Origin of the sequence: Citrobacter sp. Cpo015 (genome assembly GCF_030333035.1) — a bacterium.
Lineage (GTDB): Bacteria > Pseudomonadota > Gammaproteobacteria > Enterobacterales > Enterobacteriaceae > Citrobacter > Citrobacter portucalensis.
The window spans coordinates 1-56189 of the sequence record NZ_JAOWGS010000034.1; the positions used below are offsets into that span (position 1 = coordinate 1).

The 56189-nt window shown below is 50.8% G+C and carries 64 protein-coding genes and 4 pseudogenes; 56 read left to right on the plus strand and 12 right to left on the minus strand.

Annotated features, from left to right (window positions below; genetic code table 11):
- Together OGY67_RS13155 and OGY67_RS13160 are read left to right on the plus strand one after the other, a co-directional pair.
- A partial coding sequence (locus OGY67_RS13155; protein ID WP_286497469.1) for a DUF2514 domain-containing protein occupies positions 1–388 on the plus strand: 388 nt, incomplete at its 5' end.
- Positions 385–615 (plus strand): hypothetical protein, encoded by a 231-nt coding sequence (locus OGY67_RS13160; RefSeq protein WP_286497470.1) that lies wholly within the window; start codon positions 385–387, stop codon positions 613–615. The genes OGY67_RS13155 and OGY67_RS13160, both read left to right, overlap by 4 nt.
- 75 nt (positions 616–690) lie before the next feature.
- On the opposite strand, the gene OGY67_RS13165 is transcribed toward OGY67_RS13160, so the two are convergent.
- Positions 691–864 (minus strand): YnfU family zinc-binding protein, encoded by a 174-nt coding sequence (locus OGY67_RS13165; RefSeq protein ID WP_213083834.1) that lies wholly within the window; start codon positions 862–864, stop codon positions 691–693.
- 141 nt (positions 865–1005) lie between these two features.
- On the opposite strand from OGY67_RS13165, the gene OGY67_RS13170 reads away from it, so the two are divergent.
- From OGY67_RS13170 to OGY67_RS13195, 6 genes and pseudogenes are all read left to right on the plus strand, one after another.
- Positions 1006–1203 (plus strand): hypothetical protein, encoded by a 198-nt coding sequence (locus tag OGY67_RS13170; RefSeq protein ID WP_044700634.1) that lies wholly within the window; start codon positions 1006–1008, stop codon positions 1201–1203.
- 28 nt (positions 1204–1231) lie between these two features.
- A pseudogene (locus tag OGY67_RS13175) lies at positions 1232–1396 on the plus strand (DUF2514 family protein); the annotation flags it as partial.
- A gap of 378 nt (positions 1397–1774) precedes the next feature.
- Positions 1775–1987 carry a cold shock protein CspG gene (gene cspG, locus OGY67_RS13180; RefSeq protein WP_000066494.1) on the plus strand — a complete coding sequence of 71 codons (213 nt, stop codon included), beginning with the start codon at positions 1775–1777 and terminating at the stop codon, positions 1985–1987.
- A gap of 10 nt (positions 1988–1997) precedes the next feature.
- Positions 1998–2186 carry a cold shock small protein YmcF gene (gene ymcF / locus OGY67_RS13185; protein ID WP_057069020.1) on the plus strand — a complete coding sequence of 63 codons (189 nt, stop codon included), beginning with the start codon at positions 1998–2000 and terminating at the stop codon, positions 2184–2186.
- A 73-nt stretch (positions 2187–2259) separates the two neighbouring features.
- On the plus strand, positions 2260–2490 hold the full coding sequence (locus tag OGY67_RS13190) for a hypothetical protein (RefSeq protein WP_000756041.1): 231 nt from the start codon (positions 2260–2262) through the stop codon (positions 2488–2490).
- Positions 2491–2694: 204 nt separating this feature from the next.
- Positions 2695–2868 (plus strand): GnsA/GnsB family addiction module toxin, encoded by a 174-nt coding sequence (locus OGY67_RS13195; RefSeq protein WP_001100119.1) that lies wholly within the window; start codon positions 2695–2697, stop codon positions 2866–2868.
- A gap of 372 nt (positions 2869–3240) precedes the next feature.
- On the opposite strand, the gene OGY67_RS13200 is transcribed toward OGY67_RS13195, so the two are convergent.
- Positions 3241–3780 carry a cytochrome b gene (locus OGY67_RS13200; protein WP_286574038.1) on the minus strand — a complete coding sequence of 180 codons (540 nt, stop codon included), beginning with the start codon at positions 3778–3780 and terminating at the stop codon, positions 3241–3243.
- A 275-nt stretch (positions 3781–4055) separates the two neighbouring features.
- Here OGY67_RS13200 and OGY67_RS13205 point away from each other — a divergent pair, with 275 nt between their 5' ends.
- The 33 genes and pseudogenes from OGY67_RS13205 to OGY67_RS13365 all read left to right on the plus strand — a co-directional run bounded on the left by OGY67_RS13205 (position 4056) and on the right by OGY67_RS13365 (position 33825).
- On the plus strand, positions 4056–4418 hold the full coding sequence (locus tag OGY67_RS13205; protein WP_047715729.1) for an HNH endonuclease: 363 nt from the start codon (positions 4056–4058) through the stop codon (positions 4416–4418).
- Between the two features lie 233 nt (positions 4419–4651).
- Complete coding sequence (locus OGY67_RS13210; RefSeq protein ID WP_003832359.1) at positions 4652–5149, plus strand: phage terminase small subunit P27 family; 498 nt, start codon at positions 4652–4654, stop codon at positions 5147–5149.
- Positions 5146–6873, plus strand: a complete 1728-nt coding sequence (locus tag OGY67_RS13215; protein ID WP_286574039.1) for a terminase large subunit — start codon at positions 5146–5148, stop codon at positions 6871–6873. Before OGY67_RS13210 ends, OGY67_RS13215 begins: the two co-directional genes overlap by 4 nt.
- Positions 6867–7046 carry a hypothetical protein gene (locus tag OGY67_RS13220; RefSeq protein WP_003832363.1) on the plus strand — a complete coding sequence of 60 codons (180 nt, stop codon included), beginning with the start codon at positions 6867–6869 and terminating at the stop codon, positions 7044–7046. Before OGY67_RS13215 ends, OGY67_RS13220 begins: the two co-directional genes overlap by 7 nt.
- Positions 7046–8305 carry a phage portal protein gene (locus OGY67_RS13225; protein WP_286574040.1) on the plus strand — a complete coding sequence of 420 codons (1260 nt, stop codon included), beginning with the start codon at positions 7046–7048 and terminating at the stop codon, positions 8303–8305. Before OGY67_RS13220 ends, OGY67_RS13225 begins: the two co-directional genes overlap by 1 nt.
- A 36-nt stretch (positions 8306–8341) precedes the next feature.
- Positions 8342–9261, plus strand: a pseudogene (locus tag OGY67_RS13230) (S49 family peptidase).
- A gap of 72 nt (positions 9262–9333) precedes the next feature.
- Positions 9334–10620 carry a phage major capsid protein gene (locus tag OGY67_RS13235; protein WP_044700568.1) on the plus strand — a complete coding sequence of 429 codons (1287 nt, stop codon included), beginning with the start codon at positions 9334–9336 and terminating at the stop codon, positions 10618–10620.
- Positions 10621–10717: 97 nt separating this feature from the next.
- Positions 10718–11095, plus strand: coding sequence for a hypothetical protein (locus tag OGY67_RS13240; RefSeq protein ID WP_044700565.1), 378 nt, complete (start codon positions 10718–10720; stop codon positions 11093–11095).
- The gene (locus OGY67_RS13245) at positions 11076–11393 is read left to right on the plus strand and encodes a head-tail connector protein (RefSeq protein WP_003832371.1); all 318 of its coding nucleotides are present in this window, start codon (positions 11076–11078) and stop codon (positions 11391–11393) included. Before OGY67_RS13240 ends, OGY67_RS13245 begins: the two co-directional genes overlap by 20 nt.
- A complete protein-coding gene (locus tag OGY67_RS13250) occupies positions 11390–11740 on the plus strand; it encodes a phage head closure protein (protein WP_044700562.1) in 351 nt (116 codons plus the stop codon). Before OGY67_RS13245 ends, OGY67_RS13250 begins: the two co-directional genes overlap by 4 nt.
- Positions 11709–12098: a hypothetical protein gene (locus tag OGY67_RS13255; protein WP_046670528.1), complete on the plus strand. Its 390-nt coding sequence runs from the start codon at positions 11709–11711 to the stop codon at positions 12096–12098. The genes OGY67_RS13250 and OGY67_RS13255 overlap by 32 nt, the downstream gene beginning before the upstream one ends.
- Positions 12095–12496, plus strand: coding sequence for an HK97-gp10 family putative phage morphogenesis protein (locus OGY67_RS13260; protein ID WP_044700558.1), 402 nt, complete (start codon positions 12095–12097; stop codon positions 12494–12496). Before OGY67_RS13255 ends, OGY67_RS13260 begins: the two co-directional genes overlap by 4 nt.
- 33 nt (positions 12497–12529) lie before the next feature.
- Positions 12530–13012, plus strand: coding sequence for a major tail shaft subunit (locus OGY67_RS13265; RefSeq protein WP_044700555.1), 483 nt, complete (start codon positions 12530–12532; stop codon positions 13010–13012).
- Between the two features lie 62 nt (positions 13013–13074).
- Complete coding sequence (locus tag OGY67_RS13270) at positions 13075–13437, plus strand: phage tail protein (protein WP_044700554.1); 363 nt, start codon at positions 13075–13077, stop codon at positions 13435–13437.
- A gap of 247 nt (positions 13438–13684) precedes the next feature.
- Positions 13685–16975, plus strand: coding sequence for a phage tail tape measure protein (locus OGY67_RS13275; protein ID WP_044700552.1), 3291 nt, complete (start codon positions 13685–13687; stop codon positions 16973–16975).
- Positions 16976–17308 carry a phage tail protein gene (locus tag OGY67_RS13280; RefSeq protein WP_044700550.1) on the plus strand — a complete coding sequence of 111 codons (333 nt, stop codon included), beginning with the start codon at positions 16976–16978 and terminating at the stop codon, positions 17306–17308.
- An 8-nt stretch (positions 17309–17316) separates the two neighbouring features.
- Positions 17317–18012 (plus strand): phage minor tail protein L, encoded by a 696-nt coding sequence (locus OGY67_RS13285; protein ID WP_286574042.1) that lies wholly within the window; start codon positions 17317–17319, stop codon positions 18010–18012.
- A gap of 11 nt (positions 18013–18023) precedes the next feature.
- Positions 18024–18758: a C40 family peptidase gene (locus tag OGY67_RS13290; protein WP_044700545.1), complete on the plus strand. Its 735-nt coding sequence runs from the start codon at positions 18024–18026 to the stop codon at positions 18756–18758.
- On the plus strand, positions 18656–19333 hold the full coding sequence (locus OGY67_RS13295) for a tail assembly protein (protein WP_071681833.1): 678 nt from the start codon (positions 18656–18658) through the stop codon (positions 19331–19333). Before OGY67_RS13290 ends, OGY67_RS13295 begins: the two co-directional genes overlap by 103 nt.
- Positions 19334–19405: 72 nt before the next feature.
- Positions 19406–22807, plus strand: a pseudogene (gene gpJ, locus OGY67_RS13300) (phage attachment tail tip protein J).
- A 41-nt stretch (positions 22808–22848) separates the two neighbouring features.
- A complete protein-coding gene (locus OGY67_RS13305; protein ID WP_048214397.1) occupies positions 22849–24792 on the plus strand; it encodes a prophage tail fiber N-terminal domain-containing protein in 1944 nt (647 codons plus the stop codon).
- A gap of 11 nt (positions 24793–24803) precedes the next feature.
- On the plus strand, positions 24804–25388 hold the full coding sequence (locus OGY67_RS13310) for a DUF4376 domain-containing protein (protein ID WP_044700540.1): 585 nt from the start codon (positions 24804–24806) through the stop codon (positions 25386–25388).
- Between the two features lie 235 nt (positions 25389–25623).
- Positions 25624–26352 (plus strand): MerR family transcriptional regulator, encoded by a 729-nt coding sequence (locus OGY67_RS13315; RefSeq protein ID WP_044700539.1) that lies wholly within the window; start codon positions 25624–25626, stop codon positions 26350–26352.
- Positions 26353–26555: 203 nt separating this feature from the next.
- Positions 26556–26990 carry a nuclear transport factor 2 family protein gene (locus OGY67_RS13320; protein WP_044700535.1) on the plus strand — a complete coding sequence of 145 codons (435 nt, stop codon included), beginning with the start codon at positions 26556–26558 and terminating at the stop codon, positions 26988–26990.
- Positions 26987–27706 carry an SDR family NAD(P)-dependent oxidoreductase gene (locus tag OGY67_RS13325; RefSeq protein WP_044700533.1) on the plus strand — a complete coding sequence of 240 codons (720 nt, stop codon included), beginning with the start codon at positions 26987–26989 and terminating at the stop codon, positions 27704–27706. Before OGY67_RS13320 ends, OGY67_RS13325 begins: the two co-directional genes overlap by 4 nt.
- Entirely contained in the window at positions 27703–28959 is a 1257-nt protein-coding gene (locus tag OGY67_RS23795; protein ID WP_286574043.1) for an NAD(P)/FAD-dependent oxidoreductase, read from the plus strand. Before OGY67_RS13325 ends, OGY67_RS23795 begins: the two co-directional genes overlap by 4 nt.
- A 1-nt stretch (position 28960) precedes the next feature.
- The gene (locus OGY67_RS13335) at positions 28961–29683 is read left to right on the plus strand and encodes a DUF1365 domain-containing protein (RefSeq protein ID WP_044700528.1); all 723 of its coding nucleotides are present in this window, start codon (positions 28961–28963) and stop codon (positions 29681–29683) included.
- Positions 29680–30900: an SAM-dependent methyltransferase gene (locus OGY67_RS13340; RefSeq protein WP_044700526.1), complete on the plus strand. Its 1221-nt coding sequence runs from the start codon at positions 29680–29682 to the stop codon at positions 30898–30900. Before OGY67_RS13335 ends, OGY67_RS13340 begins: the two co-directional genes overlap by 4 nt.
- On the plus strand, positions 30897–31382 hold the full coding sequence (locus tag OGY67_RS13345) for a DUF2878 domain-containing protein (RefSeq protein WP_044700524.1): 486 nt from the start codon (positions 30897–30899) through the stop codon (positions 31380–31382). Before OGY67_RS13340 ends, OGY67_RS13345 begins: the two co-directional genes overlap by 4 nt.
- Entirely contained in the window at positions 31379–31906 is a 528-nt protein-coding gene (locus OGY67_RS13350; RefSeq protein WP_044700522.1) for a chalcone isomerase family protein, read from the plus strand. Before OGY67_RS13345 ends, OGY67_RS13350 begins: the two co-directional genes overlap by 4 nt.
- Positions 31903–32433 (plus strand): DUF3833 domain-containing protein, encoded by a 531-nt coding sequence (locus tag OGY67_RS13355; protein ID WP_044700520.1) that lies wholly within the window; start codon positions 31903–31905, stop codon positions 32431–32433. The genes OGY67_RS13350 and OGY67_RS13355 overlap by 4 nt, the downstream gene beginning before the upstream one ends.
- Positions 32434–32446: 13 nt before the next feature.
- Positions 32447–33406, plus strand: coding sequence for a YbgA family protein (locus OGY67_RS13360; protein WP_046670535.1), 960 nt, complete (start codon positions 32447–32449; stop codon positions 33404–33406).
- A 182-nt stretch (positions 33407–33588) separates the two neighbouring features.
- On the plus strand, positions 33589–33825 hold the full coding sequence (locus tag OGY67_RS13365) for a hypothetical protein (RefSeq protein WP_044702835.1): 237 nt from the start codon (positions 33589–33591) through the stop codon (positions 33823–33825).
- Between the two features lie 304 nt (positions 33826–34129).
- Here the strand turns inward: OGY67_RS13365 and OGY67_RS13370 are convergent, their stop codons facing one another.
- From OGY67_RS13370 to rluE, 7 genes are all read right to left on the minus strand, one after another.
- Positions 34130–34798 (minus strand): SOS response-associated peptidase, encoded by a 669-nt coding sequence (locus tag OGY67_RS13370; RefSeq protein WP_044702837.1) that lies wholly within the window; start codon positions 34796–34798, stop codon positions 34130–34132.
- A 467-nt stretch (positions 34799–35265) separates the two neighbouring features.
- On the minus strand, positions 35266–36636 hold the full coding sequence (gene purB, locus OGY67_RS13375) for an adenylosuccinate lyase (protein ID WP_003832400.1): 1371 nt from the start codon (positions 36634–36636) through the stop codon (positions 35266–35268).
- A gap of 3 nt (positions 36637–36639) precedes the next feature.
- The gene (hflD, locus tag OGY67_RS13380) at positions 36640–37281 is read right to left on the minus strand and encodes a high frequency lysogenization protein HflD (protein ID WP_003832401.1); all 642 of its coding nucleotides are present in this window, start codon (positions 37279–37281) and stop codon (positions 36640–36642) included.
- A gap of 34 nt (positions 37282–37315) precedes the next feature.
- Positions 37316–38422, minus strand: a complete 1107-nt coding sequence (gene mnmA / locus OGY67_RS13385) for a tRNA 2-thiouridine(34) synthase MnmA (protein ID WP_003832402.1) — start codon at positions 38420–38422, stop codon at positions 37316–37318.
- A 53-nt stretch (positions 38423–38475) separates the two neighbouring features.
- Positions 38476–38937, minus strand: a complete 462-nt coding sequence (locus OGY67_RS13390) for an NUDIX hydrolase (protein WP_008784446.1) — start codon at positions 38935–38937, stop codon at positions 38476–38478.
- Positions 38938–38946: 9 nt separating this feature from the next.
- On the minus strand, positions 38947–39876 hold the full coding sequence (locus tag OGY67_RS13395; RefSeq protein ID WP_286574044.1) for a hypothetical protein: 930 nt from the start codon (positions 39874–39876) through the stop codon (positions 38947–38949).
- A gap of 44 nt (positions 39877–39920) precedes the next feature.
- The gene (gene rluE, locus OGY67_RS13400) at positions 39921–40544 is read right to left on the minus strand and encodes a 23S rRNA pseudouridine(2457) synthase RluE (RefSeq protein WP_003832405.1); all 624 of its coding nucleotides are present in this window, start codon (positions 40542–40544) and stop codon (positions 39921–39923) included.
- 202 nt (positions 40545–40746) lie between these two features.
- On the opposite strand from rluE, the gene icd reads away from it, so the two are divergent.
- From icd to OGY67_RS13415, 3 genes are all read left to right on the plus strand, one after another.
- Positions 40747–41997, plus strand: a complete 1251-nt coding sequence (gene icd / locus OGY67_RS13405) for an NADP-dependent isocitrate dehydrogenase (RefSeq protein WP_003030769.1) — start codon at positions 40747–40749, stop codon at positions 41995–41997.
- A 520-nt stretch (positions 41998–42517) separates the two neighbouring features.
- The gene (locus OGY67_RS13410; RefSeq protein ID WP_153687135.1) at positions 42518–43003 is read left to right on the plus strand and encodes an Ail/Lom family outer membrane beta-barrel protein; all 486 of its coding nucleotides are present in this window, start codon (positions 42518–42520) and stop codon (positions 43001–43003) included.
- 10 nt (positions 43004–43013) lie between these two features.
- Positions 43014–43268 carry a hypothetical protein gene (locus OGY67_RS13415; RefSeq protein ID WP_048214393.1) on the plus strand — a complete coding sequence of 85 codons (255 nt, stop codon included), beginning with the start codon at positions 43014–43016 and terminating at the stop codon, positions 43266–43268.
- A 60-nt stretch (positions 43269–43328) separates the two neighbouring features.
- On the opposite strand, the pseudogene OGY67_RS13420 reads toward OGY67_RS13415, so the two are convergent.
- Positions 43329–43448, minus strand: a pseudogene (locus OGY67_RS13420) (cytochrome b); the annotation flags it as partial.
- Between the two features lie 88 nt (positions 43449–43536).
- Complete coding sequence (locus tag OGY67_RS13425) at positions 43537–43809, minus strand: hypothetical protein (RefSeq protein WP_063941461.1); 273 nt, start codon at positions 43807–43809, stop codon at positions 43537–43539.
- A 241-nt stretch (positions 43810–44050) separates the two neighbouring features.
- Between OGY67_RS13425 and pdeG the strand changes: the two genes are divergently transcribed.
- Complete coding sequence (gene pdeG, locus OGY67_RS13430; RefSeq protein ID WP_204192477.1) at positions 44051–45574, plus strand: cyclic di-3',5'-guanosine monophosphate phosphodiesterase PdeG; 1524 nt, start codon at positions 44051–44053, stop codon at positions 45572–45574.
- Between the two features lie 169 nt (positions 45575–45743).
- Positions 45744–45941, plus strand: coding sequence for a hypothetical protein (locus tag OGY67_RS13435; protein ID WP_286574045.1), 198 nt, complete (start codon positions 45744–45746; stop codon positions 45939–45941).
- Between the two features lie 116 nt (positions 45942–46057).
- Here the strand turns inward: OGY67_RS13435 and OGY67_RS13440 are convergent, their stop codons facing one another.
- Positions 46058–48145, minus strand: a complete 2088-nt coding sequence (locus OGY67_RS13440) for a TonB-dependent receptor (RefSeq protein WP_286574046.1) — start codon at positions 48143–48145, stop codon at positions 46058–46060.
- 396 nt (positions 48146–48541) lie between these two features.
- On the opposite strand from OGY67_RS13440, the gene OGY67_RS13445 reads away from it, so the two are divergent.
- The 10 genes from OGY67_RS13445 to OGY67_RS13490 all read left to right on the plus strand — a co-directional run bounded on the left by OGY67_RS13445 (position 48542) and on the right by OGY67_RS13490 (position 56074).
- On the plus strand, positions 48542–50164 hold the full coding sequence (locus OGY67_RS13445; protein WP_103285072.1) for an ABC transporter substrate-binding protein: 1623 nt from the start codon (positions 48542–48544) through the stop codon (positions 50162–50164).
- Complete coding sequence (locus tag OGY67_RS13450; RefSeq protein ID WP_071444754.1) at positions 50164–51138, plus strand: ABC transporter permease; 975 nt, start codon at positions 50164–50166, stop codon at positions 51136–51138. Before OGY67_RS13445 ends, OGY67_RS13450 begins: the two co-directional genes overlap by 1 nt.
- Positions 51128–51940 (plus strand): ABC transporter permease, encoded by an 813-nt coding sequence (locus OGY67_RS13455; RefSeq protein ID WP_270422503.1) that lies wholly within the window; start codon positions 51128–51130, stop codon positions 51938–51940. The genes OGY67_RS13450 and OGY67_RS13455 overlap by 11 nt, the downstream gene beginning before the upstream one ends.
- A complete protein-coding gene (locus tag OGY67_RS13460) occupies positions 51934–52728 on the plus strand; it encodes an ATP-binding cassette domain-containing protein (protein WP_286574047.1) in 795 nt (264 codons plus the stop codon). Before OGY67_RS13455 ends, OGY67_RS13460 begins: the two co-directional genes overlap by 7 nt.
- Positions 52712–53299 carry an ATP-binding cassette domain-containing protein gene (locus OGY67_RS13465; RefSeq protein WP_286574048.1) on the plus strand — a complete coding sequence of 196 codons (588 nt, stop codon included), beginning with the start codon at positions 52712–52714 and terminating at the stop codon, positions 53297–53299. The genes OGY67_RS13460 and OGY67_RS13465 overlap by 17 nt, the downstream gene beginning before the upstream one ends.
- Positions 53300–53330: 31 nt before the next feature.
- Positions 53331–53846 (plus strand): phospholipase D family nuclease, encoded by a 516-nt coding sequence (locus OGY67_RS13470; protein WP_286574049.1) that lies wholly within the window; start codon positions 53331–53333, stop codon positions 53844–53846.
- A gap of 77 nt (positions 53847–53923) precedes the next feature.
- Positions 53924–54574: a metal-binding protein ZinT gene (gene zinT, locus OGY67_RS13475; protein WP_286574050.1), complete on the plus strand. Its 651-nt coding sequence runs from the start codon at positions 53924–53926 to the stop codon at positions 54572–54574.
- A 139-nt stretch (positions 54575–54713) separates the two neighbouring features.
- Positions 54714–55352 (plus strand): leucine efflux protein LeuE, encoded by a 639-nt coding sequence (gene leuE, locus OGY67_RS13480; RefSeq protein WP_198802053.1) that lies wholly within the window; start codon positions 54714–54716, stop codon positions 55350–55352.
- A gap of 173 nt (positions 55353–55525) precedes the next feature.
- Positions 55526–55888, plus strand: coding sequence for a DUF1971 domain-containing protein YeaR (gene yeaR / locus OGY67_RS13485; protein WP_003030735.1), 363 nt, complete (start codon positions 55526–55528; stop codon positions 55886–55888).
- A gap of 3 nt (positions 55889–55891) precedes the next feature.
- The gene (locus OGY67_RS13490; RefSeq protein ID WP_003832433.1) at positions 55892–56074 is read left to right on the plus strand and encodes a DUF1869 domain-containing protein; all 183 of its coding nucleotides are present in this window, start codon (positions 55892–55894) and stop codon (positions 56072–56074) included.
- The last annotated feature ends 115 nt before the right edge of the window (positions 56075–56189 follow it).

The following is a 56189-nucleotide window of genomic DNA, read 5'->3' on the forward strand; positions in this document are numbered from 1 at the left end:
AACAGCGAACGCGCAGACCGCCGCCCGCATGATTGAGCAAGGGCGCATAATTGCCCGTGATGAGGCTGTAAAAGATGCACAAGCGCAAGCCGCTAAATCTGCTGCCACTGCTGCTGGCCTGTCTGCCACTGTTAACCAGCTGCGTACCGAAGCAACAAAGCTTGCCACCCTCCTGGACGCCGCAAAGCATACCGCAAATCTTGCCACTGCCGTCAGAAGCAAAACAGCCGGAGCCGACGCCGCAGTGCTCGCCGACATGCTTGGACGCCTTGCAGAAGAAGCTCGATATTATGCTGAACGATCTGACGAACGCTACCGGGCAGGAATGACGTGTGAGCGCATTTACGACTCAGTGAGGCAGTCAAACAACAACAGGGTTAGACGATGAACGCAGAAAACCTAAGTGAAGCGTATTACCTCAATAACGATATAAAAGAACTACAGCGTCAGAAAAGCATACTGGAAAGTGGTGCCGGACTTGGTGTGACAATCCAGTCTACCTATCAGGATAACGCCTTTCTTGATGCCATACGCCCGCATGCAGTGGCTGAACTTGATCGCCGTATTGTGGAGAAGAAAAAAAACCTCTCCACTCTGGGTGTTACATTCTCTTAAATGAGAACAACAATAAAAGGTTATGTCTGCTTTGCCACATTCTGAGAGTATGAGTTTTATTTGGTAGTCAATCAGTTACTTTATTGGTTTGCTTTCCGATGGAAGATAGATGTTTCCACAGAAGGGGCAAATTAACGTTATATTGTTTTTTATTCTCGACAGACTGTGCTTTGACTGGCGGGAGCAATGAGGACAAGTACTTTTCACATGGCGTAAAGTACGCATCTTGATATCTTTGAGTATCGACATGTTTATTGTCCTGGTGGGCGGTTAACAACCATACACCACATGTTGGCTAATAGCTTCTTTTATAACCGTTACGATGTAGTCGTTAGCCATAATCAATCAAGCCTCGCAATAGCGGGGCTTTTTAACAACTGAGGAATGAGCATTACAGTAGTTCTTACAGCTAAGCAGATTGAAGACCTGGCTGCCTTCGCAAAAGAAGATGGCCAGCCACAATACACCATCACTACCGGAACAATCCCTGAGTTCGAAGCGGATGATGGCGAGGTTATCCCTGAGTACACCGGGCTGATTGCCTATTCCAAGTCGCTAGAGCATAGCGTTCTACAGCTCGATAACTAACGAATCAACAAAACTTTCCATCCGCCATGACACCACAATGCTCGTAGACATGCCAGGAAGCCTGACAGAAGAAGCTCGATACCATGCTGAACGCGCTGATGAAAACTACCGGGCAGGAATGACATGTGAGCGGATTTATGAGTCCGTAAAAATACTAACAATGAACCGTAGAGGAAAAATAATAGCTCTATAAATTAAGATGTTGACGGTTTTCGTGGATAAAATTGTGAATTTTTACTATGAAGGAAATACGACTCTTCCTTGAGTCAAAATCCCTGACAACTTAGGGTGATAGATAAAGGTCTTACGCAGCATGACATAATTTTCGATTTAAGCTATTTAAATTAATTTTTATGATCAAAACCCACTGAGATTTACTTACAAAACTAAACCTTGCTATGTTTGGTTAATCATGCGTTAATGAATGTCTGGTTTGTAACGAATTTATCTGAAGCAGTCGCTGTAATAATTTTATTCCTTGTTCCTGTTGAGATTTCCTTGTTAGCTTTTCTCTCTGATAATTTTTTTCGGACCATTCTGCCCAAGGGCTTACTCAATAAAGGTAATGTTTATGTCTAATAAAATGACTGGTTTAGTTAAATGGTTTAATCCTGAAAAAGGTTTTGGTTTTATCACTCCAAAAGATGGTAGTAAAGATGTGTTTGTTCACTTCTCTGCTATCCAGAGTAATGATTTCAAGACGCTGAATGAGAATCAGGAAGTTGAATTTAGTGTTGAACAGGGACCTAAAGGCCCCACGGCAGTTAATGTCGTGGCTGTATAAGGTAACTGTTATTACTAATAATATTCACTTCAGATGTCCGTGTTGCCACGGATCTCAGTACCGAACGTCAAACTTTGATGTTACTGAAAAAAATCCTTTCGGAGCAAAATGTATTTTTTGCAAATCAACAATGATTACATTTGATAATATTGCACTGTACATTCGTTCTGGTCAGTCTTCGTTAGAATTCAGAAAATAAATTTCAGGCTCCTTATGGAGCCTTTTTTGTATGCTGAACCGACAATCTCTGTAAGAGACATCACGGTAAAATTATGAAAAAAGTCATCGTTTTTTTTAATGCAGAACCTGCAGTTGTTGTAACCGTAATGAAAGGTATTACTACGATAATGCGTGAGTTTCCCAATGGGGAAAAAGCACACCTACCCGTGATGTCAGCGGGATTTCCATCTCTGACAGGAGACCATAAAATAGTTTATGTAGCCTCTGATCGTGATGTCAGTTCAGAAGAGATCCTCGAGGCAGCATCGAAGCTTTTGAAATGAGATCTGGTTGTTTCGTGACCGACCCGGATTTTAGTACAGTGGTTTGTGTGGTCGCGAGCTCTTTTGTATGAAGATTGTACTGCAAACTATTGATAATTGAGTCTTTCTATTCTATCTTTTAAACATATCAGCGCTTATACAAGTGCTCTACGGGGAATGTAACATGCTTGGCGTTGATACGTTAGAGATCAAGAGAGGTAAACAATGAACGTCGAAGATTTAAAAAGAAAAACTGAAGCGGATATTTCTGAATTCATCACAAAAAAAATTATTGAACTCAAAAAAAAGACAGGAAAAGAAGTTTCCGATATCCAGTTTAATGCTCGTGAAAAAATGACTGGGCTTGAAAGCTATGATATTAAAATCACATTAATCTAATTGTTATAAGATTCAGTTCGAGTGAAAAAGCATTATCTTGAAAGGTAATGCTTTTTTATTTCTGTCATAAAATTTAGAACGTTGTCAAAGCCTTCACTTCTAACCACAGATTTTCTGCTTACCTTTTAACGGGTCCTCCTTGACGATTCTGACCATCGAGGGGCAGCAGCGGCGCGGGATTTGGAGCATTTTTGATTCTTCACGCAACCATTTCAGCATTTGATGCTGATGACGGAACACTATCCCCGAATACACTGGGTTTGTTGCATTCTCTGATTCAAAAGAACACGGTGTGCTTCAACTTGGCTGAGCAGGCATTACAGCAGACATTCACTGAGTGCCTGCTGTAATGTTAAACATTAAAATTTGTATTTATTTCTTATCGTTACAATCAGGGATCATCCTCAAAAGAGTGTTATCTTTCTGGACGTAGTGATGGAATAACGCTGCACCAGCATGCGCTGCGATTAAAAAATATCCGATGTTTGCCAGTGTTTCGTGAGTATCTTTGATAAGTGATTTTGTTTCCCCGTCAGGAGTAACGAACGATGCAACGTTAAAACCTAATAAACTCCAGTCCTTTCCACCGTAAGCCATAATTGCAATACCTAATAATGGTAGAGCCAAAAAAGAAATGTACAGCAGGATATGCATTATTTTAGCAGCCACCATCTGCCAGGCTGGTGGGGGGGGAGTGATAGCTGGATCATGATACTTATGTTTAATAATTAATCGTATTATCATTAAAAACCAGACAAACACCCCAACATTGTAATGTGTTTCTTTCATGAGAAGGTAGGTGTTACTGCCTTTGGGAAACCAGCCACGAAGCTCCATAGCTGCATAGGTTATCGCTATTAATATCAGGGTTAGCCAGTGTAAGCGAATCTGAAGTTTTGAGAATTTGACCATTATTCTTGCCTCAAACGGTGTATTACATCGACCATAAATCATGAAGCTTAACAAATCCTTATTTTTGTTGAGAGATTAAGAGTTTGTTATTCCAGCGATCTCACTTGAATGTTTTGATAATAATTCTCATTTTTATTTCTTTCTGATAATCCTTGATGTTACGGGGCAAGAACCACGCTGATTCTCGCTATTTATGAGAACTTTCAATCAACTACTGGTTCATTTTTACTTTCCGCCTATTACACAATTTGTATCCAACAAACAGGACTATGCCGATGCCAGCACGTGCTAAACGCCCATGCCGACACAAAGGGTGTGCGGCAATCACCAACGATGTCAGCGGATATTGTGACCAACACCGAAAGCAGCATGCTGGTGACGGCTGGCGGAATTATCAGTCAGGAAAGAGCAGACAAGAACGTGGATATGGGCGGCTCTGGGAAATTAAACGAGCGCGTATCCTTCAGCGTGATAAATACCTGTGTCAGAACCATCGCCGGCAGAAGATAGCGAAGAAAGCGGAAAGCGTTGACCACATCATTCCAAAAGCTCATGGCGGTACTGATGACGATTCCAACCTTGAGTCGTTGTGCTGGGAATGCCACAGAGCAAAGACAGCAAGAGATCGTATTCGATGAGTTATGCCCATTACATATACTGTGGGCTGAGTGGCTATTTTTCGAATTCCTGTTCGCACAATGCGAGCAGTTGTAGTCGCCGCAATCTGAATTACGATTTTCATCTCGATTAAATCAGACGGATGTCTGGGGAAGGGGGGATCAAATCCCTGACTCCTTTCGCACTTCAGGACTGCCCGCTTCCTCGCATTTTTATACCCGCGAAAAATGAAATTTAACCAGGAGTGTCGCTTATGGCTGGAACGGCGGGGCGTTCCGGGCGTCGCCCCAAGCCAACGGCGCGCAAGGAGCTGGCAGGGAACCCCGGCAAACGAGCCCTGAATAAAGAGGAACCTGTATTCACACCGATTAAAGGTGTGGCACCACCTGACTGGTTTTCTGAGGATGATGGTCTGCCAATGGCGGCCGTCATGTGGGAACTGACCACGAAAGAATTATGTGGACAGGGATTACTGTGTGTTACCGATCTTGCCGTACTTGAGCGCTGGTGTGTTGCATATGAGTTCTGGCGCAGGGCGGTTAAAAATATCGCCAGAGAAGGGCTGACTATTACTGGTGCTATGGGGGGGAAGATAAAAAACCCTGAGCTAACCGCAAAGAAAGAGCAGGAATCGGAGATGAGCTCTACCGGCTCCATGCTTGGCCTTGATCCCAGCAGTCGACAACGCCTAATCGGCCTTGCCGGACAGAAGAAAACCTCTAACCCATTCCTGAAGATGATCAACTCATGAGCCGGAAATCGTACCCCAACGTAAACGCCGCGAATCAATACGCCCGCAACGTTGTGCGGGGGAAAATTCCGGCGTGCCAGTTTGTCATTCAGGCCTGCCAGCGTCATATCGATGACATGGCGGCTGAAAAGAGTAAGAAATTTCGTTACCGCTTCGATAAAGACATGGCAGAAAAGGCCGCGAAATTTATCCAGTTGTTGCCACATACAAAAGGAGAGTGGGCATTCAAGCGGATGCCGATCACTCTGGAGGCATGGCAACTGTTTATTGTGTGCTGCGCCTTTGGCTGGGTCCAGAAAGGGTCGAAGCTTCGACGATTTCGCGAGGTTTACACGGAGATACCGCGTAAAAATGGGAAATCAGCTATTTCGGCAGGTGTGGCGCTGTACTGTTTTACCTGTGATAACGAGTTTGGCGCTGAAGTATATTCCGGGGCCACAACTGAAAAACAGGCGTGGGAAGTATTCAGACCAGCTCGTCTGATGTGTAAGCGCACCCCGCTGCTGGTGGAAGCGTTCGGGATTGAAGTTAATGCGTCCAACCTGAACCGGCCAGAAGATGGCGCGCGTTTTGAGCCGCTGATTGGTAACCCTGGGGACGGCGCTTCACCGCACTGTGCAATTGTTGACGAGTATCACGAACATCCCACAGATTCGCTCTACACCACTATGCTGACGGGTATGGGGGCGCGGCGACAACCACTAATGTGGGCGATCACGACGGCGGGTTACAACATTGAGGGTCCATGCTACGACAAACGGCGTGAAGTGATTGAGATGCTGAACGGCACAGTACCGAATGAGGAATTGTTCGGCGTGATATACACCGTCGACGAGGGGGATGACTGGACCGATCCTAAAGTGCTGGAAAAAGCTAACCCGAATATGGGCGTGTCGGTCTATCGTGACTTTCTCCTCAGCCAGCAACAGAGAGCTATTAATAACGCCCGTCAGGCTGGTGTATTTAAAACTAAACACCTCAACATCTGGGTTGCAGCCCGTGCCGCTTTCTACAACCTGGTTTCCTGGCAGAACTGTGAGGATAAGACACTTACGCTGGAGCAATTCGAAGGACAGCCATGTGTTCTGTCTTTCGACCTGGCGCGCAAGCTGGATATGAACAGTATGGCGCGGTTGTTCACCAGGGAAATTGACGGCAAGACACATTACTACAGCGTTGCTCCCCGCTTCTGGGTTCCCTACGACGCAGTATTCAGCGTTGAAAAGAACGAAGATCGTCGTACTGCGGAGCGATTTCAGAAATGGGTTGAAATGGGACTGCTTACAGTTACTGATGGCGCTGAAGTTGATTACCGCTACATCCTTGAAGAGGCCAAGGCGGCAAACAAGCTCAACCCAGTCAGTGAGTCACCGATTGACCCTTTCGGCGCGACGGGGCTTTCACATGATCTGGCTGATGAAAGCCTTAATCCGATCACTATTGTTCAGAACTACACCAATATGTCTGATCCGACGAAGGAGCTGGAAGCCGCCATTGAGTCAGGCCGCTTTCATCACGACGGGAACCCGATTATGAGCTGGTGTATCAGCAACGTCGTCGGGAAGTATTTGCCCGGTAATGACGATGTGGTTAAACCCATCAAAGAGCAGAACGAAAACAAAATCGATGGCGCGGTTTCGCTGATTATGGCAATCGGACGGGCAATGTTGAATAGCCGGGCGAGTAATTCATCCGTTTACGACGAGGAAGATGTGTCATGCTAATGACATTTTTAAGTTTTTTTATCGGCCTCGCCGGAGCCGCGTTACTGTCTGCCGGTGCCTGGCTTATTTCACCTGCAGCCGGGCTTATTACTGGCGGTTCAATCTGCCTGCTGTGGTCATTTTTAATCGCGAAATCAATGTCTGCCAGCGTAATTAAATCAGGGGGTGAATAATGTTCATTCCCCTGATGTTTCGGGGTAAATCTCAGTCTGGTGGTAGTTTCTGGCAGGCGATGCTGGGTGGTGTGAGTTCCAGCCAGAGTAAGGCGGGGATCATTATCACTTCTGAAACCGCAATGGCGTTATCGGCGGTCCGGGCATGTGTAACGCTTCTGGCAGAATCGGTGGCGCAGCTGCCGTGTGAACTTTACAGGCGAGGCGCTAACGGAGGCCGTGAACGGGCGACTGACCACCCTGTTTATGATCTGATTCATTCCCAGCCCAACAAAAAAGACACTTCATTTGAATACTTTGAACAGCAGCAGGGCCTGCTTGGTCTGGAGGGGAATTGCTACTCGATCATCGACAGGGACGGGAAAGGTTTCCCGAGGGAATTAATCCCGGTTAATCCCAAAAAAGTCATCGTCCTGAAAGGGCCTGACGGGATGCCCTATTATGAACTCCCCGAAATTGGCGAAACGTTGCCAATGCGCATGATGCATCATGTGAAAGTTTTCTCGTTGGATGGTTATATCGGTAGCTCTCCAATCCAGACGAACGCAGACGTTCTTGGGTTAAGTCTGGCGGTGGAAGAGCACTCTTCTCAGGTTTTTCGCCGTGGCTGTACGATGAGCGGCGTTATTGAGCGACCAAAAGACGCCCCGACGATCAAAAGCCAGGATGCTATCGACCGCCTGCTGGCAAAGTGGACGGACAGATATTCCGGTGTCAGAAACGCCTTCTCTGTTGCATTGCTTCAGGAAGGGATGAGCTACAAGCAGTTATCTCAGGACAATGAGAAAGCGCAGCTGTTGCAGTCCCGTCAGTGGGGCGTGGAGGAAGTGTGCCGACTCTATAAAATCCCGCCTCATATGGTGCAGATGCTGGCGAAAGCCACGAATAACAACATTGAGCACCAGGGGCTGCAGTTTGTGATGTACACGCTGTTGGCCTGGCTGAAGCGTCATGAAGGCGCATTAATGCGCGATCTGCTTTTACCCAGCGAGCGCAGTGATCTGTACATAGAATTCAATGTCTCTGGCCTGTTGCGCGGGGATCAGAAGTCGCGTTATGAATCTTATGCATTAGGCCGCCAGTGGGGGTGGTTATCGGTTAATGATATTCGCCGCATGGAGAACCTTCCACCCATCGCCGGAGGGGACAAATACCTGACGCCTCTGAATATGGTCGACAGTAAACAAATCTTACCTGGCAATAACACGCCAACAACTAAACAACTGGCAGAAATCAACTCTATTCTGTCCAGAAACTGAATATCACCCGCAGTGCGGGCTGACCCGGTAAACATCATGACAAAAAATTTAATTAATCTGCCGCATCTGGCGGCTATGGTCTTTGGTGTACCACATTACGTGACACGACAGACAATGGATTCTGTAAAAGCTGTGCTGGTTCCCCGTATTCAGGGATTATCAGAAGAGGCTGGAATTCACATGACGCAGGAGCCTGATAACAATCAGGCGCCAGATTTGGTTCAACCAGCTGGTGGAATGGCAGTTATTCCTGTTCACGGCATTCTGGTTCCGCGTCGTGGGCAAATTACTGCAATGTGTTCTGAACTTACCAGCTATGAGCGCATACGTAGCCAGGTGCATGCTGCATTAAATGACCCTTCCATCAGTGAAATTGTGCTGGATATAAATTCTGGTGGTGGTGCGGCGGTTGGATGCAAGGAACTGGCCGATTATATTTTCCAGTCACGTCAAACTAAGCCTATTACTGCAATTGTGAACTACAGCGCCTATTCTGCGGCTTACTTTATCGCTTCGGCCTGCAGCAAAATTGTAGTCAGCCAGACCAGTGGAGTCGGCTCGATTGGAGTGATTATGGAACACCTGGATACTTCCAGGATGGAAGAGCAAATGGGGTTAACATTCACCACGATTTTTCGGGGAGATAACAAAAATAACGGTACACAACATGAGCCACTGAGTGAAGACGCTCGGGGAATGTTCCAGAGGATGATTGACGATATGTACGAGACGTTATTACCTCTGTAGCGGAATACCGGAATCTTGCCCCTCAGACGGTGATTAACACGCAGGCCGGAATCTATTTCGGCGCTGATTCCATTTCTGCTGGTCTTGCCGATGAAGTTTCGGATCCTCAGTCTGCGATTAATGCCATTGCAGCAAAGTACAAACAACCTCAACGAACCACTTCCATAAAGTTGCAGGCCGCCGCGATGGACCTGCAAACCAGAATGTGACCCGGCGCTAACGCGTCATTACCAGAAAGCAGCCTGTTGGCTGCTTTTTTTATGCAAAAAAGAGAGAAAACTATGCCACAGATTGAAGAATTGCGTCGTGAACGTGCGGGTATTAATCAGAAGGTTCAGGTACTGGCGGCAGTAGAAACTGGTGGCGGTACGCTGACAGCGGAGCAGTTAACCGAATTTGCCAGCCTGCAGCAGCAGTTCACGGATATCAGCGCCAAGATTGAGCGTCTGGAAGCGGCTGAACGTGCTGCAGCGCTTGTCGCCAAACCGGTTAAAGCCACACAGCAGGCTCCTGGTATCAGCATTAAGGCAGAGCCAAAGCAATATACCGGCGCAGGCATGACCCGTCTGGTGATGTCGATTGCGGCAGCACAGGGTAACGTCCAGGGCGCTGCAAAATTTGCAGCTGAAGAACTGAATGACCAGTCTGTCTCGATGGCCATCAATACTGCCGCCGCGTCAGGTGGCGTTCTTATTCCACAAAACCTCCACAGCGAGGTGATCGAGCTGCTGCGCGATCGCACTATCGTTCGTAAGCTGGGCGCGCGCTCAATTCCGCTGCCGAACGGCAATATGGCGCTGCCGCGTCTGGCCGGTGGTGCGACGGCGAGCTACACCGGGGAAGGCAAGGATGCGAAAGTATCAGAAGCCCGCTTTGATGATGTGAAACTCACTGCGAAAACCATGATTGCGATGGTGCCAATCTCCAACCAGTTGATTGGTCGTGCTGGCTACAACGTGGAGCAGCTGGTCCTGCAGGATATTCTGACCGCGATTTCTGTTCGTGAAGATAAAGCCTTTATGCGCGATGACGGTACCGGTGATACGCCTGTCGGTATGAAAGCGCGGGCAACTGAGTGGAACCGCCTGCTGCCGTGGGAAGCTGCTGCAGAGGTTAATCTGCAGACGATTGATACCTATCTCGACAGCATCATCCTGATGGCTATGGACGGCAACAGCAACATGATCAGCTGCGGCTGGGGTATGTCGAACCGTACCTACATGAAACTGTTCGGTCTGCGCGACGGTAACGGTAACAAGGTCTACCCGGAAATGGCCCAGGGGATCCTGAAGGGATTTCAGATTCAGCGTACCAGCGCTATCCCGGCAAACCTCGGTGACGCAGGCAAAGAGTCGGAAATTTACTTCGCTGACTTTAATGATGTGGTTATCGGTGAAGACGGCAACATGAAGGTGTCGTTCTCGCAGGAAGCCTCCTACCAGGACGGGGATGGCAATCTGGTTTCCGCGTTCTCCCGTAACCAGTCGTTGATCCGCGTGGTGACGGAGCACGATATCGGCTTCCGTCATCCGGAAGGTCTTGTTCTCGGGACAAAAGTGCTGTTTTAACCGGTCCTGCACTCTGTGCGACCACGGTCGCACAGCGTAAAAGCACGTAATTCCCCAGGCCCGCAGCAGCGGGTTTTTTCTTTTCAGGAGCAAAACGATGACGACGAAAGCGGCAAAAGCAGCGGCAGCGGCGGCTGCAGCCGGTGATGTGAAAAAGCCGGATGAACTGACGCCGGAAAATACAGTGGACGGGGATGGCGGTCAGAATACTGCAGCGGGTTCAGGTGATACAGGTGTTGATCTGACCGGAAGTGAAACAAACGGGGCCACGGGCCTGACGGGAGCAGAAGTGGCGCGGAAAGCGGTTTTTTTCCTGGGACCCTATCATCGTTATTCACGCGGTGATACGGCCTGTTTTGATGCTGAGTATGCAGAGAAACTGGTTGAACGCCATATTGCGGTATGGCCAGAAGATGCGGAAAAGGCGCTGAGTCCCCGCAAGGGAGCCGATGACCATGATACTGACATTGGATGATGTGAAAACCCAGCTCCGTCTGGAGCCGGATTTCACGGAGCATGACGACATGCTCACTAAAATGGTGGCGGCTGCGCAAAAGAGTATTGAGCGTGACTACTACTGCAAACTGGTGGGAAGCGATGACGAACTGCAGGCGCTGCCGGAAGGGGTACGCGGTTTTGTGGCGGATGAAGATATCCAGCTGGCCATGCAGTATCTGGTCGGGGATGCGTATCTGAATGGTTTCACCGGTCAGTGGCTGGAGACGGCTGCGGTCCGGCACCTTCTTTTCCCGTTGCAGGAGAACACCGTATGAGCCTGAAGCCGGAAGAGATGACCTGCCGTCTTTCGATTGGGTATATGCAATCCGGCCGGGGGCCGCTGGGTGAACATCTGCCGGAACAACTGGTCGCGACCGGGAAAGCCTGGGCGAAGCGCGAACTGGTGTCGGGCAGAAAGGTCCGCACACTGGATCAACTGCAGGTTGTTGAAACGTGTCTTTTTACCACTCATCCGAACCTGAATATTGATATCGACTGGAAAATAACAACGTCTGACCGGATTTATACCGTTCGTAACGTCGAACGTCTTGCGGACCGCATCATCATCACAGGGGAGGCAGACGCACGTCATGATCGAGCTGGCATTAAAGACAGCACTTGAACGCCTGACCGGGCTGAATGTTTACCCTCTGCTCCTGCCTGATGAGTTGCAGGAGGGGATTACTTACCAGTGTATCTCGGATCCGGAACTGTACGCCGGACTGTTGCGCACAGGCCTGATTGCGGGGCGCTTCCAGATAGCGATTCATCTGCTTAATGACTACACCCGCCTGTTACAGCTGGATAAGAAAATCAGCGCGGAATGGACCGCTATCGTGCATGGCCATCTGGAGGGTTTTCCCGTGCAGAATGTGGTCCGGGGTGGAATACAGCAGAGTAAAACGGTACTGACCAGCGGCAATATTCAGTACCGGCTCGTGCGGGATTTCACCTTTCACTACCGGGACGCCTCACCATGATCACTATGGACGTAAAAGGGCTGGACGAGCTGGAGCGGCAGCTTACTGCGCTCGGTGAAAAGGTCGGCATGAAGGTGTTACGTGATGCAGGGCGTGAGGCGCTGAAAGTGGTTGAAGAAGACATGAAACAACATGCCGGCTTCGACGATGCGTCCTCTGCAGAGCATATGCGTGATTCCATCAAAATTCGTTCATCCACCCGGAAAGGTAGCGGAAATACGGTGGTCATCCTTCGGGTTGGCCCCAGCAAAAAGCATTACATGAAAGCGCTGGCCCAGGAGTTCGGTACGGTGAAACAGGTTGCCAATCCGTTCATCCGTCCGGCACTGGATTACAACGTCCAGCAGATTCTGCGCATTCTGACCGTAGAAATCCGCAATGGCATTCAGAACAGGTAGCAACCGCTGCCCACTATTTAAGAGAGAATCATTATGGCTGATGAAAATAACACGCCAAAATCATCCCCTGAGTATGCAATGCTTCCTGCCGGGACGGTGGTGAAGTTTGGCGAAGTAGGGGCCGCAGTGGCGGCGCTGAAACCTCTGATTAACTGTAAGGCGCTGGGCGCGACAGGTCAGACGGGAGGATTTGTCGACTGTACCACCCTGCTGGACAAGAGTAAGCAGTCGGTGTCAGACCTGCCGGAAGGGCCGGAGAAATCGCTGGGATTCATTGACGACCCGGAAAACGAAGATTTCACCGCGTTCCTCAATGCTGCAGAACAGCGTAAGACCGTTCAGTTTTATGTTGAGTTGCCGAACAAACGAACGGCTTCAATGATCCTTGCGCTTTCAGGCTGGCAGATGAACGAAATCACAGCGCCTGCCAGTGAAGTTATCCAGATTACGGTGCAGGGTAAGCAAAACAACATTAAATGGGGAATTGCCGCCCCGGCGCCAGATGCCGGCGCGTAATCCGTTTCCCGTTACACACCGCCTCCGGGCGTTTTTTTTTCGTTTGAAAAACAGGATACATCATGTCTGAATTTAGCCTCTCCGAACTGAAAAAGGCCCTGCTCAGCGCAAAACCCTCTCCAATTAAAACCGAAATCTTCGGTACAAAGGTTTACCTTCGCCGGCTGACGGCGGCTGAGCTTATTGATCATGAAGATGCGCTCATCGAGGCACAGACCTCTGGCAACGCCCGCATGGCGTCAGAGCTGAGCGTACAGATTGTTATCGACAGTCTGGTTCAGCCTGACGGCTCCCCGATTAAAGCCAAAGACAAACCCACGGCGAAGGAGCTGCTGGCGGCACACGATAACGTTGCGCTTCTGGATGCCATCGACAAAGTGAAAAAGCACGGCATCGGTAAGCTGGAAACCGCCGAAAAAAACTGAGTGACTCGCCCTGGCTGGAGCTAATTTTCTGGCTGGCCGACCGCTGGGGCGAGCCTGACCCGTCAAAAATTGCGGCGCTTCCGGCTGACACGCTTTTTCACTGGCGTGCTTTCTTCCTCAAACAGGGCATTTTCAAAAAGCCTTCGCCAGAAGGTTCTGACAATAACCCGCCCCCTGTTAAATCACCCGCAGCAGCGAACCAGAGTCTGGATGCGCAGTGTGCGGCAGTCATGAAGGTATTAATGTAATGGGTGACGTTGCCTCTCTTGCCGTTGGGCTGCATCTGAATGCAGCGAACTTTAAATCGCAGCTGATGAGCGCCTACGGCAGCGCTGAGAGTCAGTCACGCCAGTTTAACCGCAATGCCCAGGCTGATGCGAAAAAGACGGAGGATGCCTATAAGCGTGTTTCTGCTTCGGTATCGGGGCTGGCAGGCAGGCTGGCAGGTTTTGCCGGGGCGGGTTTATCGCTGGGTACCATTATCAGCACCACGCGGCAGTACAGCCAGTCGTTGTCGGATTTGCAGGCTATCACCGGTGCCACCAGTGCGCAGATGAAACTGTACGATCAGGCGGCGCAGGAAATGGGCCGCACAACGGAATACAGCGCATCACAGGCCGCTGAGGCGATTAAGCTGATGGCTTCGGCAAAGCCTGAACTGCTGAGCACCTCTGCGGGGCTGACGGCGGCGACCAAAAGCGCGTTAACGCTGGCCCAGGCCGCTGGGACCACGCTTCCGGATGCCACCCGAACGCTGGCCCTGTCATTAAACCAGTTTGGGGCGGGAGCCAGTGAAGCCGACCGGTATATCAACGTGCTGGCTGCTGGCGCGAAATTTGGCTCGTCGGAGATAGCCGATACTGCTGCCGCGATTAAAAATGGCGGGGTGGCAGCGGCACAGGCTGGCGTTGGTTTTGAAACCCTCAATGCCGCCATACAGGTACTGGCGGAGCGCGAAGTGAAAGGCGGCGAAGCCGGGACCGCACTGCGCAACGTGATCCTGAATCTGGAGAAAGGAACGGATAAGACCCTGAAGCCTTCTGTTGTCGGGCTGAGCCAGGCGCTGGAGAATCTGGCGGGAAAAAACCTGTCAACAAAACAGGCCGTAAAGCTGTTCGGGGTGGAAAACCTCAGCGCAGCATCCATCCTGGTGCAGAACCGCGAGAAGGTGGAGTCGCTGACCGCCGCCCTGACCGGTACGCAGACCGCGCATGAGCAGGCCGAAATCAGGGTAAATAACCTGAACGGCGATCTTCTCAGCCTGACTTCGGCTTTTGAAGGTCTGATTATTAAGGTAGGACAGAGCGGAAACGGCCCGCTGCGCAGTGGTGTTCAGACCGTTACCGATGCCATTAATGGCCTGACGGATAATTTTAATACGGTCGCCAACGTTGCGCTGTATACACTGATTCCTGTTCTGGCGACAAAACTGACGGCAGGTATCAGGGGGAACATCGGTGCCTGGGTTGAGCAGCAGCAGGCAGTCAGGGCCAGCGCGATGGCGCAGGCCGATATGGCGCGAAAAACGCTGGAAAGTACCGCCGCTACGCTGGCACAGAATAACGCAGAATTCGGGCGTTATCGGGAAATGGAGAAAAGCGCCAGACAATTTGGCCTTAACGTGAGTTACCAGAGCGAGTTTAACCGCTTAATCCGCCAGGAAACCGAGCAGACACTGCTTTCCACCCAGGCAAAGAGCCAGCTGAATGCTGCCAATAAACAGCTTTCAATTTCAGCCCGCGCGGCCTCTGCAGCAGTAGGTATGGCCAGAGGGGCGCTGGCACTGGTGGGCGGTCCAGTGGGGGCGGCGATGCTTGCCGGTTCGGCGTTGCTCTATTTCCATAATCAGGCGAAGAATGCCCGCCAGTCAGCGATTGACCTGAAAAATGCTGTTGTTGAAACGAATGAAGAGCTAAAAAAACTGTCGCTTAACCAGCTCAACGTGAAGCAGCTGGACATTGATGAACAGTTTGAGAATCAGGTTATTCAGCGAAATAAACTGATTAAAGAAATTCAGGATGCGGAAAGCCGTATTGATGGATTGAGTGGCTTCGATCCGTTCGGACAACTTAAAGGCGTACAGAACGATAAAACCCGCTACAAAGGGGATCTGGATGCCGTTGAGCAGGGGTTAAAACTCCTCAAAGAACGGCAAAAAATTGTCAAAGAGGCCATAGAACACGCTAAATCAGGGAAAACCGATCCCACACCGAAGCCGGATAAACCAGGGAATGAAACAGGGAGTGATAAACCTGATACCCCCTGGACCGGGGAAGGCGGGGATACTGGTAAGGGGCAAAAGTCGAAGGTTAACCAGTATGAGCAACTGCGGCGTGAAATCGAAGCGGCGCATGCCTCCAGTCTCGGACGTATCAACCTGCAGGAGCAGGAAAGCGCCAGAAAACTTCTTGAAGCCGCCCGCGCTGACGGAGCCAGCGAGGCTGATATTCAGAAGACTTTGCTGCTGAATGCTGAAAACTATCAGAAACAGCGCCTCGAACTGGCAGAACAGTATGCGCCAGCCAGAGCAACTCTTACGAAAGAGCGTGAAGCGAGCCAGGAGCTGAAGTCGCTCCTGAATGCCCGTATTCTGGATGAAAAGGAATACCAGACGGCCAGAATCACGCTGGCACAAAGTACGGCCCGCGAACTGTTACAGGCACAGGCAGCGGCAATGTCTGCCCCTCTGATTGATATCGCCGGGACGGTTGATCCGCTGGCAGAACTGCGCAATCAACTGGCCGAGCGTCAGTCACTGCTGCAGGCGTTTTACCAGAACGATGCGATCAACAAAGAGCAGTACGAACTGTTGAAGCAAAAGGCGGATAAAGATTCCGCTGATGCGCAGTACCAGACGGCGGTGGAGCTTTATAAGTCGCAGGGAAACCTGAACAGCCTCGCCATTGGCCTGATGGAAACCACCCAGGAGCGAACCTCCAACATGCTGACCGGCATGCTGAATGGTACACAGACACTCCGGGACGGGATGATTGGGTTATTTTCCTCCCTGACACAGTCGGTGATTAAAAACCTTGTCGATATGGCAGCGCAGGCGCTGATTACCAACACCATCCTGAAATCCATTATGGGTATCGGCGGCAGTCTTTTTGGCGGCGCAGCCACCGCGAGCACCGGCACGGCCATCAGCAGTTTTAGTTTTAATGCGAAGGGCGGTGTTTATGACTCACCTTCATTAAGTGCCTACAGCAACGGCATCTATGACAGCCCGACCCTGTTTGCTTTTGCAAAGGGGGCTGGCGTGTTTGGTGAGGCTGGTCCGGAAGCCATTATGCCTCTGGCGAAAACGACTGACGGTAAGCTGGGTGTCAGGGCGCTGGGTGACCCGGGTTCCTCTGGTGGTGGTATGAATGGGGGGATTGCTTATTCACCTGTGTATCACATTGCCATTCAGAATGACGGGCAAAACGGGCAGATAGGGCCGCAGGCATCGCAGATGCTGGTCAAAATGATCGATACGCGTGTCATGAGTATCCTGAGAACTCAGGGACGTGATGGTGGCATGCTGGCGGGAGGATAAGTGAAAACCTTTCATTGGGCACCCAGGGAGGGGATGCCGTCTTCTGTTTCCCCTTCGGTGACAACCATAAAATTTGGGGATGGCTATGAGCAACGTCGCCCGACCGGACTCAACCATCAGTTAATTAACTTCCAGCCTGTTTTCCGTATCACGTCGGACAATTCCCGCACCGCACTTGAAGCGTTTCTGGTCGAGCATGGAGGATATAAAGCCTTTTTGTGGCGACCGCCAAAATACAACCGCACGATTAAAGTTGTCTGCCGGGAATGGTCTGTTACGGACAACGTCACGTATTCTGATTTCAGCTGTAAATTTGAGCAGGTCATTGCTTAAGGATCCTTATGCAGGATATACCTCAGAACACCCTCAACGAAACCACGAAAACCGAGCAGTCGGCCCGCATTGATTTGTGGGAAATCGACCTGACGGCCTTTGGTGGCCAGCGTTACTATTTTTCAAATGAAGCGAATGAGAAGGGCGAGCCGGTCACCTGGCAGGGGCGGAAGTATGACGTTTACCCTATACAGGGAACCGGGTTCGACCTGGTAGGGAAAGGGACTACCGCCCGCCCGACGCTGGCGGTGTCGAACCTGTTTGGCATGGTTACGGGACTTGCGGCAGATATGCAGAGCCTCGTCGGGGCCACGGTGGTAAGGCATGTTGTGTACGCCCGTTTTCTCGATGCGGTGAACTTTACAGGCGGCAACCCGGAGGCCGATCCGGAACAGGAAGTAGTCAGCCGCTGGGTGATTGAACAACTGTCAGAGCTGAAAGCCACCACGGCGACCTTTGTGCTGGCCACGCCGACCGAAACGGACGGCAGCGTGTTTCCGGCGCGGATCATGCTGGCTGATGTCTGCAACTGGACCTACCGTTCTGAGGAGTGTGGGTATGCCGGGCCGCCTGTGGCGGATGAATTTGACAAACCCACGGCAGACCCGGCAAAAGATGCCTGCAGCAAATGCCGTACTGGCTGCGAGCTGCGTGATAACCTGCCGCGCATCGGCTGCTTCCTCCCGATTAACCGTCTCTCCTGATGGATACACCCATGAACAAAAATATCCTGGCGCATGCCGCTGCGTGTGCGCCGGCTGAATCGTGCGGCTATGTGGTGAAGACGTCTGCCGGGGAGCGGTATTTTCCCTGCCAGAATCTTTCCGCTGAACCGACAATGTATTTCCGCATGGATCCGGCAGATTACCTTCAGGCGCAGGTGGCGGGCGATGTGGTGGCCCTGGTCCACAGCCATCCCGATGGCCTGCCGAATCTCAGCGATGTTGATCGCCGCCTGCAGGTGCAGAGTGGCCTGCCGTGGTGGCTGGTCTGCGATGACCGGATATACAAATTTCGCTGCATGCCGTTCCTCACCGGGCGGGCATTTGAGCATGGCGTGACGGACTGTTACACCCTGTTCCGTGATGCGTACCATCTGGCGGGGATTGAGATGCCGGATTTTGCGCGGAGGGAGGACTGGTGGAAGCAGGGGGATAATCTGTATCTGGATAACCTGGAGGCGACAGGCTTTTACCGGGTGAATGCCGCAGAGGCACAGCCCGGAGACATTCTGATTTGTTGTTTTGGTTCATCGGTTGCCAACCATGCCGCGATTTACTGCGGCGACGGGGAACTGTTGCACCATATTCCTGACCAGCTCAGTAAACGCGAGAGGTATACCGACAAATGGCAACGCCGCACACACTCCATATGGCGACACCGGGCATGGCACGAGTCTGCCTTCACGGGGATTTACAACGATTTGGCCGCCGCTTCAGCCTCAGTATAAAAACGGGGGCCGAGGCCATTTACGCGCTGGCCATGCAGATACCGGGCTTCCGGCAGAAAATGAATGATGGCTGGTATCAGATACGCATTGCAGGCCTGGATGTGAATGAAACCAGCCTGTCAGCCCGTCTGCACGAGCCGCTGCCAGACGGTGCCATTATTCATATTGTCCCACGCATGGCTGGGGCTAAATCCGGTGGTCTGTTCCAGGTGGTGCTGGGAGCAGTGGCAATAGCCGCGTCCTTTTTTACAGCAGGAGCTTCACTGGCAGCCTGGGGAGCAGCGTTATCTGCCGGTGCTATTTCAGCATCTTCAGTCCTGTTTTCTATGGGAGCGGCCATGATGCTGGGGGGGGTAGCGCAGATGCTGACACCCCAGGCAAAAATCCCCTCATCCCGGCAGACCGACAACGGCAAACAGAACACTTATTTTTCGTCGCTGGACAATCTGGTGGCGCAGGGTAATGCCCTGCCGGTGTTGTACGGTGAAATGCTGGTCGGCTCCCGCACAATTTCCCAGGAAATCAGCACACGGGATGAAGGTGGTGGGGGGCAGGTGGTGATCATCGGTCGCTGACATTCTTGCAGCATATTTGTATTTGCAAAGAACCGCCTCCGGGCGGTTTTGTCGTTTCAGAGGGAACAGATTATGGGTAAGGGGGGTGGCAGCAGTAAAACGCCGCATGAGGCTCCTGACGACCTGAAATCCAGCCAGATGCTGACGGTTGTTGATGCCATCTGCGAGGGGCCGATTGAAGGTCCTGTGGACGGGCTGAAAAGTGTCAGAATTAACAAAACGCCGGTCCTCGACAGCGACGGTAACGCGATGGTTCACGGTGTCACTGTGGTTTATCGCGTGGGGGAGGATGAGCAGACCGCGATGGAGGGGGTCGAAGACTCCGGCGCTGAAACCCTGCTGGGTGTGGAGGTGAAGAAGTCAGAGCCAGTGACCCGCACCATTACCACCAAAACGCTGGACCGTCTGCGCTTTACCTTTGGTGTTCAGTCGCTGGTCAGCACCAGTACCAAAGGTGACCGCAACCCGACCAGCGTACAGATGCTGATCCAGTTTCGGCGGGATGGGCTGTGGCGAACGGAACGGGATATCACCATTACGGGGAAAACGACCACGCAGTTTCTGGCATCCGTGGTGATTGATGATTTACCGCCCCGGCCTTTTGAAGTCCGCATGCTGCGCCTCACTGATGACAGTACGACAGACCTGCTGCAGAACAAAACGGTGTGGTCAGGCTTTACCGAAATCATCGATGTGAAACAGTGCTACCCGAACACCGCCGTTATCGGGGTAAAAGTGGATGCGGAGCAGTTTGGCAGCCAGCAGGTCACGCGAAACTATCTCCTGCGCGGGCGCATTGTGCCGGTGCCGTCAAATTACGATCCGTTAAAGCGTACTTATACGGGACTCTGGGACGGGACGTTTAAACCTGCCTGGACAGATAATCCGGCCTGGTGTGTGCTGGATATGCTGACTCACCCGCGCTATGGCATGGGAAGCCGCATTGCTGTTGCCGATGTCGATAAGTGGGCGCTGTATGCCATTGCACAGTACTGCGATCAGCCTGTTCCTGACGGTTTTGGCGGGACAGAGCCGCGTATCACCTGCAATGCGTATCTGACGGACCAGCGTAAAGCGTGGGACGTACTGGGGGACTTCTGTTCCCTGATGCGCTGCATGCCGGTCTGGAACGGCAGTACCCTGACGTTTGTGCAGGACCGGCCCGCCGATAAAGTCTGGACCTATACGCAGAGTAATGTGGTGATACCCGCTGACGGTGCGCCGTTCATCTACAGCTTCAGCGCACTGAAAGAGCGACACAATGCCGCCGAGGTCCGTTACACCGACCCGAACAACGGCTGGGAAACGTCCACCGAACTGGTGGAAAACGACGCTGCCATCCGGCGCTACGGTCGCAACGTTCTGAAGATGGATGCATTCGCTTGTACCAGCCGTGGGCAGGCGCACCGCGCCGGACTGTGGGCCATCACCACCGAATTGCTGGAAACGCAGACGGTGGATTTTTCCGTAGGGGCTGAGGGGCTGCGACATGTTCCCGGAGATATCATTGAGATCTGAGACAGTGATTATGCCGGTGTGACCGTGGGCGGACGAATCCTGTCGGTCGACAGCCTTACGCGCACGCTCACGCTGGACCGTGAGGTGGAGATACCGCCAGGCGGCAATGTGGTGCTGAACCTGGTGGGCAGCGATGGTCAGCCTGTTACCGTCGCAGTTACCGCGCACCCCGCCCCGGACTCCGTGACCGTCAGCCAGTTACCCGATGGCGTGGCGGAGTACAGCGTGTGGGGGCTGAAACTGCCGGACCTGCGCCAGCGCCTGTTTCGCTGTGTGGCCATACGGGAAAACGATGACGGCACGTATGCCATTACCGCCGTACAGCATGTCCCGGAGAAAGCGAGCATCGTGGACAACGGGGCGACGTTTGATCCGTTACCGGACACCGGTATCACGAATACGCTGCCTGCCGTGCAGCACCTGACCACAGAGATTCTGGCAGAGGAGGGGCAGTATCAGGCGCGGGCGCGATGGGATACCCCGCGTGTGGTTAAGGGGGTTAACTTCTCCCTGCGCCTGACGGTGAAAGCGGAAGATAACAGCGACCGGCTGGCCAGCAGCCTGATCCTGACAAAAACGGAGCATACTTTCCGTAACCTGACGCCGGGACGTTACACCCTGACGGTGCGGGCGGTGAACAGCCAGGGCCAGCAGGGCGATCCGGCCAGCACGGATTTCAGCATCGCCGCGCCGGCAGTACCGTCTTATGTTGAGCTGACTCCCGGCTATTTTCAGATAACCGCCACCCCGCGCCAGGCGGTATATGACCCCACGGTGCAGTATGAATTCTGGTTTACAGATACGCAGATTGCCGATACCCGCCAGGTGGAAACCGATGCGCGTTATCTCGGCACCGCGCTGTACTGGATTGCGGCCAGCAGCAGTATCAAACCCGGCAAGGATTATTACTTCTATATCCGGGCCGTGAACCAGGTCGGGAAATCGGCGTTCGTGGAGGCTAAAGGGCAGGCCAGCAACGATGCGGCGGGCTACCTGGATTTCTTCAAAGGGAAAATCACCGAAAGCCACCTGGGGAAAGAGCTGCTGGAGAAGGTGGAGCTGACGGAAGACAACGCCAGCAGGCTGGATCAGTTTTCGGAAGAATGGCAGGACGCGAACGGCAAATGGAATGCTATGTGGGGTGTGAAGATAGAGCAGACCAAAGACGGGAAGCACTATGTGGCTGGTCTGGGCCTGAGCATGGAAGACACGGAAGAAGGGAAGGTAAGCCAGTTCCTGGTGGCAGCAAACCGTATCGCGTTTATCGACCCGGCAAACGGCAATGAGACCCCGATGTTTGTGGCTCAGGGTAATCAGATATTTATGAACGAGGTGTTCCTCAAATATCTGACGGCTCCCACTATCACCAGTGGCGGGAACCCGCCGACCTTTATGCTGACACCTGACGGAAAACTGACTGCCCGTAATGCGGATATCAGCGGCCATATTAGTGCGAATTCTGGTGCTCTCAACAATGTGACGATTGAGGAAAACTGCACCATAAAGGGGACGCTCCGGGCCGAGCGTATTCTTGGGGATATTGTTAAGGCAGCGGGCAGGCAGTTCCCTTACTTCATAACCAGTAACGGTGAAAAACGGTACGCCAACGGGACACTGACAGTCGTGATTGAAGATGACCAGTCTTTTGACCGACAGGTTTCCATTCCTGGGATTACCTTTCAGGGTGCAGCGTATGACAGCCAGACCAGTAATGACGTATGGGATGACTGTACGCTGACTGTCAGGAAAAACGGGGTGGAGATATACAACCAGACAAGCAGAGGTGTACCGGCCGTTTTTACGCGGACACTGGATATGCCTGCCGGGAGCGGACGGATGACGCTGAGTTTCAGTGTCAATACACATGGTAACAGCAGCGGCTGGCCATATTCCCGAATCAGTGACCTGCTGGTTATTGTGACGAAAAAGTCATCAGCCGGGATAACAATCAGTTAATGACAGAAACCGCCTTCGGGCGGTTTTTTTATGGAGGAATTATGGCAGTACTTATCTCTGGAGTGCTCAGAGACGGGGCCGGCAAACCGGTTCAGAGCTGCACTATTCAGCTGAGTGCCAGGAAAACCAGCCCGACCGTTGTGGTTGAGGTGACTTCATACTCTATTACAGGAGCGGACGGTCACTACAGCATTGAGGCTGAGCCGGGTTATTACAGTGTGTCACTGTTGCGGGAAGGTTTTCCTCCCTCAGTGGCCGGCGATATTTATGTGGCCCCGACCGATGCGCCGGATACCCTGAATGCGTTTCTCGATGCGCCAAAGGATGCAGACCTGCGTCCGGAGGTGATGAAACGTTTTGAGGAAATGGTAAACCGCGTTGTGGATTTGAGCGGTGCAACAGAGAAGGATCGGAAACTCGCTGAACAGGCCGCACAGTCAGCAGCGCAGAGCAATGATGCGGCAGCATTGTCTGCAATGGCTGCAACAGAGTCACAGCGCCAGGCGGCACTCTCTGCGGATGCTGCTGATGATTCTGCCCGGTCTGCTGCAGATAATGCCCGACAGACAGCGCAGAACGTTCTGGCCAGCAGTGTAGATGCTGACAGTGCGGCAAAGTCGGCACAGACAGCGACGGAACAGACCGGAAAGGCAAAGATCGCCGCTGATGCGGCACAGAAAGCGCAGCAGGAGGCAGGCGCTTCGGCACAGTCTGCAGCGGGGAGTGCCGGAAGTGCATCTGCGTCAGCACAAACAGCGGGTGAGCATGCCGGTAATGCAGCCGCATCTGAAACCTCAGTGCGTGAAAACGTCCTCACGGCTATACAGGCTGCAGAACAGGGGGATAACAGCGCTGCAGCTGCAGCGCTAAGTGAACAGCATGCCAGGGAGTTCTGTGAAAAGGCTGCTAAATCAGAGACTGAGGCAGCAGGCAGTGCACAATCGGCTTCCTTAAGTGAAGCATCAGCATTGCAGGCTGCGAAAACTGCTGAGAATCAACAAAATGCAGCCACTGAGAGTGCCACTCGCGCAGAGCAGGCCAGAGATGAGGCCCTGACGCTGCGCGATGAAGCTCAGGAAGACGCCCTGAATGCCCGGAACAGCGCACAGGCTGCTGCTGCCAGTGAGAAAGAAAGTGGACAGGCAAGGGATGAAGCACAGCTCCTTGCTGAACAGGCAAGGAGTGCAGCCTCAAAAGCCGCCGCTGAGACCATTAAAGAGATACAGGAAAGTGAAGACCTCAGTGGTCCGCCAGGCCCGCAGGGGCCAGAAGGTGCAAAAGGTGAAAAGGGTGATACCGGATTAACGGGGGCAACAGGACCAACTGGCCCTGTGGGTCCGCAGGGACCGGCAGGCGCAAAAGGCGAAAAAGGGGACAAGGGTGATTCCGGGTTAACGGGGGCAACAGGACCAACTGGCCCTGTAGGTCCGCAGGGGCCGGCAGGGGCAAAAGGTGACAAGGGTGATACCGGATTAACGGGACCCACAGGACCAACTGGCCCTGTGGGTCCGCAGGGACTGGCAGGCGCAAAAGGCGAAAAAGGGGACAAGGGAGATATCGGATTAACGGGGGCAACAGGACCAACTGGACCTGTAGGTCCACAGGGGCCGGCGGGTGCAAAAGGTGACAAGGGTGATATCGGGTTAACGGGAGCAACAGGACCAACTGGCCCTGTAGGGCCTCAGGGACCAGCAGGCGTACCAGCAGGTGCTCTTCATGCTGTAGGTACGTTTGCGCTGGCATATATGCCAGCGCCTGGAGGGAGAGGTACTAATCCAGGTACAAGTTATTCGGGGGGAAGTTTAATAGCGTGTGGAATTATCAGCAACAGCGACGCTAAAGCGTCGTTTTGTATTACGGGTAGTAGTGGCAAATATACTTTGCCGGGTACATGGCGTTCGTGTGGAATTGCATCGAGTTCTTCTGAAGGTCTGGCTGGGACTAATTTGGGTTACTATGCAGGCATTTTTCAGCGAATCTCATAAAAGGAGATTGTATGAACATTGAGGTCATTCAGGCTCCTGAGTGGGCGAATAAAGAACATACAGCGATTAATTGTAGTGTTAAATTTGCAGAGTTTGATGAGTTTCTGCCGTTCACTGCATGCCCGAATGATTTTGAGGAGCATGGGCGCCGTATCTACAGCGAGCTTGAATCAGGAAAGTATGGACCTGTCGCCCCTTTTATTGTGACTGACAAGATGGTGGAGGATTTACGAAATCAGAAACTGGCTGAAATCAGCAACTGGCGGGACGTTCAGGAAAACGCCAACATTATTTTTGAACTGGACAATCGCCGGTGGGATGGAGGCAAAGTATCGCAGGAGCGTCTTGCACCCGTGGTTATGGCTGGTAGAACAGGAAAGTTACCTGAGGGATTTTTCTGGACCGATGCGGATAACCACGACGTTCCCGTAAATTTTGCGTTCCTGCAACAACTGGAGGCAGCGATGATGCAGGCAATGGTAGTGCACGGCTTCAGTATTCACGAACGGCAGAGGCAGATGAAATCGGAGGTAGCGTTACTTACAGATGTTAATGCCATTGCTGAATATCCAGTTGGCTGGAGTGAGAGGAAGTAATGTGCTGGTTCACCTTTCTAAATGTCTAAATTGTATTAACTTAGATCTGACATGACACAGCTATGGCACAGACCTGAACCTAGTCTGATAGGCAGGTCTGTGCCAGAAGCGGACCTGTCGTGGTTTGAAAAGCCTCCTCGTGAAGTGGCCAGCTTTTATCGACCATTTCAGTTAGAGTTTATTCCGGCGTAGTTCGTAGTATATTGAGAGTATTCTTTGTTATCAGGTGTTCTGTATGTCCTATTCCATCGGTGAATTTGCGCGGGTTTGCGGAATAACCCCCACGACGCTGCGTGCCTGGCAACGTCGTTATGGACTTCTCAAACCACAGCGTACAGATGGTGGGCACCGGCTGTATAGCGATGACGATATCCAGCTGGCGCTTAAAATTCTCGACTGGGTGAAAAAAGGTGTACCGATAAGCCAGGTAAAACCGCTGCTGGCCCGCCCTGATGCGCGGCGAACGAATAACTGGCTATCTCTGCAAGAGAGTATGCTGCAGCGCCTGAACGAAGGGAAAATTGAATCTCTGCGCCAGCTTATTTATGACGCTGGCCGCGAGTATCCTCGCCCTGAACTGGTGAGTGAGGTATTGCGCCCTCTGCGAAGCCAGGTCTCGGCCAACGTGCCGGCTATCATGACGCTGCGTGAAATCCTCGATGGTATTATCATCTCTTACACCTCGTTTTGCCTGGAAAGGGATAAGCGTGCGCCGGGTGATAACTACCTGATTACAGGCTGGCATCTTACCGACCCCTGCGAGATCTGGCTTGAAGCGCTTGGTCGCACTGGACAAGGACATCGCATTGATGTGCTTCCTGTAGCGCCCGCGATGCTCGCGCCTGAAATTTTCCCCGAGCGAAAATGGCTGTTGGTTACGTCCGGCAAACTCACCGCAGCACGTAAAAAACAGATAGACCTCTGGCAACAACAGGTCAACTTCCTCGAAGTGATCCCGCTTTAATCTTCAGTCATTACCGTTCCTGTGAGTCGATTAGCCACTGCCTTAGTGGATCCCAGATAATCTCGCTCAAAAAAATAAAACTTAATTCATTGAATTAAATGTGTTTATAAAAATTACCCAGCCAAAACTTGGACAAAACAAAGTGTTTGTGTAAGTTTTAATTATGCCACATACGTGTTGTGGTCCACATAAGGGTAAGAGCTATGCGCGCGCAGCCATCCGTTATTAACAGGTTTGTGGATTACTACGCCAGTCTGGATCGCCAGCCCGCCGCCGCACTTGCCGGGTTGTACGACGAGCACGCGGTACTTGTCGATCCCTTCGGGGAACATAACGGGCTGTTTGCCATCCAGCGCTATTTCTCGCATCTGCTGGGGAATGTGAACACCTGCCGTTTTGCCATTGGTCCTCCGCTGTGTGAGAGCGGACGGTTTGCCGTGACGTGGACCATGTACTGGTCGCATCCGCGTATTGCTGGCGGAGAATTACGATCCTTGCCGGGATGTTCAATGGTCGGGACGCATAACGAGAAGATTGTTCGCCAGCGTGATTATTACGATGCCGGAGAGATGCTTTATGAGCATCTGCCGCTGTTGGGCTGGGCCGTCCGCGGCGTTAAAAGGAGGGTGCGCGCATGATGACAGTCCTCATTACTGGCGCAAGTTCCGGGATTGGTGCCGGGCTCGCAAAGTCATGGGCCGATGACGGCTGTCACGTGATTGCCTGTGGCCGCAATCCAGAAAGGCTGGAACAGCTGCGCCAATCCCACGCCAATGTCACAGTACGCCTGTTCGATATGACAGACAAAGACGCCTGTCGCCAGGAGCTGGCGGACTGCAAACCCGAACTGGTTATTCTCTGCGCCGGAACCTGCGAATATCTCGACCACGGCTGGATAGATGCCGAGAAGGTTGAACGGGTGATGGCGACGAATTATCTGGGCCCCATCAACTGCCTGGAAGCGCTTCAGACGCAGCTAACCTCCGGTAGCCGCGTGGTGCTGGTCAGTTCGATGGCCCACTGGATGCCGTTTCCTCGGGCTGAAGCCTATGGCGCGTCTAAAGCGGCGCTAACCTGGTTTGCTAACAGTTTGCGTCTGGACTGGGAGCCGAAAGGTGTCGCCGTGACTGTCGTTTCGCCAGGATTTGTCGATACCCCGCTTACCCGTAAAAACGATTTTCCTATGCCCGGTCAGGTAAGTGTAGAGCAGGCGGTGAAGGCGATTCGTCATGGCCTGGCGAAAGGGAAAAACCATATTGCCTTTCCGTCGGGTTTTGGCGTGTTGCTGCGTGTGTTGGGCGGGCTACCTGAGCGTCTCCAGCGCGCGTTACTGCGCAGGATGGTGCGTTCATGAAAATAGCTATCATTGGCAGTGGGATTGCCGGATTAACCTGCGCCTGGCGTCTGGCCGGACACCATCAGGTGACGCTTTTTGAAGCGGCGTCGACCCCTGGCGGCCATACTGCGACAGTGGATGTGGCGACTCCGCACGGGAGTTTCGCGATTGATAGCGGCTTTATCGTCTATAACGACCGAACCTATCCGCGTTTTATGGGCTTGCTGAGCGAACTCGGCATTCAGGGGCAAAAAACGCAGATGAGCTTCTCGGTGCATAATCCGCAAAGCGGTATGGAGTATAGCGGTCATACGCTGACTTCATTGTTTGCCCAACGTCGAAACCTGGTCAACCCCGCATATTGGGGAATGCTGAAAGAGATTGTCCGTTTTAATCGTCTGGCGAAACAGGCATTAAATGAGACCGATGTGAACGCGACGCTTCAGACTTTCCTCGACCAGCACCACTTCAGTGTGTTCTTTGCGCGGCATTATATTTTGCCGATGGGCGCGGCCATATGGTCATCTTCACTTCAGGAGATGCGCCGTTTTCCACTGGAGCTGTTCTTACGGTTCTTTGAGCACCATGGCTTGTTGGATATCTGGCATCGACCGCAATGGTATGTGGTGCCGGGCGGATCGCGCGAATACATTCGTGTCATGCTGGCGAAGCTGGGCGATCGTCTGAAATTGCACCTCAATTCACCTGTTCAGCAGGTTATTCGCTACGACAGCGGCGTCAAAATACAATTGGCAGGATCAATACAGACATTTGATCAGGTGATCTTCGCCTGCCATTCCTCGCAGGCTCTGGCTGTACTTGAGGATGCGACCCCTGCAGAACGCGACGTGCTGGGCGCAATTGACTGGCAACGTAACGAGGTTGTGTTGCACTGCGATCGCCGCTGGTTACCGGTATGCGAACGCGCTTGGGCAAGCTGGAATTACCGCCTGAGTGAGCAAGATAGGGCCCGCGCTTGCGTCACCTATAACATGAATATTCTCCAGGGATTACCTGAAGGAAGCCCGCTATTTTGCGTGACCCTCAATCCGGACATCCCCATCGACGACCGCTTCGTCTGGCGACGCTTTGTTTACGAGCATCCGTTGTTTAACCCTGAAAGCTGGCGGGCGCAGGCGCGTCGCGCTGAGATCAACGGTCAGCATCGGAGCTGGTTCTGCGGTGCTTACTGGTACAACGGTTTTCACGAAGATGGCGTACGCAGTGCGCTGGATGTGGTACACGGCATTGCTGCAGGAGAGGGGAGCTAAGATGAACAGCTGCCTGTACCACGGCGTATTACGCCACCGACGCCTTCAGCCGACCACGCACCAGTTTACTTATCAGGTGTTTATGGCTTGGCTCGATCTGGACGAGCTCGCTCAGCTTCCGGGCGTGGGCGTGAAACGTAATCGCTTCGCTGCAACTACTTTTCATGATGCCGATTACCCGCTGGGAACCCCGTTAAAAGAGAACGTACTGAATCAGCTTGCCAGCCTGACAGGCGAGCGTCCTGAAGGTCGCGTGATGCTCCTGACGCAGTTGCGCTATTTCGGTTTTCATTTTAATCCGGTCAATTTTTACTACTGCTATGACCGCGCGCAGATCCTGCGCTGGGTGCTGGCGGAGGTCCGCAATACGCCGTGGAATGAGCGTCATTACTACGCCGTAGATGCGCAGGAAAAGCGACCACTGGAAAAAGCGTTCCATGTATCGCCGTTTAATCCGATGGATATGGTCTATCACTGGCGATTTAACTCGCCGGGTAAAACGCTGCATATGCATATCGAAAACCATCAGGCAGAGAAAATTTCTGATGCCACCCTGATGCTCAAACGCGAGCCGTTGACGCCGGCAAGTTTACGCACGTTGCTGCGACGACTGCCGATGATGACGCTGAAAACGGTGTCAGCGATTTATTGGCAGGCGCTACGACTGTGGCTCAAGCGAGTCCCTCTCTACAATCATCCCGTGAGCAGGAGTGAACGATCATGATCGATCCCACCTTTGCGCTTGAACCCGATATTCCGCGCAACCTGCGTGTTGCGCGTTGGTTCCTTTTTCGTATGCTGAGCGGCCTTCGTCAGGGTTCAGTCACGGTGCGGGAAGGGGCCCAGGTCTTTCATTTTGGTGATGTTTCGGCTGAATTACGCGCCGACGTACATATTGTTTCGCCCACGGTGTATTGGCGGGTGTTGACGGGGGGAAGTCTTGCAGCGGCAGAGTCCTGGATGGATGGAGAGTGGGAAACGCAGCAGCTCACTACGTTATTGCAAATATTTGCGCTCAACAGCACCCTGCTGGGGCGGCTGGAAAGTGGATTTCGCCTGCTTGGCCGACCCGTTGAGCGTTTACGTCATTGGACGCGCCGCAACCATCGGCAACAGGCAAAAGAAAACATTGCCGCGCATTACGATCTCGGCAATGCCTTTTACGCGCACTTTCTGGATGAGGATTTACTCTATTCCAGCGCCTTGTTCACCTGCCCCGAGCAGTCGTTAGCGCAGGCTCAGCAGGCCAAAATGGCGCGACTTTGCGAACAGCTGGCGCTGACCGCGAATGATCATCTGTTGGAAATTGGGACCGGCTGGGGAGCGATGGCGGAATACGCCGCGCGTCATTACGGATGTCGGGTGACCACCACGACCCTGTCGCAGGAGCAGTTTGCCTGGGCGAAAGCGCGCATTGCCCGAGCTGGTTTACAGGAGAGAGTCACCGTATTGCTCTGCGACTACCGCGACCTGACCGGGGAATTCGACAAACTGGTATCAGTTGAAATGATCGAAGCGGTGGGGCAGCGCTATCTGCCGACGTTTTTCCGTACGTGTCAGGCGCGCCTGCGCCCTGGGGGCAAAATGGCGCTTCAGGCGATTACCATTCAGGATCAGCGCTTTCGCGATTACAGCAAAAGCGTCGATTTTATTCAGCGCTATATCTTTCCGGGAGGTTTTTTACCCAGCATCACCGCGATGAGTGGGCTGATGACAAAGCACACTGACTTTGTGGTTCGCAACCTGTTCGATATGGGGCCCGACTACGCCCGGACCCTTGCGCACTGGCGACAAGGATTTGTTCACTGTTGGCATGAAATTGAAAAGCTGGGCTTTGATGAGCGTTTTCGCCGTATGTGGTTGTACTACTTCGGTTACTGCGAAGCAGGTTTTAACGCCCGTACAATCAGTGTGGTGCAACTGACGGCGGAGCGTCCATGAACCGCCATTTACAGGTCTTTCTCCTGGCTGTCGGGTTCGATTTGTACTGGTTCATGGTGGTGTTATTTCGTGAGCGCGGTCTGGTGTTATGGCTTGGTCTGGCTATTCTGGCCTGCTTCATGTTGCCTGCTGCGCAACGACTGTGCGCGTTAATGCTGACAGCTGCGGGCAGTGGTCTGGATGCGTTGTGGGCGCTGACCGGGTTGATCGATTTTCGCGGCGAAGCATTGTTGCCGTTATGGATGCTTGCGCTCTGGCTCATGTTCGCCGTCATGTGGACGCACCTCACCTGCTCGACCTCTTTGCCAGGATGGCTGCTGGTAATAATGGCCACCGGTGGAGGACCGATCGCTTATCTGATAGGAGAGCGTTTGGGTGCCATTACTTTTCTGGAGCCGACATTTATCGTGCTCGGTTTAATGGCGACGGGCTGGCTGGTGTTGATGCTGTTTTTTCATATTTTTATGGGGAAACACCAATGAAACTTGCCTTACTGATACTGCTGGGAGTAATGGCGATTGCGCCGTTTGCAGGTGCCACAGACTGGTTAAGCTGGCGGAAAGTCGGTGATGCTACGCTCACCTGGGGGCCATTCACGATCTATAACTCACAATTACGCACCCCGGATGGGCGCTATCGTGGGTTGAAAGAGGATCAGGCACTGATTATCACCTATCAGCGCAATATTGAACGGCAAGAACTGGTGGATGCTACCCGCGAACAGTGGCGAGCGCAGGGTATTTTGGCACGGGAGGCGCAGAGTGAGTCCTGGCTTCGCATGTTGGGTGAGCTATGGCCTGACGTTGCGCCGGGTACGCAACTGGTTTTTGTCTTCCAGGATAAGCAGGGGCAATTTTGGTATCGCTTGTCAGTGGCACAAAGGCATTTCATCCCGCTTGGCCCACCACAGTCGGCGGCGTTCAGCGAAAACTTTCTCGCTATCTGGCTGGGTTCCCGTACGCAATATCCTGAGCTGCGGCAGCAGCTCACTGGAGGTAATAAATGAAACGTTTATTAGCCCTAAGCTTACCGCTGATGATGCAACTTTCTGGCTGTAGCGCCGAAATTACCGAGTATCGCCAGCAGCAGCCGACGCTGGATATCTTTCAGTATTTTCAGGGAGAAACGCAAGCATGGGGGATGGTTCAGGATCGCAGCGGTAAACAGCTTCGTCGTTTCCATGTCGATATTAACGGCGATGTGGTGGGGGACACATTGACCCTCAATGAACGCTTTGTGTACGACGATGGAGAGAAGCAGCAGCGTGTGTGGCATATCCGTAAAATCAGCGCCGATCGTTACGAAGGTACTGCTGGCGATATTGAAGGCGTGGCGAAGGGGCAAACAGCGGGCAACGCGTTCAACTGGCATTACAGTATGAATGTGAAAGCCAGCGGCAGAACCTGGTTGCTGAATTTTGATGACTGGATGTACCTGCAGGATGCTAACCATTTGTTTAATAAAACTGAGATGAAGAAATTTGGCCTCACCGTCGGCACGGTGACGCTCTTCTTCTCCCGTAAAACGCACTAGCGAGGAAGACGCCATGAAAACGCAACCCATCGTTGGGATCAGCGGCTGTTTAACGGGGTCTGCCGTCCGATTTGACGGCGGGCATAAGCGGGCAGAGTTTGCGATGGTGAAACTGGCCCGTTGGGTGACTTTCCAGCCTGTTTGTCCGGAGATGGCGATAGGCTTGCCTGTCCCACGACCGGCGTTGCGCCTCGTACAAACAACTATCGGGGATATTCGCATGCGTTTTAGCCACGCACCTCACGAAGACGTTACCGACAAAATGGCTGACTTTTGTCTGAGCTATCTGTCAGGGTTGGACACACTGTCGGGTTTTATCGTCTGTGCCAAATCCCCCAGCTGTGGCATGGAACGAGTGCGTTTATATGATGAAAAAGGTAATCGCGGGCGCAAAGACGGGGTGGGAGTTTTTACAGCCGCGCTGATGGAGAAATATCCGTGGCTGCCGGTTGAAGAGGATGGACGGCTGCACGATCCGGTTCTGCGTGAAAACTTCGTCGAACGGGTTTTCGCGCTACATGAGCTCCATACGCTGTGCAAAAATGGCCTGACGCGGCGGGCGCTACTGAATTTTCATAGCCGTTATAAACTGCAATTGCTGGCTCACCATCAGGCCGGATACCGGGAAATTGGCCCATTTGTCGCATCACTGCATGAATGGGACGATCTGGAGGCTTTCTTTGCGGTCTACCGCGATAAATTAATGACAATCCTGAAGAAACCTGCCTCACGTAAAAACCACACTAACGTGCTGATGCACATTCAGGGGTACTTCCGTAATCAATTAACAATGCGCCAGCGCGGCGAGTTGCGCGAGGTTATCCTCAATTATCGCGCAGGGATACTGCCTATCCTGGCCCCGATGACGCTGCTTAAACATTATCTGGTGGAATACCCGGACGACTACCTGCTGACGCAGAATTACTTTGATCCCTATCCGCAGGATTTAGCATTGCGACTGAATGTTAATTAATCATGCCTGATAAGCTGAACCGAGCAGCATGATAATTAATGTCGTGTTCGCCCCCTTTAATTTCCGTTTAACGCTCACAGCGGACCTTCAGCTCAGTGACCTGGTCCGCTTCGTGCCAGGAGCGGACGTTGCTAACATCGTGATATATTAATTCATGGATGGCAGTCCATGGGGATAAAATTATGAAGCACGAGCTGTGGACAAATGAAGCTGGTTTAGATTTGTTTTGTCTTGCCGGTCCACTGGGAGACTCTGCTCGGAAATTGCTGGATCTGGACTACAGATTAGTGTGGACATGTGATGCAGACTCGCACCTTGAAGCAATGAAAAAATATTATACGTTCCGTAATTGGGGTGAATATCAAACTGATTTCCCTGAACAGGATAGTAAGACCTACAAAGAAATGGGATGGGAGTAAAAAGCACAAAATCCACAACCTAGCCGCTCTTATTCTCATGTCTCTACGACGTCCGCTCCTCGCTCATAGCGGACCTCATCGGCAGTAAAAGCTTTATCATCGAGGTTTGCCAGTAGTGGTAGCGTGTTGAATGTGCCGGCGGCAAAACTTGGATTTTTGGCGAAAACGCTTCTCTAAAACTAAAATCAAAATTTAGATAATCAATGAGTTGTAAAAGATAACCACTAAATGTTATTGAAAGTAAAAGCGTGATAATTTCAATTATATCAAATGGTTGCTATGATATTGGCGATATAATGCTGCGTCATATTTGCTGGATTAACTGTGAGCCCTGATTTTTCACATTCCCAACGGCACGTGTCACGGCGTGCCATATAAATTTATCAGCCGGCATGGAACCGTCGGTCGCAATTTCCGCAGCTTCTTTCCCTCCAATGTCCTGCCTCATCCACTCGCGAGCAGCATCTGGTGACAGTACCAACGGTCGCCTGTCGTGAATATCTACCAGTCCTTTATCGGCAGTAGCCGTCACTATCAGAAAACCTTCTGCTTCATCTCCACGTTCAAATGGTGTGCTGCCAATTGCCGCCATGAATATTGGCTGACCATCGGCTTGATGAATGAAGTAGGGTTGCTTCTTGTCACCTACCTTTTTCCACTCAAACCAGCCATCGGCAAAGCAAATTGCGCGACCATGTTGCCAGAGTGGTTTAAACATTCTGCTGTTAGCCGCAGTTTCAGAGCGTGCGTTAATTAGCGGTGGTTTATCCCACCACCCGGGGGCGTATCCCCAGATAACTGGATCAAGATGAAGTTTCTCGTCACGTTCGCTCAGCAGCAGAACTTTGGTGCCTGGCGCCACGTTGAATCGCCCGATCGGTTCAGGGTCATATGGGATATCACGTTCAGCTTCTTCAGCGAGCAGGGCGAGATAGTCCTCACGTGTCATTGACTGTGAAAAGCGTCCACACATAGAAACCTCCAGCCAACTGTCAGACTGAAAGTATAGGATATTGAGTAGAACGATAGGATTTGAAGCTCCACACCACCAATATTCCATTATGGCTTTTAGCTTCTCGAGGTTGCTAAATGGCAGATAGACCACTACCCATTTTTACTTTTTTGGGGCAAATTTGGGGGCAAAAATTAGCTTGGGGCATGATTTGGGGCGATGAAATGACTCATATTGCCCGCAATTGTCTAAGATGGTTTTTTATTAACTAATTGATTTTATGATAATTAACTGTATTTGCTAATTTTACAAAATCAATTTTATAGTCTAACGCTGATTATGTGGCTGTGGGGATAAACATTTAATAAACCGGGGGAAGGGATAATATCGCAGGCAATAAAAAAGCCGGAGGCGCTGATGCTTTCCGGCTTACTACGATATGAACGGAAGGCCGGAACAGGCGCAAGCGCGCTCCGGTATCAAACAGATTACTTCAGTTCATCAACCATGGTGATGGCGCGACCAATATAATTGGCAGGCGTCATTGCTTTCAGGCGAGTTTTCTCTTCTTCCGGCAGCGCCAGACCGTCGATAAACTGCTTCATACCTTCGGCGTCAACGCGCTTACCGCGGGTCAGCTCTTTCAGCTTCTCGTACGGCTTCTCAATACCGTAGCGACGCATCACGGTCTGAATCGGCTCTGCCAGAACTTCCCAGTTATGGTCCAGTTCATCCAGCAGATGATCGCGGTTCACTTCCAGTTTGCTCACGCCTTTCAGCGTGGACTGATAGGCGATCAGCGCATAGCCAATACCTACGCCCAGGTTACGCAGAACGGTAGAGTCAGTCAGGTCACGCTGCCAGCGGGAGACCGGCAGTTTGCTCGCCAGGTGCTGCAGAACCGCGTTAGACAGACCCAGGTTACCCTCGGAGTTTTCGAAATCGATGGGGTTAACTTTGTGCGGCATGGTGGAAGAGCCGATTTCACCCGCGATAGTTTTCTGTTTGAAATGGTTCAGCGCCACGTAACCCCAGACATCGCGGTCAAAGTCGATCAGGATGGTGTTGAAACGGGCGATGCAGTCAAACAGCTCGGCAATGTAGTCGTGCGGCTCAATCTGCGTGGTGTACGGGTTCCACTGGATGCCCAGCGAGGTGACAAACTCTTCGCTGAACTGATGCCAGTCAACTTCCGGGTAAGCAGCGATGTGGGCATTATAGTTACCGACTGCACCATTGATCTTACCAAGAATTTCAACCTGGTTGAGCTGACGATACTGACGCTCCATACGGTAAGCCACGTTAGCCATTTCTTTGCCTAGCGTAGACGGGGTGGCTGGCTGACCGTGGGTACGGGAGAGCAGAGGAATATCGCGATACTGAACAGACAGATCTTTCACCGCGTCGATAAGCTTACGCCAGTACGGCAGAACCACTTCGTCGCGTGCGGTTTTCAGCATCAGCGCGTGAGACAGGTTGTTGATGTCTTCTGAGGTACACGCAAAGTGGATAAATTCGGAAACAGCGTGCAGTTCCGGGATATCCGCCACTTTCTCTTTCAGGAAATACTCAACTGCCTTCACATCATGGTTGGTCGTACGCTCAATGGTTTTGATGCGCGCAGCATCTTCTTCATTGAAGTTAGCGACGATCGCATCAAGGAAACCGATTGCGTCGGCAGCAAAAGCAGGAACTTCCTTGATCGCTGCGTGCGCGGCCAGTTTTTGCAGCCAGCGTACTTCAACCTGTACACGGAATTTCAGCAAACCGTATTCGCTGAAAATCCCGCGCAGCGCGCTGACTTTATCGCCGTAGCGTCCATCGACAGGGGAAACGGCGGTCAGTGAGGATAATTCCATAGATCACAACTCCGGGGTTAAATGAGCAAGAATTTGTTTTGCCTGAGTCGTCAGGCGATTACGAGAAAACATGAGTTGCAGACGGCCTCCACCAACCTGATGCCAGAGCACGGCAGCACGGATGCCAGCCAGCAGCGAAGCGCGTACTTTAGCCTGTACCTGTGGGCTCTGAAGGATGGCCGGAGAACCCGTGACCTGAATACGCGGGCCGAGTGGGCTGATGACGTCAACATAAATGCCAGCCATCGCACTCATCAACGTTTCTGACTGCAAATCAAAATGGTCCAGCTGGCGCTGCAAGCCGCTAATACGGTCTCCCAGCGTGTCCATAGCGCCCTTGGCCGCTGACAGCTTACGCTCCAGCACCATCAGGCTTAGCGTATAGCGGGTGAGTTCCGCGTTCAGTCCCTGACGACTACTGGCGTTCAGCACGCCAAGCAGCGTTTCAAGGCCAAGACGCAGGTTGGCTTCGCTGCCGCCAAACACGCCCAGCGTAGAGCTGGGATTCATGTCGATGACACTGTTCAGTGAAACGTGTAATGCATCGGCATCACAATGCCCCTGGTGCGCCAGTTCCTGCACCAGGCGTGCCGACTGACAAATGCCTGCCAGGGCGAGGGTGATGTCATAATAATTCTTTGCCACGTTCACTGCTTCCTTGTATCAAATGTGTAAGTAATTATACCGGCAGAGGCAATCGTTGTTCGATAATGCCGCCGCCGAGGCACACTTCGCCATTGTAAAAGACAGCCGACTGACCCGGCGTGACCGCCGCGACTGGCTCGTCGAAAATGACTTCAATACGCTCAGCATCCAGTGCCTTAACGGTGCACGGAATGTCGGTCTGACGATAGCGGGTTTTCACCGTGCAGCGCATGGTGCCGGTGAACGGTTCGCGATCGACCCAATGCAGCTGTTGCGCCACCAGGCCAACGGACATCAGACGTGGATGTTCATGACCCTGAGCGACAACCAGAATGTTGTTCTCAACGTCTTTATCCACCACATACCATGGATCTTCTGTCCCTTCTTTCGTTCCGCCAATACCCAGACCTTTACGTTGACCCAGGGTGTGGTACATCAGCCCCTGATGCTGGCCAATCTCTTCGCCGTCAACGGTGATGATTTTGCCTGGCTGAGCCGGCAGGTAACGACCAAGAAACTCGCGGAACTTACGTTCGCCAATGAAGCAGATGCCGGTGGAGTCTTTTTTCTTGGCCGTAATCAGACCAAGATCTTCGGCAATTTTACGCACCTGTGGTTTTTCCAGTTCGCCGACCGGGAACAGGCTTTGTGCGATTTGCTCATGGCCGAGCGTATAGAGGAAATAACTCTGGTCTTTATTGCCATCGAGCCCACGCAGCAGACGGCTTTTGCCGTCGACATCCGCGCGACGCACGTAGTGACCGGTGGCGATGTAATCGGCACCTAAATCTTCGGCGGCAAACTCAAGGAAGGCTTTAAACTTAATTTCTTTATTGCACAGAATATCCGGGTTCGGCGTACGGCCCGCTTTGTACTCTTCAAGGAACAGTTCAAAGACGTTGTCCCAGTATTCTGCGGCAAAGTTGACGGTATGCAGTTCAATGCCGAGTTTGTCACAGACAGCCTGCGCATCCGCAAGGTCGGCGGCCGCTGTGCAGTATTCCTCGCCATCGTCCTCTTCCCAGTTCTTCATGAACAGGCCTTCTACCTGATAGCCCTGTTGTTGTAACAGCCAGGCAGAAACGGAGGAATCGACACCGCCGGACATGCCGACGATCACTTTTTTTGGGCTTTCAGACATAGGAATACTCACGACATTGAACTTCAAGGCGGCATATTCTAGCACGCAGCCCTTTACTTGACACCCTCTGTAAACGGCCAGTTAAATTCGCCGATCATGGCCAGTGGGTAGCGCTGTCCGCTCTGATAACAGCGAATACTCTCCGCAACCAACGGCGAACGCAGGTTTGGCGCAGAGAAAATCTCTTCTGCGCTGACCCAACGACAGCAATCTATATCGCTGTCATGGGGTTCTGTAGCGCACATATTGGCAAGCTCGATAGAGAAAAGAAAACGCAAAAAGGGCGTTCTGTCTGGCGCAATCCATTGATGCATACGAATGAAATGCTGCGGCTGCGCTTTAATGCCCGTTTCTTCCCACAGTTCGCGTGCTGCGGCTTGCACCAGCGTTTCATCGGCTTCCAGGTGTCCTGCAGGCTGATTCCACAAGGCTTTGCCATTGATCGTTTCTTCAACGACTAAGAATTTATCTTCTGCATGCACAATGCAGGCGACCGTGACGTGTGGTTTGAACATGTTTTCCCCTTATTCCTCAGCAAAACCTTCGGTAACATCTGGCCAGCTAATTTCACCGCTGGCCTTGTCGATACTGATATAAGCCACGGGAGGTGACGTTTGTGGGTCGGCCCCTCCACGGCACAATGCGGTTTGATGATCCTCGCGCACGATAATCTCAATGGCCTTTTTAGCATTCCAGCTTTCATAAAAGATACATTGGTGGTCGTGACGTAGCCCAAGGGTGGCGACTCTCGTTGCCTTTTCTGTCGACAGCGGGTTGATGTCGTCGCGATAGTGGTCACCGCTGTTTATAGCCTGTAACTGCGACTTTTTTAACCAGCCGCGTATGATTTGGCGATCGGTGGTGTAATAGACCGCTTCCATAAAATCATCGTTGGATTGTTCTTGTACAGAGACGAGGTCGCCGGGCACTAAAAATACGGACGGGCTGCGACACTGTTCGGTTGGCATCGCATAGAACCATGCGCGGGTGTCTCCTGTTACCTGATAGTGGTTTGCGGAGGAGGAGGGTAAGAACCCGCGCTGCGACATCGCTTTATTTCCCCATGTCTGGCAAGACGCGCTTACTGCAAGCGGACTGGATAACGGCGTTAATCCATCTACCGAGACCCAGCCGGTGGCGAAGGCTCCTTTAGCGTCCCGATAACGTACGTAACGATAAGGCTCATCTTTGGAAAGCATGCCCGTGCTTTTGTAGCGCTGTGAACTCCTGAGTACCTCGACGGTGTCGCCATTGACCATGAACGCGGGGAGTTGACACTCTGTTGCTGGTGCAGAATAGAAATGCAGGCGTGAGTCGGTTTTTACTTTGGCAGACTCATAAAGGTAGTTTGCCTCTCCTGCTGCTGTTCCGGCAATTGTCTCACAGTCCAGTTTTGCTGAACAAAACGGTGACACGCCGAGCAGGATGAATGCTGCAAAAAGCTGCTTATCCATTTTTTTTCATTCTTCCCTGTTAACACTCACGTTAAACCATACGGTTACGATTTCAGTTCCCGCCACTCGCCGTTAGCAAGATTTTCCAGCGTGTAATCCCCCATGGCATAGCGGATGAGGCGCAGCGTAGGAAATCCAACATGCGCTGTCATACGACGTACCTGACGGTTGCGACCTTCATATAAGGTAACTTTCAACCAGCTGGTGGGAATGTTTTTCCGTTCCCGAATCGGTGGATTTCTCGGCCACAGCCATACGGGTTCCTCCACTACTTCAATGCCTGCGGGTAGAGTGGGGCCATCATTGAGCGTTACTCCGTTACGCAGGGCGTCCAGCGCTTCTGCTGTCGGCTCACCTTCAACCTGGACGTAATAAATTTTCCCGGTACGCTTACCGGGTTGCGTTAACCGCGCCTGCAGAGCGCCGTCATTGGTCAGCACCAAAAGCCCTTCGCTGTCCCGGTCGAGTCGGCCCGCCGCATAAATTCCCGGCACGGGAATAAAATCTTTTAACGTGCTTCTGCCAGCCTCGTCAGTAAATTGTGGCAAAACATCGTAGGGTTTATTGAACAAAACCACGCGTTTTGGCTGGTTTTCTTTACGCTGCTTAGTGACTTGTCGTGAGCTGAATCGCTCAACCCGGTGATTTCTAAAAGAAGTTTTTTGCATGGTATTTTCAGATTATATCAATTGCCGCATTATAGCCTAAGAACGAGTGTCTTTCATGGCGGCGAACAATAGGGTAGTATTGACACGCTCATTACAAATCATTAACAAAAAGTTGCTCTAACGCATCCGTGTAGCAGGACGCAAACGCACATGCAGCGTGATGACAGACGAGCAGAACCAGAAGCGCTCGAAGGAGAGGTGAATGGAAAGCAAAGTAGTTGTTCCGGCGGAAGGTAAGAAGATCACCCTGCAAAACGGCAAACTCAACGTTCCTGAAAATCCGATTATCCCGTTCATTGAAGGCGACGGTATCGGCGTTGATGTAACCCCACCGATGATCAAAGTTGTCGATGCTGCTGTCGAGAAAGCCTATAAAGGCGAGCGTAAAATCTCCTGGATGGAAATCTACACCGGCGAGAAATCCACTCAGGTTTATGGCCAGGACGTCTGGCTGCCTGCTGAAACCTTAGATCTGATTCGTGAATATCGTGTTGCCATTAAAGGCCCTCTGACCACCCCTGTTGGCGGCGGTATTCGCTCTCTGAACGTAGCTCTGCGTCAGGAACTTGACCTGTATGTCTGCCTGCGTCCGGTGCGTTATTATCAGGGCACACCAAGCCCGGTTAAACACCCTGAACTGACCGACATGGTCATCTTCCGCGAAAACTCCGAAGACATCTACGCGGGTATTGAGTGGAAAGCTGACTCTGCCGATGCTGAGAAAGTGATTAAATTCCTGCGCGAAGAGATGGGCGTGAAGAAAATCCGCTTCCCGGAACATTGCGGCATTGGTATCAAACCGTGTTCTGAAGAAGGGACTAAACGTCTGGTACGTGCAGCGATTGAATACGCCATCGCCAACGATCGTGATTCAGTTACCCTGGTACACAAAGGCAACATCATGAAGTTCACCGAAGGCGCGTTCAAAGACTGGGGTTACCAGTTAGCGCGTGAAGAATTCGGTGGTGAACTGATCGACGGCGGTCCATGGGTGAAAATCAAGAACCCGAAAACCGGTAAAGAGATCGTGGTTAAGGACGTTATCGCCGATGCGTTCCTGCAACAGATTCTGCTGCGTCCGGCTGAGTATGACGTGATTGCCTGTATGAACCTGAACGGTGACTACATCTCCGATGCGTTGGCCGCACAGGTTGGTGGTATTGGTATCGCGCCGGGTGCAAACATCGGTGACGAATGCGCTCTGTTCGAAGCAACCCACGGTACTGCACCGAAGTATGCAGGTCAGGATAAAGTGAACCCAGGTTCCATCATTCTGTCTGCTGAAATGATGCTGCGCCACATGGGTTGGGTCGAAGCGGCTGACCTGATCGTTAAAGGTATGGAAGGCGCGATTAACGCGAAAACCGTAACCTATGACTTCGAACGTCTGATGGACGGCGCTAAACTGCTGAAATGTTCAGAGTTCGGTGACGCGATCATCGAAAACATGTAATCCAGATTCTGGGTTGTATGAGAACGGGAACCGAGAGGTTCCCGTTTTTTTACCTGCAAAACGCTTTCCTGGCGCTCATACTATTAAACTCATTTAAATAGCACTGGAGAACAAATTTTTATCTTTGCCATTACAATTTTATTTTTTGATAAAAATTCCCATGGCTGTCAATATTGCTTTATTTAACTCTATTCGGGTATGAGAACTAACTATAATTGAGTGGTGTTTGTATCTTATTGATTATTAGATGGGAAATAATCATTTTAAAAATAAGAAAAATATCGAAAATTTTTATAAAGAAGAAGCGTTTTAAGATTTTTTACTCTAATTTTAAATCCATTTTTATCAGCGTGTTATGACAGTTTATTATTCTGAGTATTAGTAATGTCCAAAAAAGAACATTTTCTCCGATTGATGTTTTTTTACCTTTCTGTTTTTCTCTTGGCAACATGCTTGAGAAATAAAACTCAAAGCATGATTCCTTATTATGTGTGTTACTTACTATTAGTTGATGATGAAAATGGTTATTAAAATGCTAAGTTTAAAAACAGGTTTAGTGGCTTTTACATTATGTTTTGCTATGACGGTTTATGCAGGAGAAAGCGTAGTCACCGGCGGTTATGTACATACCCGGACAGATGGACAGAACCTTAATGGTTTTAACGCTAAATATGGTTATACCCCAGATGAGAGTGATTTTGGTGTTATGACATCCTTAACCATTTCAGCAAATGACGATAATGATATAGATCGTGGTTATGGTTCTGCATTAGTCGGCGCAAGTTATAAAGTAAATGATGTGGTAAAACCTTATGTAATGGCGGGTATTGGGAGAGGTGCGATCAAAGCTAATGGTGAAACTGACACTTCTACAGGTTTTGCCTATGGCGCTGGTATTCAGTTTATCCCCATTGCAGGTTTCACTGTTGATGCAGGCTATGAAGGTTCTAAGGTCTTTGGCGCACAAGCTAATAGTATTGTAGTCGGCGCCGGCTGGAAATTCTAAGGTTATTTATATGAATAAATTAATGATAATATTGGGTGCGTTTTCTGCTGTTTCCTTGATGTCTGGTTGTGTATCAGAAGAACAACGCTTAGCAAAGTGCGAAGCGAAGGGAATTAGCCGTGATGTTTGTTATCACGAAGAAAAAGAATATTGGAATAATTACAGTGCTAATATGAGTCGACTGCAGGCCGCTAATACACAAGCGGATGCTTTCAAAGAGGCTATGAGTGATCACAAGAAACATAAGCATTATGATGACGATTAATATTTAAGAACACGCACATACGGTCTTGAGTGCTTATGTTCTTGATATTTTAATCATTTATTAATTATTCAAATGGTTATGCTCAGTCTTCACTCTCAAAAGCGTATTATCCTTCTGTATATAGTGATGAAATAATGCAGCGCCGGCATGGGCTGCAATTAGAAAGTAGCAGATATCGGCGAGCTGACTTCCCCCCAAAGCCAGAGTTTTTTATGATAACCATGGCCTTACTTTGGTTTGAGAAAAACGCTTCGTCTGCTGTGTGCAATTATTCTTTTGCTGAAAGTTTGTACGGAAATACATGCAGAGCGTTGGCTGCGATGGGATAAACGCCCAGGCCTTCTGTTCTGGCTTTGATTTCCTCGAAAGAGAGTGAAGGGGAGGGTTCTCGTCCGCCCCACAGATTAATGCCTTCAGGAACATCGTCCCGGCTGTACTCCTCGGCGATCTCGATGGTTCCGCCACTATTCAATTCGATGACAACGCTTTTTCCGTCAACAGGAATCAGGTTACCGTCATTGTCTGTGATAAAGATTTTCATTTGATTACCTCTTATTAGTGCATTCCAATGATAGCAAAATTGGATGAGGTGCAACGCCGGTTTTGTACTGCAAATTTCAGTAATGATTTTATAGATAAATTAGTAAGTTACGTTGTTATTGAGGAAATGTGACTGGGCGCATGGCGATTTCTGTTTCTGTCTACCATGCTCTTTAGTAACAAATTTGAATACGTCAATGTTTATCGCAACGACCGATCGACTTTCACCACAGGACATGAGAATGCGCAAAGCACTTTTACCGGTAACTGCTGCGGTGTGTCTTTTTTTAATCGGTGTTTTTATTCTTAATATGCAGCTTTGGTATTCCTCCTCGATGGAAACCCTCGGGGGGGCCAGATATGCCGCGAAAAATATGGATAACATACTTGATGAAGCTTTCCAGGCAACCCGTACCGCTATGCACATCGCTGAAAAAAAATGCGATTTGGAGGGGCAATACCAACTTGGAACCGAAGCTGCGCTCCGACCCCATTTGCGAACGCTGATAATTATTCGACAGGGGAAGGTTTGGTGTACCTCTTTGCCGGGTAATCGGATATTACTTAAGCATATTCCCGTTATAGCTGATACTAATTTACAACTGACTCCCGCAAGCAATACCGAGAATGAAATACCTGTTCTGCTGTATCAAACACGTTTTCACACAGGCCGTATAATCGTCACCATAAGTGGCGTGCATATCCGAGGGGCACTGAATGTCCCGTTAGCGGGAGTAACGTACTCGTTGCTTGTGGGTGATGCAGTACTCGGTTTATTGGGCGATGTGAAACCTGTTGCTGCAAATGCGCAGAAGTTTGGCCAAGTGAATTCCGAGAAATATTCCTTCAGCATCATTTACGCTGAACCACCATTGTTTAGTGCTAGCAGGTTGATCAGGCATGGCTTAGGGATCCTGATTTTTATCCTACTGATATCGCTCGCCGCCGCTTATGCCTTTGATAAGTATCTGAACAAGAACGATACCCCTGAAGAAACGTTGCGCAGGGCGATAGTAAAAGGAGAGATCGTGCCTTTTTATCAACCTATCGTAAATGGTCGCGAGGGGACGTTACGCGGTGTTGAAGTGCTGGCCCGATGGAAACATCCTAAGGCCGGATATATCTCTCCTGCTTCCTTCATTCCCGTCGCTGAAAAATCAGGCCTGATAGTGCCACTAACTCAAAGCCTGATGAGGCAGGTCGCGGAAAACATGAACGCCATTGCCAGCAAACTGCCATCCGGCTTCCATGTCGGCATTAACTTCAGCGCATCCCATATCACATCCCCTACATTCGTGCAGGAGTGTCTGCATTACAGGGATAGTTTTAACCGCGATGACCTCAATCTGGTAATCGAAGTTACTGAGCGCGAGCCGTTAGATGTGGATGAAGATCTTGTGCAGAGGCTCAATATCCTGCATGAGAATGGCTTTGTGATTGCGCTGGATGATTTTGGTACGGGCTATTCTGGGCTTTCTTATTTGCATGACCTGCACATTGATTACATTAAAATCGATCAGAGCTTTGTGGGAAGGGTAAATGAGCTTCCCGATTCAACCCGAATTTTAGATTGTGTCCTCGATCTGGCTCGTAAACTATCTTTAAGCATCGTTGCAGAAGGGGTTGAAACAAAGGCTCAGCTTGATTATCTCAACAAAAACAACATTGTTTTCCTGCAAGGGTACTATTTCTATAAACCAGTAACCTTCACTGAGTTCGTCATGATTCTGCTGTCAAAGCCTAAAGTGAAGGTTTTTGTCGAATAAATACAAGATAACCTAATTGATGAAAAGTGAGCATGAAATCTGCTTCGGTAGCAAAAATCCGACGATTATCTTTATCGTGAGACAAATCTCAGATTCTGTTAGTTAAAATCTATACCCTTATCGATGTGGTGGTTATTTATGTTTTCATATACAGCAACTGGATAATGGTATGGCAGATATAACATTCGCGATGGAGCGTGATTCAAGTCATAGAGTGGCGAAAAATAAGTTGGATGTGCGAAGCAAAGTGAAGAACACAAATCGCAACCAGCTTGCGATTGCCGCAGTCTTGTTTTTAGGCGGTATCGTCGGGGTTATTGTTTTGGCATTATATCTAATGGTGCAGGAAGGGGTGTTTCTGTATTAATTGTTTAAATATTCTTATATGTTAAAATAAGTTGCTGATTATATCTTGTGTCTTCTTTCAATAATATTCTGCTGGTCGGGGTATTAGTGTGCCCCGACCAGCAGGATCTTATAAAATTAGAACTGATAATTTAAAGATACCCAGTAGTTACGACCAGGGTTTACGTACCCAGTGGTGGATTGCGCCGTTTGATAGTAATCACCTGCGTAAGTACTATTACGCCCCACCTGATACAATTTGACCTCACTAAAGTCTTTATCCAGCACGTTATTAACCGCCGTATTAAGCGTCAGATCTTTGGTCAGCTTATAAGACATCCCCATATCGACAACGGTCCAGGCTTTTAAATCAGCGCCTTTATCGTCATAGACGGCCTTTTGTACCGCGCTAAGGTTGTCGTAATTTTCGGTAAAGCGTGGGGCTTTGCCGCGATAACGTGCGCTGAGCCAGGCGTTCATATCTTCCGTTGCCTGCCAGTTCAGACGGGCGTTAGCCATATGTTTTGGTGTGTAACTTAATGGCGCGCCTTTATTGTCACCATCTTTTTGCTTGCTCTGAGTGTAGGTGTAGTTGAGAGATAAGGTCAGCACATCCGACCATAGAGGGAAGGTGCTGGCAAATTCAACGCCATCGGTCCTTGCCTTGCCGCTGTTGGTATAGCTGTTGGTATTATCATCGATAGAATATGAGACAATTTTATTTTTGTATTCGGTATAGAAGCCGGTAATGTTGGCGTTAAGCCCGGCGTCGTTCTCGTAATACAGCCCGGTTTCGTAGCTGATACTTTCCTCAGGTTTGAGGTCCGGGTTACCGACCGTATTCACCGTTCCCTGCGCGGTTACACCGCTGATCCCGTTATGCAACTGGCTTAGTGATGGTGCTTTATAACCTGTCGTTACGCCGCCTTTGAGGGTCCATTCGTCGGATGCGTTCCAGACCATATAGGCGCGCGGGCTGAGATGACCGCCAAAGACATCGTTATGCTCATAGCGTGTTCCTGCGGTTAAGGCCAGCGAGTCGAGAATATGCCATTCATCTTCCGCATAGGCTGCCCACGTTTTTTGATGGAACGTCTCGCCGGTATTGGCCAGCACCACACCATCTTTCATCCGGGCATCCCAGTATTCTCCGCCAAGGGTTAAGAGGTGCGAATCACCTAATGGCGTCAGCAGCACTGAGTCAAGAATGACGTTGGTGTTCTTCAGTTCACGTGCGTCACCGGCCCGGCCAGCGTTCTCTGGTGTGAGTGCGGAAGTTACCAATTGCCGGCCTTTGTTTTCGGTTTCATTCCAGCCGAGGGAGGATTTCCAGGTGCCGAACGTTAAGGCTGTATCGTGGCCGAGGGTCACTTTGTTACGCTCATAGCGTAGCGTTTTATCATACCCCCCTGTCAGGTTGCCCAACTGCCCGTCATCGTTGTCATAGCGCTGTCTGGCGGAGTCGAGATCTAACCACAGCGTATTGTTCTCATTGGTTTTCCAGTCGAGGCGCGTGCCAATATTATAGTTTTCCGATTCGGTAGGATAAGGTACGCGGGTGGAGGCGGTATCGCTGAGGGAGGTGACGCTGGAACCCTGACGCTGGGTTGTGCTCCCCCGAACCTGCATATCCAGTACGCCCGCAATCAACGGGCCGCTTGACCAGAAGTTGGCGACCGTACTGTTACCCCATTTATTACTCTCTTGCAGGTTAACGCCGGTATTGATGGAAGTGCTCCATTTATCGGTGCTTTTTTTGGTGATGATATTCACCACGCCACCGATTGCGTCGGACCCATAAAGCGTCGACATCGGGCCGCGGATCACCTCAATATGATCGATTGCCGCCAGCGGGGGCATAAAGCTGGTATTCATGGCAGAGAAACCGTTTGGCGTTACGTCGCTGCTGCCGTTTTGACGAATACCGTCAATCAGGATCAAGGTATAGCTGGCAGGCATGCCACGGATGCTGATCTCCAGACCGCCGGTTTTACCGGTGCTGCTTTCAACATCTACCCCTTCAACAGAACGCAGGGCTTCACCTAAGTCATTATATTTATTGGTTTGTAACTCTTGCTGCGAAATAACAGAGACGCTGGCGGCGGCATTGGTGATTTTCTTTTCATAACCGGAAGCGGTTACCACCATGACATCTTCAGCAAATACCAGGGGGCTGGAAAATCCTAAACAGGACAGAACGACAGAGGCAACAGGTTTTAAACGCATAGTCAAACTTCCTTTGTTAAAAATTCAAAGGCAGTAAGATAATTGATGGAAATGATAATACAAATAATTATCATTACAAATTTACATAACTTGTCACTTCTGGTGTTTTTCTTGAATAAATATACATAAATTGTCATGAGTTTTAGATAAGGAATTAGCAGGAAGGGACAATAGTCCGCATAGGCAATTATTAGTTCGGGATTAATATTTCTGTGAATAAATGGCGAGGGATTAATCTATTTTCTGAGATTCACATCGTACTCATAACGGAGTATCAGAAAAAAGTATGATAATTTTAGAAAATCGTCATACTTTTCTGCGCCGCATCATTTTTTTCGTCATTTCTGTCCGCCATAATCCCTTCCCCAGGAGACTGCTTAACGACGGTAAATCGTTATGCGGCATAAAAATAACGTAAATCTGGATAACATAATGATCAAAGGCAAGCTGGCACTGCTTACGTGCGCATTGACTCTCGCATTAACCTCACCACTTCTTGCCGCGCAAAATGCGAGCGAAGGGCAGACGTTAAAACTGGCAATTGGACCAGAACCAACGGAAGGGTTTGACCCGATGCTGGGCTGGAGTCATGGCAGCTATTTGCTTTTGCATGCACCATTATTAAAACAAAATGCAGATATGAGCTGGGGAAACCTGCTGACGGAAAAAGTAGAGACCAGCGCAGACGGCAAAACCTGGATATTGACGTTAAAACCTGACCTTAAATTCTCTGATGGTTCCCCGCTAACCGCTGAAGATGTGGTGTTCACCTATAACAAAGCAGCAAAAAGCGGCGGCAAAATCGACATGGGAAACTTCACCCATGCCAGCCTGAAAGATAACCGTACGGTAGAAATTACGCTGAATAGCCCACAGAGCACCTTTGTGAATGTGCTGGGTTCTTTGGGTATTGTTCCGGCGAAACGGTATGACGAAAAAACATTTGCCAAAAATCCGATTGGCGCAGGTCCTTATCGGCTGGTGAGTTTTCAGCCGGGACAGCAGTTGATCGTGGAGGCTAATCCCTGGTATGCCGGTAAGAAAAATGATTTCAGTAAGCTGGTGTTTGTCTTCCTTGATGAAGATAACGCTTATGCCGCAGCGCGCAGTGGCCAACTGGGACTCGTACGTATCGCGCCGTCGATGGCGGTCGCTCCTCAGCAGACAAATTTGAAACTTTGGGTACGCGATAGCGTGGAAAACCGGGGCATTGTGTTCCCGATGGTTCCTGCAGGTAAAAAAGATGCCAATGGCTATCCGATTGGGAACGATATCACTGCCGATGTTGCCATCAGGCGCGCCATCAACTATGCCATCGACCGTAAGCAGCTTGCCGATCAGGTCATGGAGGGTCATGCGATTCCTGCGTATAGCGCAGTGCAGGGGCTGCCATGGCAGGGGCAATCCGTTGCGTTCAAAGATGGTGATAGCGAAAAAGCACGTACGATTCTGGAAGAAGCCGGCTGGAAGGTAGGTAAAGATGGCGTGCGAGTGAAAGACGGCAAAGAGGCTCGACTGACTTTATGGTACGCCAGCGGTGACAGTACGCGCCGGGATTTAGCCGAAGCTGTTCGCGCAATGCTGGAACCGGTGGGCATTCAGGTATCACTACAGTCAGGAAGCTGGGAAACCGTTGAACGTCACATGCATGCGAACCCGACGTTATTTGGTTGGGGAAGCCTGGATCCGATGGAGCTTTTCCATCATTACAGTAATCAGGCCGCGGGCGTGGAATATTACAATCCAGGCTATTACAGCAATCCTGTTGTTGAACAGCATCTTAAACAGGCTATCGACGCCCCAGACTGGCAAAAAGCGTTGCCTTTCTGGCAACAGGTGGAGTGGGATGGTAAGCAAGGGGCTGGCGTGCAGGGCGATGCTGCCTGGGCATGGCTGCTGAATATTCAGCACACTTATCTGGCAAATCCGTGTATTGATTTAGGCAAAGGCGCACCGGAGATTCACGGTAGCTGGTCACTGCTCAATAATCTGGACGAATGGACCTGGACCTGCCGTTGATGAAGTCTGTTGTGGGCCATTTTCTACGGCTGATAGTGTTATTAGTGCTGGTTGCGGCTGGCACTTTTGTGCTGCTCAGTTTTTCTCCAGTCGATCCTATTCGCGCTTATATCGGCAACGATCTCCTGCATGTGCCGCCGGAGCAATATGCACGCATTGCTGCTCGCTGGGGATTGGACCAGCCGCTATGGGAGCGTTTTGGTCACTGGTTTGTTCGTGTATTGCAGGGCGATCTCGGCTATTCCATGTTGTTTAATGCGCCGGTTGCCAGCGTGATCAAAGAACGCTTTTCCACCTCGTTTGCGCTGCTTGGCGGCGCGTGGCTACTCTCCGGCATATTGGGAACGGCAATGGGGTTTGTCGCGGGTCGCTACCTGAATCGCTGGCCGGACAAAGCAATCTGTCGCCTCAGCTATCTGCTTTCTTCGCTGCCGACCTTCTGGATTGGCATGTTGCTGCTGGCGTTATTTGCCGTGCGCTGGCCGGTATTTCCGGTCTGCTGCGCGTGGGAGCCGGGCAACAGCGGCGATATGGTGACGCTGACTGAGCGTCTGCGTCATCTGGTGCTTCCCGTTTGCGCGCTCAGTTTGCTGGGACTGGGGCAAATTACGCTTCACACGCGGGAAAGCATCGCCAGCGTAATGAAAAGCGAATTTGTCCGTTTTGCACGTTCCCAGGGAGATAAAGGCTGGTCACTGTTACGCCATCAGGTTCTGCGTCATGCAATTACGCCTGCGCTGTGTTTGCAGTTTGCCTCACTGGGAGAACTGTTGGGAGGTGCACTATTGGCCGAAAAAGTCTTTGCTTATCCAGGACTGGGGCAGGCCACCATTGATGCCGGGTTACGCGGCGATCTGCCGTTACTGATGGGGATTGTGTTGTTCAGTACCGTACTGGTATTCATTGGCAACTCGCTGTCTACCTGGCTTGTCCGTATGTTGAACCGTGCTCTGGAGCGACCTGATGCTCTATAACCCGACGCCGACGCTAATTCGTCTTTTGTTCTCTTTTAGCTGCCTGTTATTCATTGCAGTGTATGGTGCCGCAATGCTGGATAACCCGTTGAGCGTTAATCTGCTTGCCCGTCATCTTCCACCTGATGCGATGTACTGGTTTGGCACCGATAACCTCGGTCGCGATCTGTGGATCCGTTGTTTTCAGGGGGCACTAACCAGTCTGCAAATTGGTATTGGTGCGGCATTGTGCAGTGGCTTGATTGCGCTAATGATGGCGGCGGTTTCGCGCATGCATCCGCGTCTGGATGTGCTTATGCGTCTGATTACTGATGCCATGCTATCGATGCCGCATCTGCTGTTGCTTATTTTGATCTGTTTTACGCTGGGTGGTGGGAAAAACGGGGTAATCATGGCGGTTGCACTAACGCACTGGCCGCGTCTGGCGCTGATCCTGCGTGCTGAAGCGCAGCGCGTGGCCCACAGTGACTATCTGACGTTGACCTGGCGTCTGGGACACGGCCATTTTTACTGCTGGCGGCATCACTATCTACCGGCGTTGTTACCCCAGTGGTTAACCGGGACATTGCTGATGTTTCCCCATGCGGTGTTACACAGCGCGGCGTTAAGCTTCCTCGGTTTTGGACTGGCACCGCATGAACCGTCGCTGGGCCTGCTGCTGGCGGATGCGCTGAGGTTTATCAGTCATGGCGACTGGTGGTTAGTGCTGTTTCCAGGACTGATGCTGTTCAGTCTGGTGATGTTATTCGATCAGCTCGCAAGGGCGGTGCATCGTTTATGGTTACGAGGTGACGCATGTTGAGTTTAAGGCAGGTCTCGCTGGACGTGGCGCGTTATCGCTGGTACGGCGCGAAAAACTGGTCTTCGCTGTTGCAGGATATCTCTTTCGACGTAGCGCCTGGTCAGATGGTGGCGCTAGTTGGGGGAAGTGGGGAAGGTAAGAGCCTGTTGCTGCAATGTCTGCTCGATCTCTTACCAGACAATTTGCGTTTCAACGGCGTTATTACCCTGGAAGGTAAAGCGCTGGGCAGTGATGATATTCGCAAATGTCGTGGCAATACCTTCAGCTACGTCCCACAAGGTATTCAGGCACTTAACCCGCTGCTCTCGATTGAAAAGCATCTGCGCAGGGCATGCCAGCTTTCTGACCAGCAATGGAATGCCGGAAAAATTGAACGATTGCTCCAGCGTAGCCGACTGGAAAGTCGCGTATTAGATGCTTTTCCGCGTCAGCTTTCAGGCGGTATGGCAAAACGTGTTCTGGCTTGTCATGCGTCTCTGAGTCAGGCTCGCTATATTCTGGCGGATGAAATTACCGCCTGGCTTGATGCACCTCTCGCTAATCAACTGCTTGAGCAGTTGCGTGGTTTATGTGAACAGGGGGCTGGTGTTTTATGGGTAACGCACGATCTCACGCTGGCGGCCCGCCATGCGGATCGCATCGTCGCGCTGCACCAGGGAAGCGTGTCGGATAACGTTAGTCGTGAACAGCTGTTGCGCGGGGAAATTAGCGAGCATCTGCAACGTCAATGGCAGGCTCTGCCTGAAAGAAATCAACTTTTTGGAGAGCGCGATGCTGTGCTGTCGTGATGTCGTGATTAGTCAGGGAGGGAAGGTGCTGTGGCAAAACCTTTCTTTCTCATTGCACCCCGGTGAACGTATTGGGATTTGTGCGCCCAGCGGAACCGGCAAAACGACGTTGGGACGTGTGCTGGCGGGCTGGCAAAAGCCGACCTCGGGCGACATTCTTATCGATGACCAGCCGCTACCGACGCATCAATATTGCCCGGTGCAACTGGTACCGCAGCATCCGGAATTAACCTTTAACCCACGGCGTAGCACCGGTGATGCGGTTCATGACGCCTGGCGGCCTGGCGCAGAAATCCTTACCCGCCTGCATATCAAACCGGAATGGTTAACCCGTCGCCCTGGACAGCTTTCTGGTGGTGAACTGGCGCGAATCGCCATACTTCGTGCGCTGGACCCGCGTACCCGTTTTCTTATTGCCGATGAGATTACCGCCCAGCTCGACCCTTCCATTCAAAGAGATATCTGGGTACTGCTGCTCGAAGAATGCCAGCGTCGACCATTAGGCATGCTCATTATCAGTCATCAGCAGGCGCTGCTTGATCAGATCTGCACGCGGACGCTACTCTCTTAGGTCTCTTTCGCATTTCAGGCAAATAACTAACGTGATCGTAAAAACTATCGCTGTGGCTGCGCTAATGTACGGGGCGGGGGCTTTTGCAGCACATGCTTCCATTCAGGTGGGTTTTTCACCGGAAGGGGCGGCTCGGGCTTTAGTGCTGGATTCAATTAACCATGCGCAGCACAGCATCGATATGATGGCTTATTCATTTCAGTCTGCAGATATTGTTAAGGCCCTGGTAAACGCTGAAAAGAGAGGCGTAGTGGTTCGGGCTGTTATCGATAAGAAACGTAACCAGGGCAAGGTTAGCCAGAAGGCCATCGCGTTTGCTGCCGCGAATGGGGTTGATGTGCAACTGGATGGTCACTACCACATCCAGCATGACAAGGTAATGATTATTGATGGCGACACGCTGGAAACCGGTTCGTTCAACTTTGCCAAATCCGCAGAATTTGCCAACTCTGAAAATGTGTTAGTTATTCGTGACGAACCTGCCGTTGTTGCGCAGTATCAGGCCCATTTTGACAGCCGTTGGAAAATCGCGCACCAGAGCGGTTAAATGCTTCACAACGCCGTTGATTTAAATGTGATGTTATATTATAACATTTCACTCGCAAATGATTTGAGGGTGAAATTTTGGCTATTCGTTTTAAAAAACTGACAATCGCTCTGGGGATGCTTTTAGTCAGTAGTTCGGTTCTGGCGCATGGTCATCATTCCCATGGTGCGCCAATGAGTGAAGCAGAACAAAAGGTGTCGGAAGGGGTATTTGATGACAACCAGGTGCAGAACAGGGCACTGACCGACTGGGATGGCATGTGGCAATCGGTTTATCCGTATCTGGTCAGCGGCGAACTTGACCCAGTATTCAAAAAGAAAGCGGAGAAAGATAAAAGCAAAACGGCAGAACAAATCAAAGCGTATTACCGTACAGGCTATGCAACCAACGTAGACACTATCGGTATTGAAAATGGCGTGATGGAGTTTCATACCGGGAATCAGGTTGCATCATGTAAATACGACTACGCCGGATATAAAATCCTGAATTATAAATCAGGCAAGAAAGGTGTACGGTATCTGTTTGAGTGTAAAGCTGCTGACAGCAAAGCGCCTAAATATGTGCAATTTAGCGATCATATTATCACGCCGCGTAAATCGAGCCACTTCCATATCTTTATGGGAAATACCTCGCAGGCAGCCTTGCTTGAAGAGATGGAAAACTGGCCTACCTACTACCCTTATCAGTTGAAGGGAGAAGAGGTTGTGGATGAGATGCTGCACCATTAATCCGGGCTAACCTTATCTGTACACACCCGTCACCAGTGGCGGGTTTTTTAATTCATAACCTTCTCTTTCCATCACCCGATGCATTCGTTAGCATATTGTATCGCAGCAAGTGCATGTGTTTTTTCAGGAAGAGGTTAACGTGTTCGCAGAGTATGGAGTTCTGAATTACTGGACGTATCTGGTGGGAGCCATTTTTATCGTGTTGGTACCGGGGCCAAATACGATATTTGTGTTGAAGAACAGCGTCGGTCGGGGAGTGAAGGGTGGTTATCTCGCCGCAAGCGGTGTGTTTATCGGTGATGCCGTGTTGATGTTTTTGGCCTATGCCGGTGTTGCCGCATTGATCAAAACAACGCCCGTTTTGTTCAACATCGTTCGCTATCTTGGCGCGTTTTATCTGCTGTACCTCGGTGCGAAGATCCTGTATGCGACACTGAAATCGAAAGCAAGCGATGCTGCGGCCGACGAAGTCCCGTTTGGCGCTATTTTTAAGCGTGCATTAATTCTGAGCCTGACGAATCCAAAAGCTATTTTGTTTTATGTTTCGTTCTTCGTGCAGTTTATTGATGTCAATGCACCGCACTCAGGGCTGTCATTCTTTATTTTGGCCATTACGCTTGAAGTAGTGAGCTTTTTCTATCTGAGCTTCCTTATTTTCTCCGGCGCGTTCGTGACGCAGTATATTCGCACGAAGAAAAAACTGGCCAAAGTGGGTAATTCCCTAATCGGCCTGATTTTCGTTGGTTTTGCCGCTCGTCTGGCCACGCTTCAGTCGTGATGCTATCGGCCCGCTGGTTGCGGCGGGCCTTCAATATGACGCTTTGCTTTTCATTTGTAATTGTAGGGTTATAACCAATAAATGGTATTTTAAATGTATATTTTGAGGCGTACCCTGTGTACAGCAGCGATTCAATAAGACTCGCTGGTTGTCGACTGGAAAAGGGAAGAAAAATGCTTCAAATTCCACAGAATCATATCCATACACGCTCTACACCATTCTGGAACAAAGAAACTGCGCCTGCCGGAATTTTCGAACGCCACCTTGATAAAGGAACTCGTGCTGGGGTTTATCCACGACTTTCTGTTATGCAGGGGGCGGTCAAATATCTCGGATACGCCGATGAACACAGTCCGGAGCCAGTAGAGGTGATGGTTATTGAAGCCGGTCAGTTTGGCGTTTTTCCGCCGGAAAAATGGCATAACATCGAAGTGATGACCGACGACACTTACTTTAATATCGATTTTTTCGTTGCCCCGGAAGTTCTGATGGAGAGTGCAAATCAACGAAAAGTCGTGCGCACCGGCAAGGAGTAAATCATGGGCAAAGCAACCTATACCGTAACCGTGACCAATAACAGTAACGGTGTTTCTGTTGATTATGAAACAGAAGCGCCGATGACATTACTGGTGCCGGATGTGGCAGCAGAAGTGGTCAAAGACTTGGTCAATACCGTTCGTTCGTACGATACCGAGAATGAGCATGAAGTCTGCGGATGGTAGGCGTTAAATACTCTTACTGATTGAATACACAGAATTTTAATGTACTAACCGCACAGCGTTTTGACGGCGCCGTGCGGTTTTTTTATTTGTGTTGAACGTAGTGATGTCCGAAAAA

Coding starts and splice junctions, on each gene's coding strand:
- OGY67_RS13160 (WP_286497470.1), top strand. CDS start 385: ATGAACGCAGAAAACCTAAGTGAAGCGTATTACCTCAATAACGATATA.
- OGY67_RS13165 (WP_213083834.1), bottom strand. CDS start 864: ATGTCGATACTCAAAGATATCAAGATGCGTACTTTACGCCATGTGAAA.
- cspG (WP_000066494.1), top strand. CDS start 1,775: ATGTCTAATAAAATGACTGGTTTAGTTAAATGGTTTAATCCTGAAAAA.
- OGY67_RS13190 (WP_000756041.1), top strand. CDS start 2,260: ATGAAAAAAGTCATCGTTTTTTTTAATGCAGAACCTGCAGTTGTTGTA.
- OGY67_RS13195 (WP_001100119.1), top strand. CDS start 2,695: ATGAACGTCGAAGATTTAAAAAGAAAAACTGAAGCGGATATTTCTGAA.
- OGY67_RS13200 (WP_286574038.1), bottom strand. CDS start 3,780: ATGGTCAAATTCTCAAAACTTCAGATTCGCTTACACTGGCTAACCCTG.
- OGY67_RS13205 (WP_047715729.1), top strand. CDS start 4,056: ATGCCAGCACGTGCTAAACGCCCATGCCGACACAAAGGGTGTGCGGCA.
- OGY67_RS13210 (WP_003832359.1), top strand. CDS start 4,652: ATGGCTGGAACGGCGGGGCGTTCCGGGCGTCGCCCCAAGCCAACGGCG.
- OGY67_RS13215 (WP_286574039.1), top strand. CDS start 5,146: ATGAGCCGGAAATCGTACCCCAACGTAAACGCCGCGAATCAATACGCC.
- OGY67_RS13220 (WP_003832363.1), top strand. CDS start 6,867: ATGCTAATGACATTTTTAAGTTTTTTTATCGGCCTCGCCGGAGCCGCG.
- OGY67_RS13225 (WP_286574040.1), top strand. CDS start 7,046: ATGTTCATTCCCCTGATGTTTCGGGGTAAATCTCAGTCTGGTGGTAGT.
- OGY67_RS13235 (WP_044700568.1), top strand. CDS start 9,334: ATGCCACAGATTGAAGAATTGCGTCGTGAACGTGCGGGTATTAATCAG.
- OGY67_RS13240 (WP_044700565.1), top strand. CDS start 10,718: ATGACGACGAAAGCGGCAAAAGCAGCGGCAGCGGCGGCTGCAGCCGGT.
- OGY67_RS13245 (WP_003832371.1), top strand. CDS start 11,076: ATGATACTGACATTGGATGATGTGAAAACCCAGCTCCGTCTGGAGCCG.
- OGY67_RS13250 (WP_044700562.1), top strand. CDS start 11,390: ATGAGCCTGAAGCCGGAAGAGATGACCTGCCGTCTTTCGATTGGGTAT.
- OGY67_RS13255 (WP_046670528.1), top strand. CDS start 11,709: ATGATCGAGCTGGCATTAAAGACAGCACTTGAACGCCTGACCGGGCTG.
- OGY67_RS13260 (WP_044700558.1), top strand. CDS start 12,095: ATGATCACTATGGACGTAAAAGGGCTGGACGAGCTGGAGCGGCAGCTT.
- OGY67_RS13265 (WP_044700555.1), top strand. CDS start 12,530: ATGGCTGATGAAAATAACACGCCAAAATCATCCCCTGAGTATGCAATG.
- OGY67_RS13270 (WP_044700554.1), top strand. CDS start 13,075: ATGTCTGAATTTAGCCTCTCCGAACTGAAAAAGGCCCTGCTCAGCGCA.
- OGY67_RS13275 (WP_044700552.1), top strand. CDS start 13,685: ATGGGTGACGTTGCCTCTCTTGCCGTTGGGCTGCATCTGAATGCAGCG.
- OGY67_RS13285 (WP_286574042.1), top strand. CDS start 17,317: ATGCAGGATATACCTCAGAACACCCTCAACGAAACCACGAAAACCGAG.
- OGY67_RS13290 (WP_044700545.1), top strand. CDS start 18,024: ATGAACAAAAATATCCTGGCGCATGCCGCTGCGTGTGCGCCGGCTGAA.
- OGY67_RS13295 (WP_071681833.1), top strand. CDS start 18,656: ATGGCAACGCCGCACACACTCCATATGGCGACACCGGGCATGGCACGA.
- OGY67_RS13305 (WP_048214397.1), top strand. CDS start 22,849: ATGGCAGTACTTATCTCTGGAGTGCTCAGAGACGGGGCCGGCAAACCG.
- OGY67_RS13310 (WP_044700540.1), top strand. CDS start 24,804: ATGAACATTGAGGTCATTCAGGCTCCTGAGTGGGCGAATAAAGAACAT.
- OGY67_RS13315 (WP_044700539.1), top strand. CDS start 25,624: ATGTCCTATTCCATCGGTGAATTTGCGCGGGTTTGCGGAATAACCCCC.
- OGY67_RS13320 (WP_044700535.1), top strand. CDS start 26,556: ATGCGCGCGCAGCCATCCGTTATTAACAGGTTTGTGGATTACTACGCC.
- OGY67_RS13325 (WP_044700533.1), top strand. CDS start 26,987: ATGATGACAGTCCTCATTACTGGCGCAAGTTCCGGGATTGGTGCCGGG.
- OGY67_RS23795 (WP_286574043.1), top strand. CDS start 27,703: ATGAAAATAGCTATCATTGGCAGTGGGATTGCCGGATTAACCTGCGCC.
- OGY67_RS13335 (WP_044700528.1), top strand. CDS start 28,961: ATGAACAGCTGCCTGTACCACGGCGTATTACGCCACCGACGCCTTCAG.
- OGY67_RS13340 (WP_044700526.1), top strand. CDS start 29,680: ATGATCGATCCCACCTTTGCGCTTGAACCCGATATTCCGCGCAACCTG.
- OGY67_RS13345 (WP_044700524.1), top strand. CDS start 30,897: ATGAACCGCCATTTACAGGTCTTTCTCCTGGCTGTCGGGTTCGATTTG.
- OGY67_RS13350 (WP_044700522.1), top strand. CDS start 31,379: ATGAAACTTGCCTTACTGATACTGCTGGGAGTAATGGCGATTGCGCCG.
- OGY67_RS13355 (WP_044700520.1), top strand. CDS start 31,903: ATGAAACGTTTATTAGCCCTAAGCTTACCGCTGATGATGCAACTTTCT.
- OGY67_RS13360 (WP_046670535.1), top strand. CDS start 32,447: ATGAAAACGCAACCCATCGTTGGGATCAGCGGCTGTTTAACGGGGTCT.
- OGY67_RS13365 (WP_044702835.1), top strand. CDS start 33,589: ATGAAGCACGAGCTGTGGACAAATGAAGCTGGTTTAGATTTGTTTTGT.
- OGY67_RS13370 (WP_044702837.1), bottom strand. CDS start 34,798: ATGTGTGGACGCTTTTCACAGTCAATGACACGTGAGGACTATCTCGCC.
- purB (WP_003832400.1), bottom strand. CDS start 36,636: ATGGAATTATCCTCACTGACCGCCGTTTCCCCTGTCGATGGACGCTAC.
- mnmA (WP_003832402.1), bottom strand. CDS start 38,422: ATGTCTGAAAGCCCAAAAAAAGTGATCGTCGGCATGTCCGGCGGTGTC.
- OGY67_RS13390 (WP_008784446.1), bottom strand. CDS start 38,937: ATGTTCAAACCACACGTCACGGTCGCCTGCATTGTGCATGCAGAAGAT.
- OGY67_RS13395 (WP_286574044.1), bottom strand. CDS start 39,876: ATGGATAAGCAGCTTTTTGCAGCATTCATCCTGCTCGGCGTGTCACCG.
- rluE (WP_003832405.1), bottom strand. CDS start 40,544: ATGCAAAAAACTTCTTTTAGAAATCACCGGGTTGAGCGATTCAGCTCA.
- icd (WP_003030769.1), top strand. CDS start 40,747: ATGGAAAGCAAAGTAGTTGTTCCGGCGGAAGGTAAGAAGATCACCCTG.
- OGY67_RS13410 (WP_153687135.1), top strand. CDS start 42,518: ATGGTTATTAAAATGCTAAGTTTAAAAACAGGTTTAGTGGCTTTTACA.
- OGY67_RS13415 (WP_048214393.1), top strand. CDS start 43,014: ATGAATAAATTAATGATAATATTGGGTGCGTTTTCTGCTGTTTCCTTG.
- OGY67_RS13425 (WP_063941461.1), bottom strand. CDS start 43,809: ATGAAAATCTTTATCACAGACAATGACGGTAACCTGATTCCTGTTGAC.
- pdeG (WP_204192477.1), top strand. CDS start 44,051: ATGCGCAAAGCACTTTTACCGGTAACTGCTGCGGTGTGTCTTTTTTTA.
- OGY67_RS13435 (WP_286574045.1), top strand. CDS start 45,744: ATGGCAGATATAACATTCGCGATGGAGCGTGATTCAAGTCATAGAGTG.
- OGY67_RS13440 (WP_286574046.1), bottom strand. CDS start 48,145: ATGCGTTTAAAACCTGTTGCCTCTGTCGTTCTGTCCTGTTTAGGATTT.
- OGY67_RS13445 (WP_103285072.1), top strand. CDS start 48,542: ATGCGGCATAAAAATAACGTAAATCTGGATAACATAATGATCAAAGGC.
- OGY67_RS13450 (WP_071444754.1), top strand. CDS start 50,164: ATGAAGTCTGTTGTGGGCCATTTTCTACGGCTGATAGTGTTATTAGTG.
- OGY67_RS13455 (WP_270422503.1), top strand. CDS start 51,128: ATGCTCTATAACCCGACGCCGACGCTAATTCGTCTTTTGTTCTCTTTT.
- OGY67_RS13460 (WP_286574047.1), top strand. CDS start 51,934: ATGTTGAGTTTAAGGCAGGTCTCGCTGGACGTGGCGCGTTATCGCTGG.
- OGY67_RS13465 (WP_286574048.1), top strand. CDS start 52,712: ATGCTGTGCTGTCGTGATGTCGTGATTAGTCAGGGAGGGAAGGTGCTG.
- yeaR (WP_003030735.1), top strand. CDS start 55,526: ATGCTTCAAATTCCACAGAATCATATCCATACACGCTCTACACCATTC.
- OGY67_RS13490 (WP_003832433.1), top strand. CDS start 55,892: ATGGGCAAAGCAACCTATACCGTAACCGTGACCAATAACAGTAACGGT.